We start from the raw sequence: 57,671 nt of genomic DNA, 5'->3' as shown, positions 1-57,671 counted from the left end.
ACTTGTCCGTCTTCTTTTTTCCATATATAACTGCCCTGCTCGGCTTCACATTCCACGATCAGACGGCACTGTCTCGGAAGCTGGTTCACGGAACGGGCCAAAATAACGGTATGCGCGCCGGCCAGCTTTCCAGTCTCCGTCAGCATCGCATAAAGCAGATCATGATCCATAACCCCGGGGTCGGACAGTATGACAATATCCTTGGCAGGTTCATTCACCTCAGTGAATCTTACTGAACCCGCAGAGCGCCCAAATCGGTTTCTTAATTCTCTTTGCAGATAGTCGGCCAATTTCTGCTTGTCCGCAGCTGTACAAGCCATTCGCCGGAAATGTCCGTCCGTCTCCCACAAATGTGGGAACCAGCGCATCCAGTCCCATTGCTTTAGCTGATCCTCCCTGAAGAAAGCCGAAAGTCTTACTTCATCCGGTGAGTGGCGTACGGCCAGCTGGACCAGGAGATTTCGCAGCACCTGGAGACAGGCTTGCCAGTCACCCACAATTCCAGTCACGCCGCATTCGGATAACGGGATAGCCACAGGACTATTTGGAACAAACTGGGTCCTCTCCGCCAATTGACAGGCTTGTTCATACCACAGCTGCGACTCTCCCTGGGGTTCGCCGATAGCAGGCAGCGAGAAAGTGTAAGCAGCCGGGGCGTCCCCCGTACCGACCCGCAGATGGAGAAAGTCAGGCTCTGATACAGATCTTTCCCAAAGTGACGGCGATCTTCTTCTTACGATGCTTTCAGAACGTACAAAATCCCCGTGGATTTGTTCCAGCACTTCCCGCTGCTCATCCGCTTTGGTGTTCCATTCCGATTCAAGCCGGTTTAGAAGCTCCGAATATTCTTTTGCCTTTTGACGCTGCGCTTGGGTATATCTGTTTCTGACATTCAGCATATAAGCCGCTGGAACGGCTCCTGCGAGCAGCAGCACCAGGCTTGCCAACCATAACAAGAAGCTGCTGTGTCCTCCTGCAGCACCGAACACCAATATGTAGACCAGTATACCGAATCCGCTTAAAAGCGCGAGTGCCGGCAGAACCAACCCCGGAAGACCTACAGCTGGTTTAACCGTTACTTGGGACGGAGCCGGCAATTGCCGACGGATTTGTTCGATTTCCGGTCTGATGCGGGGTGATCTTTGATAAATAAATCCCATAGCTCGCCCCTCCTACTCGTATTCGTTCCGAAACAGCGGAAGGCTGCTTTCTTCCTGAACGGACACGGGAACCGTACTGTAAACACTTTTGACCCGAATAAAAGCCCCCTCCTGCAAGCCGCTGTCTACAAGCCGCATGCCGCTCGGGATCGGGAACCAGGTTCCTCCGGATTCTTTTCCTTCCAATAAATAGCTGCCTGCATCTTGAACAGCGTCTTCAGCCGCCCATTCCAGCATCCACTGCTGCTTAAAACCATCCGCGCTTAGTCCATCCGGTATTTCTACATCGCAAACCTGAAGATTCGTTCTGCCATCTATTAAAGTTAATATCATAGTCTATTGCACCTGTTCCTTCTGAATTTCTCTATCATCATACCACTGTTTTCCCTGCTAAAGGGCAGTCAAATTTGTAAATCCATTACAAATGACTCACAAAAATAGTCTCTTGGGCGCAGCACACAATCATGAAAGCGTTCTAGCGAATGTCTGCTTGCCTGTGAGAACAGTCGGGCGAAATGACAAACAGGAGTGAAGAGAAACCTCCACCCCTGTTAACTGCTTAAATCTCTATAATCAGTATATAATTACATTACAGAAATCACTTATACAGCTTACTTTATAGACAAACCTCTGTCCTTCAGCAGCTTGATAAACATCCCGCCGACCACGCTGCGGTGCTGGAAACCGATCTGCCGGGCCGTAATCGTATCGTACCAGTCCGAGAACGGTACGCGGTCCGGGGTTTCATTCAGAAAGTCCCAAAGCGGCGAAATGATCTGCTCGAAGTCCTTCCGCTCCTCCGCCAGCGAAGCAGCCCAGACGAGCCAGTCCCCTTTGGTGTAAGCTTCACGGTTATCCAGCGGCACGCCGTAGCGGTTTTGCTTCTCCAAATACCAAGCCGTTTCCCGACGAACAAGGGATGGATCAAAGAGATTCGTTCCGAAAATAAGATCCCATACCAGATTGTATTTCAAGCTCCAGGTGCCTTCCCCTTTCTCGCTAAATACCAATTTGGTATGCGGGCTTCCCTCGCTTTGATCCTCCGCAAGTTTCGTCCACTGGCCGGCCATGTCCTTAGCCGCCTGCAGGTAACGGTCCGCTTCGGCAGAATCGCCCAGCTGCCTGCACAATAAGGAGTAGCTGGCCACTCCCATGATCGCTTTGGCCGACAGGTTGGCATTGCGGGCCAAATGGCCGGCGAAATCATCGGTGCACAGCTGATTCTCCGGATCAAGCCCGTATTCGAGCAAATAATCCGCCCACCGGGACAACAGCTCGCGGTGCTCCGCCGCAAACTCCCATTGTCCGTCGGCCAGGCTGACTGCCGCTGCCATCACCAGCATATTGCCGCATTCCTCGACCGGCATTTGGGCCTCTCGCGCATTCTCCCCGTACACCTGACCGTTAGCGAGCGGATATTGGCCGACGTCATGGGGAGCAAATTCAAACGGCCAGGCTTCGCTTGCCGCATATTTTAAGATAGGCCGCATCATTCCGCGGACAAGCTCCGGCTGGTACAGCAGAAAAAGCGGAATCGAAGGATAGCTGACATCGACTGTAGCGATACAACCGTTGCTGAAGCATTCTTTGGACATGAACAGCGGCTGGCCTTCCGGATCAAGCACAAGCTTATGCGCTGCGATCGCCTGCCGGTAGGACAGGGACAAAATATCGGCGTATTTCTCTCCGCCGGAACGCACGGCATCCGCCTGCAGCTGCCGGTCAAACGCTTCGCAGCGCAGGAGGATGTCCGAATATTCCCGAAATGCGTGTTCTATCATTTCCATCGTAGTTTGGCCATCTTTCTTCCAATACGCCTCAAGCCTGCGCCCAAAATATTCGATCGAATAAACATCGTCATACGCAAGCACAATCATCTGCGATTTACCTGCCTTGCCGTCTACCTCGCCGCAATTCCAAACGGCTGCCAGCACCGGCTGGGTATCGCGAACCGTCTGCGCCTCATTCGGTGAAGGTGTCTTGCTGCCTGCCTTGAGTTCACCGGTGCGTACAAACGACTTGCGGACTTCCGCCGGTCCCATCCATGTCTGCATGTCAGGAGCCTGCTGCACCGCCAGCATCAAGCTGCCCCAGTCGATCCGCAGATCGTCTCCCGAGGCGTTCAAAACCTGCTGCTCTGCGCTTCTCGCCTGCATAATCGCCAAATGTTCATTTTTCTCCTGCCCCAGTACAACCTTTTGCTCGCTGGTGTTCACGCACCATTCTCCGGTCACGTCGAAATAAAGCTGCACGTCATGCGGATTACCATCCAGGGAACGTACCCGGAAGGATACATAAGACGCCGGCCGCGACAGAAGCTCCAAGGAATCGGGCAGCAGCGGGCTGGTAAATACAACCTCCAGCGCAATGCCTCCCGCCTCAAAGGTGTAAGAGGTGGACAGCGGGGTAACCTGAAGTTCCGTTTGCTGCATAGCTTCCGGCTCCGCATAATAATTTTCCGGATTTGGCTCAGTTAAACCAGCGAACCTCCAAGGCGTTCCATCGATGCGGATCAGCCCGGTCAGCGCATTCCGCTTACCCGTCCAATGCCGGGTGAAGTCGCCGGTTAGACGGTCGGCCATCGACCAGACGCTGAAATAAGGATCAATGGTAACTAACGGGACTGCGGGTGGGCGTAAAGTCGTTGTCATAAGAGATCTGCCTCCAAAGAATGGACCCGGTTATGTGCCGGGCCATAAACTTATTTTGTAATGGTAATGCGTGTGCCTTCATCCCCATGCTCGTAAGCAATCAGCAGGGTTTGCGACGCCGGATCATATTCGTATTTCAGTTCAGCCGCTCCTGCTTTGACGGCTGCCGGCTCTGCTTCGCAGCGAATTCTCGCGGCCGCTTTCAGCGGACGCGGCCCCTTAGCCGTAAATGAAAGGTGATGTTTATCCTCGAAATAATCTTCGATCCTTGAGGATGCGGCGATGATCGCGCTGCTTGGCTGCCCGGCGTATTCCAGGTCGTACAAGAAAGCCTGCTTCCCCGGCAGGATGGTCACCTGCTCTTTCACGGGCAATCCCGCTTCGAGCAAATCTACGTATTGGCCTTTCAGCGTAAGCGGCGTATCGCTTACCGATTCGCTCATTACCGCTGCAATCATATAGGGTCCCCGGCGGATCCGGTAATAGTTCAGCGCCTCCCAGCGCAAATTCTGGCCATGCCCGGTTTGATCCGCTCCCTCCGCTCCCTCTGCTTCCTCTGTTTCGGAGGTATTCTCCAGGGCCGCCATCGCCTCCCGTACCGCAGTCCGCAGGCGTTCCGCTTCTTCGGCGCTTTGCGCGAGCCGTTCCGGACGCACACGCATATAGGAGACAAGGCCGCTTCCTACTCGGGTAATGCCTTCCGGAGTGTGAGCCGGGCTCAAGCCCAGGCATTCGAACAGATGCTCTCTTGGCGTGGCGTATCGGCGTTTCCCCTGGTTCCACCATTCCCGGACTCCGTGGTACGGATCGCTGTCATCGCCGACATAGACCAGCGCGCCGCCTTCTTGCACCCACTGGGCCAAAGCATTATGCAGATCCGGATATTCCGGTTTCATGAATTCATAACTCAACACGAGTACACGATAATCATCCAAATACCCCGGAAACCGCCGCACGTTATCAAGCTGCACCGGCCTTACCGGCAGGCCATGCTTGATCAGCGGCAAGGTCAAGCCGTAAAATTCCGAAAGATTGAGCAGCTCCACGGCAGCTTCATCCGTAAGCTCCACTTCATTGGTGCCGTCGTATTTCATCATGAAGCCGGCCGTCTCCGTTCCGATCCGCTTGCGCTGAAACATTGCCGAATCGGACAGAAATACGCCGGTAACGGCAGGATTTCCGTAGACTTGAACGTCTTCCTGCTCCATGCTGCCTAATGTATGCATGACAGTAAGCAGCACGCTAGCGTAATCCCCAGGGATGCCTTCTCTGCCATTTCCGTCTTCCGCAGGATATTGCCCTTCGAAGATTCTCCTAGGCCAAGGGGCCACCTCATACCGGGCAATTCCGGGATGAAGCAGCGAGGCCGTCAGCGTCTTGATGTAATTCTCCCGGTAATCCGCCCACGTCTGTTTCGGGTCGTCTTCGATCGGATCATGGAGAAACCACATGCTCCGGTCGGTGCCACGCACCAGCTCCTGCATGATGCCGTACTCCAAAAATGCCGTCTCAAACGTCCGTTCTGCGCGTTTGCCTTCGTAGACATTAGCCGTGCGCGACGTTCCCGTCCAGATTTGAGCGATATAGCCGTTAACCGAAGGCAAATCGAGCAGCCTCGATTCCGGGCTGACAATCCGCCATTGGGTATAGTTGATCAAGCTGTGTGTCGGGACAAAAAATCGCAGCGGCCGATTATACCGGACTAATGAATATTCCTTGAGCGCTGAGCAGATGCGGTCCAGGCAGCGGGTATACAAATAAGCCTTGAGCTTGGAAGCGCGGTACTGCGCATCCTCTGAAGCATGGGGCGGAATCCAAGGCTCGTTGTAGTAATTTTGCCATTCGCGTTTAAAGGCCTCGGAGTAACCGCCCTCCACCCAGAATTCCGGCTCTTCCAAATGGATGGCCTCCACGCCCGCATCCACGGCGGGACGAATCCGTTCCACCAGAAAGTCGGCATAACTTATCGTTGGCACCATATAAGGAATGTCCGCTGAAGTCCCATGGATAATCGTTTCACCGTCATGGTATTTCTGCGCTTCATCCCAGTGCGGACGGCCGTCCACCTTGCCCTTTAGATAATCCTGGTAGCCGCCCCAGGATACCCCGGTCATCAGGTGAACCCGGTAACCCCGCTCCGCCCATTCGCGGATCCGCCGCGGCATGGATTCGTTAATGCCGTATACCATCACGAAATCCGCCTGCAGATCATACGCAGGTCCGAAGGTGCTGCCCTCTTGAAATCCGGTTCGTTCTTCCTTCCGTGATTTCCCTGTCACTGCCTGAACTCCTCCTTCCTTTAGGCAAATGCCACACGAATTGTCTTAATTTCAAACGGCGTAAAGGACAATTTTATTTCATTCGTCTGTTCCGCCAGCAGTCCTACCGGATTCTCCAGCAAATCGGCTTCCTCTATCGTCCGGCAATTCAGGCCGATAGATAGATTGGTTTCGGCTCCGGCACCTGCCGTCTCATACAGCCGCAGAATCAAATGATTGCTGTCCTCGGCTTTTTTGACGGCCTCCAGCATGATGTTTGGATGATCAAGCCGCACCAGGCTAAACGGCTGAATAAGTTCCGCTCCGTGCTCGCTTGGTTCCTGTGCTTCAGCTATAGTGAGCGGAATGTTCAGCTCGTACCCTTTGCGGTAAACGCCTGCCTGAATGAAATCGCCAGAATGAGGATATAAGGCATAAGTAAATTTGTGTTCGGCCTGATCCGCTTTCGGATCGGGGTAAGACGGACTGCGCAGCAGATTCAGGTCCAGCACACCGTTCTCCGCGCTGTGTCCGTATTTGCTGTCGTTTAGCAGCGCTACGCCGTAATCCGGCTGCGACAAGTCGATGTAATGATGGGCACATATTTCATCGCGTGCAAACTCGATCGCATTGTTGCGGGTCGTTGGCCGCTTGAGCACCCCGAACTGAATTTCGCAGTTCACTTGATCGGCCGCCACCTGCACGGGAAAAGCGACCCGCAGCATTTTGCCCGCTTCGCGCCAGTCCGCTTCGGTATCGAACCGCAGCAGCTGCCCATCTTGCTCCAAACTAATAATCTGCTTCAGGGTCGACTCCCCGAACCGGTACTCCTGCTCGATTACAGCGCGAGGTCCAGCCACGAAACCCTGCACCCGCTTAAGCTTCATCGTGCCGGCAAACATCTCGCGGTAATCGCGCGGGAAATCCCAGGCATCCCCGTCATCATGGTAAAGCGTAAATACGTTGGCCTTCGCTCCCGGCTGCAGCGTTTCCCGTCCAGCCGCCTTATCGTACATCGATACGATGCTGCCGTCTTCCGCAAAACGGACCGATAGCCGCTCGTTCTCCAGCCTGAAATCCTCCGCGATGAGCAGGGCCCCCGGCTGATCCGTTTCAGCTTCTGCAAGCGAACGCCAGCCCATGCCCGGTACTTGCACGAAATGCCAGCTGCTGCCGTATTGCACCCACTCCCTCCGCTCCCACGGCAAGGAGTTGAACAGGACAGGCGTTCCGGCCGCCCCGCCGGACAAACCGGCCAGCCGCCCGTAAATACCGGCGATCATCGTTTGCACTTCTGCCAGCAGCTTGCCGTAACGCTCCAGCGACTCGTCGTACACTCTTGTGATCGAGGAGCCGGGCAAAATATCGTGGAATTGGTACAATAGCATTTCCTTCCAGACCGCCTCAAGCCGTTCGGCCGGATAAACGTCTTCCTCGCCGCCCACAGACCAAAGCAATGAAGCCGTGAACTCCAGCTCCCGCAATGCTTTCTCCAGCTTGCGGTTGTACCATTTGTTGCGGGCTTGCGTAGTCAGCGTCCCTTGATGTTTCTCCAGATACAGCTCCCCGCGGTAGGTCTGGAAGCGGGAAGTTTCCCGCTCCAGCCGATGAAAGAAAGTGACCGCAGGCTCCTGCACCACCGGCAGCAGCCCCAGCAAATTCCGCTCCCGGGCCAGCCGTTCCAAATGTTCTTCTCCCGGACCGCCGCCGCCGTCGCCGATGCCGAACAGCATGAGCGCATGCTCCGAAACACCGCGATCGAGGTAGCTTTGCTCAATTTTGGCAAGCGACCGCGGAGCCGCAGGACCGTTGTAAGTGTCCTCCGGCGGCAGATGAGTCAACACCTTCGTGCCATCGATGCCTTCCCATAGGAAGCTGTGATGCGGATGGGTATTATAGACGCTCCACGACAGCTTTTGGGTCATCATATAGTCCACTCCGGATTTCTTGAGCAGCTGCGGCAGGCTTCCCGTATAGCCGAATACATCAGGCAGCCACAATACCTTGATTTCCTTGCCGAACTCCTGCTTAAAAAAACGTTTCCCGTACAGGATTTGCCGCACAAGCGCTTCACCGCCGGATATATTGGTATCCGGCTCTACCCACATGGCGCCCTGCACCTCCCAGCGCCCTTCCTTGACACGTTCCTGCACCTCTGCATATAGCTGCGGGTAATGCTCCTTCATCCACGCATACAGCTGCGGCTGGCTGGCGCCAAACATGTAATCCGGGTATTTCTCCATATTGCGCAGCGCGGTGGAGAAGGTTCTGGCACCCTTGCGGATCGTTTCGCGGATCGGCCACAGCCAGGCAAGATCGATATGCGCATGCCCGATTGCGCTGACGGTTAAGACGGGATCGCCGCCCTGCTTCGCAAGTTCCGGCGCCAGCTTGGCTCTGGCCAGCTGTACGGTATCTTCGGTAATCTCGGCGAGCAGATTCGCCGCCTCATATACGTTTTGCAGCACCCGCGCCTTTCTGGCGCTCGAATCCGGCAGCTGCTCGGCCAGCTCGATCAGCACCTCCAGGTCGTAATACAAAAGGCGTGCTTCTTCGTGGCATATGGCTATACACGCTTCTTTAAGCGTTCCGCTGCGGAAGCGGCCAAACAAATCGTTGCAGCCGCCGTCTCCCCACAAATCGATGACTTCCCCGCCTTGAGCCGCAGCGCTGATATCCACAACACGTTTGCCGGGCATTCCCAAGCTGTAATCGAATTCGGAGCTCACATTGGTTAAACCTTGGCGCGGGGTTCCGGCTTCGTCCACCAGGCATAATTCCCCGTTGATGTCGATAAGCAGCACTACTTTACGGCCATTGGCCGAACCTGGCACCTGTCCCCGGAAATGAAACCAGGCGCAGTCCCAAAGCTCTCCCCACCTGTCGCCGGGCTTAAGTTCAAGCGGTCTGCCTGACATTCGCTGGTCATAGGTCACCGGTTCTTTCGTTACCCAAGCGTTGACAGTCAAAGAGGCTATCGGCTCATAAATGTAATCTCGAAGCTTGGACAGCCGTCCCTTCGCTTTCTGGGTCATGATCGGATTTGTTTCATAAGGCATGCTGCATCACTCTTTCAATGAAATTTACTTCGTTATGGCCTCCGCTCTCTTCTGCGCATCATCCAGAATCGACTTGATATCGCCGTTCGTCATCAGCGATTTGGTTACCGCGTCACCGAACAACTGCCAGACTTTGGAGTCTTCCTTGGCAAATGTCGGCAGTCCCTGCACATTGCCGGACATGGCCAAATAGTGCTGGTACATTTCAGGGTGGGCCGTCTTGTATTCATCCTTCTCGGCAACGGATTTGAGCACCGGCGAACGGACGCCCGTATCGGCGATCAGCTGCTGGATATCCTCGCTGTACATCGCGCGGATATAAGCAAAAGCGGCTTCTTTGTTTTTGGCATCCTTCGGCACCGAATGGAAGGCCGCGCCGATCGTAATGTTGCCCGGCTTGCCGTTAGGTGAAAGCGGAATTTGAGCCATGCCGTAATCGATGCCGATTTGCGAGCTTTCAACCGCGCGCCAAGGTCCGTCGATCAAATAAGCAATTTGTCCTTTTTTGAAGGCATCGAAATACGTTCCTTCATTGGTGTTGGCCATGAGGCCTGCCGGATGGGCCGCGTTCAGCTGCTTCATGAATTTTACAGTTTCTACATTGGCATCGGAGTTAAAGGTCGGTTGGCCTTGATCATCCGCAAATCCGCCGCCATTGATGACTACAAGTGTTCCGTACCGCAAATAGCCGCCTGCGTTTGGTCCGGCATATACGCCCCCGCCGTAAAACTTGCCCTTGCCGGCCTCCGTCACTTTCTGCACGTCCGCAAGCAGTTCATCCCAGGTGGTCGGCGCTTTGTCCGGGTCAAGCCCTGCTTCCTTCACCAGCTTTTTGTTCCAGAACAGGCTGCTTACGCCCGGCTGGGAAGCAAAGCCGTAAATCTTTCCATCGTACTCCATCGGCTTCCAGGCCGCCGGAGCCACGTTGTCGCGGATTTCCTGCGCCATATCGTCCGGGAACGGTTCAAGCAGGCCCTGCTGGGCAAAACCCGGCATTTGGGTTTCCCCGACGATAATATCCGGTATGTTTTTGGCCAGGAAACCGGCCGTTTCTTTCTGAATGAGCTGTTCGCCCCAGCCCCAATCCTCCATTTTCACCGTGACGTTCTGCTCCTGCATTTTCTTGAGCATGATCGATTGGTAGAAATACGGGAAGACGGCTGCCTTGAGCGGGCTTCCGGGCGTATAGCTGAAATCCTCCGCGACAACTCGCGGATTCTGCGCTTCATCGGCGATGAGCGACTGCTTTTTCTTCTCCAGCAAATCGCTGAGCGCACCCACGCCGACGGCGACCGCACCTTCGTTCAGCACGGTGATCGTTGTGCCTCCTGGCGAGGAAGTGTCCTTCCCGGAGCTGTCCGCGCTCTGGCTGTCCGCAGGCTGGTCACTGCTTTGGGCATTGCCGCCTCCGCCCCCTCCGCCTCCGCAAGCGGTCAAACCGGCAGTGAGCATTAACGAAAGAATAATGAAGGACATTTTTTTCTTTAACATGCTTGAACCCTCCCTGACATTTTGAATTTGTATGCAAAAGGATGGTTATCCTTTGATACCGGTATTGGCCAAGCCTTGGACGATGTACTTTTGGAAAAAGGCGAAGATAAGCAGGGCCGGAATCGTGATCCCCATGCTTAAGGTGATGATCATCGGATAATCGATTACAGCACCCGGGCTGGCCCCAACGGATGAAATCCGCGTAATGGCTGCTGGAAGCGTTTGCAAGTTATCGCTGGTTGTATAAAAGAAAGGGGTAATGAAGTCATTCCAGGTTCCCAGCGCCGTCGTGATCGCGATAAAAGCCATAATCGGGAGCTGTAGCGGGAACAAAATTTGAAAGATCAGCCGGAAAGTGCCGGCCCCGTCCATAACCGCCGCTTCGTCGATCTCCAGCGGCACTTTCTCCAGCGACTGCTTCACCAGGAAGGTGCCCATAATATTGATGCTGGGGCCGCCAATCAAATAAACCCACCAAGAGTTGAGTATCCCTGTTCCTCCGGTAAACGGGTTATTCCCCCCGGCAAACGGAAATCTGGCGAACTCCAGATAAGTCGGGATAATGGCCAGCGTGCCCGGAATCATTTGTGTCGCCAGCAGAATCAGGAAGATCGCTTCCCGCCCTTTGAATTTCAAGCGGGCAAAAACGTAACCGGCCAGGAACGAAGTCAATATAGCCCACAACGTGTTATAAACGGTCCGGATGACAGAATTTCTGAAATACATGGCCACCGAAGAATCCGCCGTGCCTATAATGAGCTCTTTGAAGTTTTCCAGAGTCGGTTGCTTGGGAATCGGAAATATGCTAAGTACAGTGGATGTAAACTCCGTTTTCGTAAAGAACCCGGCAAGCACCATGAAGATCAATGGATAGAGTAAAATAAGGCCGATGCCAAGCAGCAGGATATGTCCGATGAGATAAGCGGGTTTGAACTGATTTTTAAAGTTCTCCTTTCGCGTTGCGGACATGGCTCTCCCCCCTCTTTCCTTTGCGTTTTACCGGCTTGATCGGGATCGTCGTCCGTTTGTCGGATTTGGTTGACCAATTGTAATACAGTACGGTGGCCACTATGACGATCAAAGCCATAATCAGAGAAGAAGCTCCGGCCATGCCGAGGTTGAAATCCCAGAACCCGTCGCGGTAAATCCGGAAGACCAGCACCTCCGTTTGCCCGTACGGCCCGCCGTTGGTAATAAACAGCACCTGTTCATAAATTTGAATCGCACCGATCAGGCTGGTGATCACGATATAGGTCGCAATCGGCTTCAAGCCTGGCAAGGTGACATACCGCAGTTTGTTAAAACGACCGGCCCCGTCGATTTCCGCCGCTTCATAAAGCGAGACGTCAACGGACTGCAACCCCGCCAGCCAGATCAGCGCCGCTCCCCCCACGCCTTTCCAGACCGAATAGACCACGATCCAGAAAATGCCCCAGCCGACGGAATACTGCCACACGATCGGTTCCTTGCCCATCGCTTTAAGAATGTTGTTGATCACGCCGTTATTTGAATCCAGAAAGATGTTAAATACCTGCGTGGTGGCCACTGTCGCCGTAACAGCGGGGATGTACCAAATCGAGCGATAGAAGCCTTTGCCGAAAAGCGGCATATTCATCAGCAGCGACGCCCCGAAGCCCGCAGCCAGCGTGATGAACGTGACGAGGCCGCCAAGCCATATCGACCTCCATAAGGCATCCGTATAGACCGGGTTTTTGAAGAAGTCGATAAAATTGTCAAACCAGATAAAGTTGGGCGTATCCGCCAGCCCTACCCACTCAAAAAAGCCGAGCGCAAAACCAAACAAGGTCGGAAAACCCGAAACCACCAGCCAAAACAGAAACATCGGAACCAGAATTACGGCTGCGATCAAGGCATCCTTATGTCTGCCCCTACGCCGGTTGAAAGAGGGCCTTCCCTCCCGTTCTGCCGTTTTCTCCATAGTCCAAGCAACCTCCCTACTGATTTCAGTCCTGCAAGAGCCTGTGTGAAGCAACTAATCAATTGTATTATTAAATATAATTAGTTATGTCATTTAAGTCAAGATATACTATGTCATTTATTGCTGTTTTTTTTTGCAAAAAAAAAGACACCTGCTCCTGGCGAGCAGATGTCATTACGATCGATCAAACCTTTAAGGATTTCTTTCCGGCGCGGCTTGCCGTCCGCGGAATTCGTTCTGCTTTCGCAGCGGCCCCGTCGATTGGCTTTCGATCAGCTTAGGCTGGAGGATTACCTTGGTATAGCCCTGATCTTTGGGTTCGTTGTTCTCGAACAGCTCCAGCAAAATGTTGGCCGCCGCCTCTCCCATCTCAATTTCCGACTGCGAAATATGCGAGAAATAAATCCACTCGTGCAAGCCCGGAGACGGATCATCGAACGTCAGGATGGAGACGTCCTCCGGCACCTTGAGGCCAAGCTCCTTGCATATGGAATAAATGTGCAGGCCAAGCCGGCCGTTTAGCGTAATATAGGCGGTAGCGATTTGATTTTTGATAAAGCGGTACAAAGGGTGCTCTTTATCGATTCCGCTGTAATCCACTTTGAAATCGGTTAAGATCAAAGCCGGATTAATCATGGCTTCTTTCTGCTTCAAGGCCTCCATATAACCGTTGATCCGGTCCTCAACCGTAATGGTCGGCAGCGGAGAATCGGAGCAGATGGCGATGTCGCGGTGTCCAAGCTCCCATAAATAATCGACGGCCAGCTGACCGCCGATCAATCCGTCGCTGCGCGCCACGTTAGTGGCTACGCCGGGCAGATAACGGTCGATCAGCACAAACGGGAATCCCTGCAGCTTCAGGGACAAAATCTCCTCGTTGTACATCTCCGCATCGGAGGGGAAAATGATCAATCCGGCGGCACCTTTGCGAATCAGATCGCCAATCGCTGCTTTCTCCCGGTCGATCGAATTGTAAGTCAACACGATCTGAAGGGTATACGGACTGTTTTCAATAATGTTATTGATCCCCTGCAGCAAACGAATGGCGAAATAATCCACGAGCTGCGGCATAACCAGTCCGATCGTTTTGGAGGTCTCGCCCGTATAAGGATAGGTCTCGGCTCCAAGCGGCATGTGTTCTCCGTTCGCGGCAAATGTTCCCTCGGGCTGCGAAAAGCCCGCTCCGCCGCCTTCCGGATGAGCCCTCGCTCCTGCCTCTTGCTGATTTTGACGAGGCAGCAGCTCGCCGATGCCTTCGCTGACAAAGCTGCCTTTGCCCGGAATACGGTAAATCCACCCGTCCTTCGCCAGCTGCGTCAGCGCATTCGCCACGGTGATCCGGCTGACATCAAACTGGTCCATCAATTCCTTCTCCGAAGGAATTTTATCATCTTCCTTCAGCTTTCCGCTCAGGATCAAATCTTTAAAATACTGCTGAATCTGCATATATAACGGTTTTCGTTCATTTCGCATCCTATGGATCTCCTCACTTGTTTCTCTCTTTCACCTCTTTACGTTATATCATTTATGTCATTTAGTCAATGATTTGAAAGCTGGAATTCTCACTTGACAATACATATTAGATATATTTAACATATTCATCAGGCGTTGTCGTTTGTACCTATAAATGACGGCCGGAAAGGAGGGGATTTGTGCCCGGCTGACGGAAATTTCCAAACGATGGCCCCCCAATACGAGGACATGAGGTGAACGAACTTGATTCGAAAAATCGCGATTACATGTTTCGTTATCTGTTGTACGTTATCTTTAAGCTTTGGCAACACCTCAATATCTGCACAATCCTCTACCCCTTTATCGAAAAAAAATCAAATTAGCTGGCCATTATCGCAAGCGCTTCCAAGCTTTGCAAACGCAAAGCATCTTGATGTTGCCGATGTGATCGATGAATCCGGCGATATGCGGCTGCTGCTGAGTACCTTGCAGGGCATCGTAAACCGTTCGGAACCTCGGATTTATTTGCTGGAGAACGAAGAAGAGGGCAAGACAACCTGGCTGAACGACCTCCACGTCCCTTATGTTCAGCACAAGGATCCATGGCAGCTTGTTAAGAAATACAAAAACGAAGTCAAAGGCCTGATTATTTATGATCCGCAGGTTCCGGATTCTATCAACGTGGCGACAACCCTGGCAGGACTGAAAGACGCCGTCGTCGCCGGACCTGAGCTGGCTGCCAAGCTGCAAGCCGCTCCCTATAAGCTGAAGGTGCTTGAAGATTTACGCGGCAAATTCAAGGACCGTCTGGACGCCTACACCTGGCAATACGAACATCTATGGAACCAAACCACTCATCGGATGCTGGTCGGCTTGAGCCCTGACACCTCCATCAAAATTCCGTCAGGACTGCCCGAATCGTTTGAGACGATCGCCCAGGAAACGGAACAAATCCGCGACGCCAGCAACAAAGCTTCTTATGATCTGGATTTGACCCGTTTCTTAGGCAAAGATTCCGTATACCTGCGTTTTGACGATGCCTTTACGCAGGATGGCTGGGGATCGGCCGTTCATGAGATTACCGTCAAAGCGGACGGCAAGATCATCGCTCAATTTGTTCCGGGCACACCGGAAGAAGAAGCCTTCCTGTACGACCGTCAAGGCTCGCAGATTTCCGCCGGGGATGGCGGACACCGTTTTGCCGATGGCGGGAATTACTTTGTGTACCGGTTCACTCCTCCGGCTGGAACTCAGGAGCTGACGGCTTCCGTTGTTATGTGGAACCAATATAAAGTATCCGCCGGCAACGTTCAGCCTCTTTCCTCCGAACAGAAGGAGCCTTACGGCTACCTGCGCGATTACGCGGTTGCCAACAAAGCGATGGTATTCTGGCTGGAAGTGAACGATCCAAAGCAGAAAGCTTTGTTTGAAAAAATCCTTTCCAGCGTTAAACCGGGCACACCTTATCTGGGCTGGTTCAGCAACGATACAGCCGGCGAATTCAATTCTGTCGAGGTGACCTCCAATTACGGCGTTTATGTGCTGGCCGCCGATTGGTTCTCCAACATGACCGTCTTCTCCGGCACCCAAGTACAGCCAACCCGTCCTCAAACGTCCGTCACCCATGAATTGGACAACAAAATCTATGTGACCTACACGTTCAGCGAAGGCGACAATTTCCAATACAATCAGCATCGCATGCGAATTCTCTGGGACGATCCAGCCCGCGGCCAGGTTCCGATCAACTGGACCTCCAGCCCGCTGCTGGTTGATGCGGCTCCAGCCATTCTCAACTATTACCAGAAGACGGCAACCGCGAATGACTTCATAATGGCCGGACCGTCCGGAGCAGGATATTTTTATCCGTCAGCCTGGCCTCAAGCGAGTTTTGATGATTTTCTGAAGCAATCCTACAAATATCTGCAGAAATCCGGCATGAATCTCACCTATGTGCTGAACCGGATCAACGGGGAGAACGTGCCGCTGGGCTCTTCCTACGCCAAGGACTATGAGCAGTATTATAAGGCGCCAGGACTGTTCCTGAGCTGGGAAGATCGCTATGGGGTGGATATTCTGAACGAATCCCTGCCGGTATCAACCATTCAAGGCATCAGCACCGTCCAGGACGGCCTCCGCATTCTGGAGCAAGCCAAAGCGGACTGGGATGGTAAATCTCCATTGTTCGTCTCGCTCGGCCTGCTGGCCTGGAGCCTGACCCCAACGGATGTCGCCACCATGACGAAAGAGCTGGGACCGGAATTCGAAATTGTAAGGGGCGATCAATATTTCTCGCTCATTCGTGAAGCGAACGGACTTCCCGTCAAGCCTTAAGACGGCTCAAGTCAACTGATTAGAGGCCTGCAGATCAGCGATCCAAGCTGAAACTGCAGGCCTCTTCTTTCTGGCTGCAAGCAGATCAAACTGAGGCCCAGGCTGTAGAAGGAAGGGTCGTTATTTACCTTGTTCACCATTTTTTCACCAAATTATCTAAAAAAAACGAAACCAAGAAGCAGCTTCGTTCGTTACTAAAGTATAGCGAGCTGAAAAAAGTGTCGTTACCCTCGGCAAAGGGTAAACAAACAGCAAGAAGAGACGACCGATTGCCGTCTCCTTCTAGTATTTAATCAATTTGTTATATTTTCTTAAGCTAGTTTTAAGCAAAAGGTTTTACAATTTAATTAATGAAATTAAAACTATAGAGGTGATTAGAGTGAAAACGGTCATTCATTTTGATAACAAACTCATTCCCGTCTATTTCAGCTCCGAGAACAAACAACCTATGCAACGTACACTTAAATTGCTGACAAACGCGCTCGATCATAAAATTCGCAACGGCAAGCAAGCGCTGAAAAAATGTTTGACTTCTTTGATTAGCATTGAAATTGAAGGTTCCGAAGCCATTCTTCACAGCAAAAGCGAATTTGATTCTTTGGCGCTCTCACTCTACTAATCTTTCTATTTATGGTGTAGAGTAGAAGACTTGTGTTATTTGTTCTTTATGAAGTTGAGGAAGCCCGCAGCTACGGTTATACCGCCGTTCTGTGGGCTTCTTCTTTATACCAGGCTTGTTCGATCCGGATTAGAAACAGGTTTAGCAGATTGCGTCTGATGTTCTCTTCCTCGCATTGTTCAAGCTTCCTCAGAATAAAACGGTCAATGGCCATAGTAAGCACCCCTCGTCCTGAATTATATTACCGAGCAGGAACAATTTTCCTGTTCTTCTGGTATTTCTTATTTAACCGTTCAGATCAATTTAAAACTTCCCCCTTCCCGCCGCTCTGCATAGTCATTCCGTCCTTTCTGAGGCCGATCGACGGCATTCCCGGAAACAAAGCAAAAACGCCGTCCCAAGCCGTAGCGTGGGATGGCGTCTGCTGTCAAACGTTGAAGGAAAAATTTTTCTCAAAAAATCAAACGTCCGCCGCCTGATCTTTCGCCCTGCGCACTTTAAGCTGCTTCCACTTCAGCGTGCCGGCCGTGGCCGTGAGCAGCACCCCGTTGAGCAGAAAGACAATCGGGATCGGAATATAGGCCCCTAACGTGCCGCCCGCAATCGGACCGACCATATTGCCCAGCTGACTGGACGACTGATTCAGGCTGAAGGCGCGTCCGCGGAATTCTGGTGTTGTCGCCTTGACAATCAGGGCATTCAAACCCGGATATACCGCCGCAAAGAAAAGCCCGTACACAAAACGCAGAATGCCGAAGCCAACCAAATTGTGGAACAGCAGCTGCAGCACATTGCCTAGGCCTCCGCCGAGAAGGCCGATCATCAAGGTCCGCTCGTAACCGATCTTCTGGCCGATTTTTCCCCAGATCGGAGCCGCAACGACCGTGGCTACGCCCACCGCAGAGAAGATCACGCCGGAGCTTAACGAAGCATTGTCATGCGAGGAGCCAAGCTCCAGCACATAAAGCGTCAGCAGCGGCTCTAGCACCATGACCGAAGCCGTCACAATCAGCACGACTCCCAGCTGACGCATTAACGGACGGTTAGCCGAAGCTTCCTTCAAATCATCCATGACGTGCGACCGTGTCCGGTTGCGGTCGAAGTTCTCTTCCTTCGCTCCGATCCAGGCAATGATCGCGGACATGAGTACTACAAACGCGGCTACCAGGAAACATTCCCTGTAACCGATAAATTTGCTCAGCACGCCGCCAAGCAGCGGACCAACAATGCTGCCCGACGCTCCGGCCGTTGCCATAATGCCAAGCGCGTAGCCAACGTGCTTCTCCGGCGTATTGGTACCGACCAAAGCGATAGCCGAAGGGACATAACCGGCAAGCAGCCCCGACAAAATGCGGACAACCAGAAGCTCATAAGGATTCTGGACGACGGCCATCAGGAGATAAACCGCACACAGGCTGAAGCCCGAGCGCAGCAGCATCGGTTTGCGGCCGTATTTGTCAGCGAGCGAGCCCCAGAAGGGCGCAATCAGCGCACTAGCCAGAAAGGTTACACCAAATAGCAGGCCCGACCAAAAGGACACATTCGACTCTACACCCAAATCCTTGTTGATAAACAACGTCAGAAAAGGGATGACCATTGAATAAGCCGTGCTTGTACAGAAGACGCCGCACCAAAGCACATAGAGGTTCTTTTTCCAGGGCAAATTCATGGTGCCACCTCCCTGTTTGTTTGCTTCCGTTCCATGAAGAAATTACCCGTTTTATGATTATAGCACCATAAGGAAAGCAAAAGGATGTAACAAAGGTCATTTTATATGTACAAATATACATATTTTTTTCTATTTGTAAGTGGGCTCACAGAAAAACTCCCGAAAGACAGGCAGCGTCTCGCGGGAGTTCACCGGATCGTATATCATTTATTCCATCGAAAAAGGATGACGGCTGAGCATGAGCTCCTGATCCGTCAAATACAGCGGCAGCGGCGGAAGCTCCTTCAAATAATGCTCCTGCATCAGCGCCCGGTAATCGATTTCTCCTTCCAAGGAGCCTTTCACCAGCGGAAGTTTACCGGTTTCGTTCACGTAATCGTCCACCGCCATCTGCACCAGGTCCAGATAATAAGGAATGTGGCGGTCGGCTTCTTCAAATATTTCAAACGTTTCTCGGGATAGATAAAATTTGTGTTTGCTTGGACCGCCTAAATAACGAGCCAGCCGGTTTGTATCGAGACTGCCGTCGGGTTGAATCAACGTCAATCGGTTAATCGTGTCCGGCGTATCATCTTCGTACTGCAGGACGGCTCTGCGAACCTGCTCGAGCGAGACTTCAACTTCAACAGGTTCCGCGACCTTCGTTTTCTTGTTCCAAAACAGCATGACCTTAACCTCCTTCGCCAAACCGTTAATAGAAAACGCTTACACTTATATTATATCCGGTTTTCCCCCGAAAGTCTCTCTTTAATGCAACCGCCATAAAACGTTCATAGAACAGTCGATAAAGGCTTATTAACGGAGCTGATGCCAGGAGGTCCACATCGTTTTTGGATTCAGTTCATAGATCCCTTCTTCCCGGTACATGAACTGATGCATGATAAACTCTCTGCGCAGCGTTGCGAAGTCCTCATGATACTGCTTGATAAATTCGTTGATCTCTTTCTCCTCGTATTTCCGTCCCGGCGTCAGCTGCTCGGCCAAATATTCCAGCACAATGACCTTCTTCTTGAGCTGAGCCGGAATCTGCTTCAAACGGCCGTCCTTGGCGAAAAAATTTCGCAAAACCGACTGCTTGAGCGTCTCCTGCTCCGATTGCTGCGTTACGTTCTCCATTTCGTTTCCTCCTGTCCGGTTTAAAATATAGGCCACAGACGCTGCAGCGCCCTGCTCTATGAAATAAGGATTCACCTGGAAATAAACAGTGTTCTTGTCCCTGCGTTCCTTGATCAGCGCCGCTTCGCGCAGCTTGGCCGCGTGGTGGGTAATCGTAGGCTGGGACAGATGAAGCAGCTCGGCAAGCTCCTGTCCGCTCCGCTCCTGCTCGGCCAGCAGCATCAGCATCCGGATGCGGGTTGGATCTCCCATCGCTTTATGATAAGCTACCATCTTCTCAAGCTGCATCATCAAAACTCCTTATCCATTAATGTTTAATGATTATTGTTTATTTTCGATTAGATAATTATCTAATTAGATTTTAGTGAAACTCCACAGAAGTGTCAAGCCAATATGGTTTGAAAATAAACAGTAATGAGCTAGAATGGTTACATGCTTAATTTTCAAAGCTGCCAAGCAGCCTGTCACAAGGAGGATTTCTAACATGGAAGACGTCATTATTATCGGAGCAGGACCCTGCGGTTTGTCTGCAGCTATCGAATGTCAGAAGCAGGGATTATCGGCTCTTATTATTGAAAAACACAATATTGTTCATTCCATTTTCTTATACCCGGTTAACATGCAGTTCTTCAGTACAGCCGAGCTGCTGGAGATCGGAGACATTCCGTTCCCCTCCTCCAATGAGAAGCCTTACCGGCATGAAGCGCTTGTTTATTACCGCAGGGTTGCGGATCATTACGGGCTGCGCATCGCTACATACGAAGAAGCCGAATCCATTATCAAGGAACAGGACGGCACCTTCACGATCAAGACCCAGCGGCGTTTTGGCGAAAGCCGCGAGCTGAAAGCAAGGAACGTCGTTGTCTCCTCCGGCTATTTCGATCATCCGAATATGCTGGGGATTCCCGGGGAAGACAGCGATAAGGTGACCCATTATTTCCGCGAAGCTCATCCATATGCCGGCATGGAAGTTGCCGTCATCGGCGGAAGCAACTCTGCGGTGGATGCCGCCATGGAGCTGGAGCGGGTTGGAGCGAACGTTACCGTCATTTACCGCGGCGATGATTTGTCCGGCAACATCAAACCGTGGGTTAGACCTCTATTTGACGGGCTGGTGAATAAGGGTAAAATCCGCACGGTCACCCGGTCTCGCGTGGTAGAAATTCAGCCTGATCATGTCGTTGTAGAATCACTGGAGGATGGAAGCCATGAGCAGCTGGCCAATGATTTTGTTGTCGCGATGACCGGCTTCCGCCCCGACCGCGGCCTGCTGTCTGCCTCGGGCATCGAGATGTCCGAGGATCAGGATAAGCCGGTCTTTGATCCAACTACCATGGAGAGCAATGTGCCCGGCCTGTATGTGGCGGGCGTTGTCGCTTCCGGACGGAATGCCAATGAAGTCTTCATCGAAACCGGCCGCGGACATGGCAAGCTAATTGCTGCCCATATAGCCGCCCGACGCCTGGAAGCAGAAGCGGTCCGCGATACAGCGGAGGCCCCTTATGGCGCAAATTGACGTCACGGCCCTTCTGCTGCTGGCCTTGGCCGCACTTGGCATTTTCAGCAGCAATATGCCGATCACGGTGGCCATTCTGGTCCTGCTGTTCCTTCGGGTGACCAAACTTCATGCCGCTTTCCCGTTTCTGGAGAAATACGGCCTGACCATCGGGATTCTGATCCTCACAATCGGGGTTATGACCCCGCTGGCCAGCGGAAAAATCCCGCTTGATTCCGTCTGGCAGTCCTTCCTGAACTGGAAGTCGCTGCTGGCTATCGCCGTCGGCATGCTCGTCGCTTATCTGGGCGGCCGCGGCGCGAGCCTGATGGCCGGCCAGCCAATCATCGTGACGGGCCTGCTGATCGGCACCGTGCTGGGAGTCGCCTTCTTCAAAGGCGTGCCCGTCGGACCGCTGATCGCAGCCGGGATTTTGTCCCTGTTGATCGGTCGGGGGTAATCCACGGCCGCTGCCGGGCGAAGATTCACCTATATCAAAAAACCGGAACACCTGCCTGATCTCGATCAGGGGTGTTCCGGTTTTTTATTTTCAGGAGAGACTCCTTAATTTCCCTCGCTCCATCGTCTTCGGACTATCTTCTTCGTATTATCTTCTTCACTTTATTATCCTTACTTTAATCTTTCCTCACTCGCTGCGGAAGCCAGCTGCAGGCTATCTCCCTCTTCATTCAGATGCAAATGCTGAATATTATAAAGTCTGGCGTAAATGCCGCCTTGCTCCATCAGCTCCGTATGCGTACCGGTTTCGGCAATCTCGCCGTGATTCATCACATAAATCCGGTCCGCATGCGTAATCGTGGACAGCCGGTGAGCGACAATTAAAGTGGTCCGGCTCTCGGACAGGCGCTGCAAAGACTGCTGAATAAGATTTTCGGACTCCAGATCCAGCGCCGAGGTCGCTTCGTCCAGAATCAACACAGGCGGGTTCTTGAGGAACACCCGGGCAATCGCAATCCGCTGCTTCTGGCCGCCCGAAAGCTTCACGCCCCGCTCCCCGACCTCTGTGTCATAACCGGTCGGCAGTTGCATGATGAAATCATGCGCGTTAGCAGCCTTCGCCGATTCTACCACTTCCTCATCGGATGCATCCGGTCTGCCAAGCAGAATGTTGTCCTTCACCGAACCGCTGAACAGGAAATTCTCCTGCAGCACCATGCCGATCCGGCTGCGCAGGCTGTGCATGGTCAGCTTGCGCACATCGGTTCCTCCAACATAAATTGTCCCCTGCTGAACGTCATAAAACCTCGGGATAAGCCCAACCAATGACGATTTACCACCTCCGCTCATTCCGACAAACGCGACGGTCTGACCCGGTTTGATGTCCATTTCAATTTGTTTGAGCACCCAGTCATGATCCGGCTGATATTTGAACCAGACCTTGTCAAAGACAATGCTCGTTTGTCCGTCCGGGAGCTCCTTCGCCTCTTTGGCATCAACCATGTCATACGGCTGATCCAGCAGCTCTTCCACCCGCTCCCATGAGGCTGATGCCTGGGTCAGAACGGACGAGGAATTAATCAGGCGTCTCAGCGGAGCATACAGCCGATCAAGATAACCAAAGAAGGCCACAAAGGTTCCCAGCGTGAGCCCGCCCTGGATGACATGGTATCCCCCGTAACCGATGACGAGAAGCGGCGCAATATCGGTGAGTGTATTGGTAATGGCAAAGGTCCAGGCGTTCCAGCGGCTTTGATTCAGCGCCTTGTCCAGATAACGTCCGTTTATGCCGCGGAATCGTTTGCCTTCGTGGCGTTCCAGCGCAAAGCTGCGGATAATGGAAATACCCTGGATGCGCTCATGCAAATACGCCTGGATGCCCGCGAGCGCGGCAGAGCGCTCTTTCGTCAGCTTTTTCAATCGTTTGTAGAGCAGGTTAACGGATATAGCGTAAAAAGGAAGCACCGAAATGGCGACCAAGGTCAGGATCGGGTCCAGATAAAGCATAAATCCAAGCACAAAGATAAGCGTGAACAAATCCAGCCAGACGTTCATCATGCCAACTTCCACGATGTTTTTCGTCTGCTCAGCATCGTTGATGAACCGTGAAATAATTTCGCCGACCTTTGTATTCTGGTAATAGCGCAGTGACAACCTTTGCAGGTGATCATAAAGTCTGCTGCGCAGATCAAACAAAATTCTAGCGGTAATTAATTGTGCGAAGTATTGCCGGAAGTATTCAACCGGCCCCCTTACTACAATGAACAGGAACATCGCCGCCGCCAAAGCCATCCCCAGCCCGCGAATCCTTTCAGCCGATGTCAGCTCGGCATTCATGAGCAGGTCATCAACTACATATTTTAATAATAGAGGCAGCAGAGATGGAATCCCGAACTTGAGCAGACCGATCAGCAGCGTAAGCAGGATCCATTTCCAATAAGGTTTGACAAAAACAAAATAAGCTTTAAACGGATTCAATTGAGTGCACTTCCCTTGTATGTTATACTCCTTAGTAAAACTTGCAGCTATTGTCTTGGCGCAAGCCGAATAATGATGTAATCGCTTTAGGAGGGTAACCATGACACGCCGATTTGTCATTGAAGCTGTAATGGTCGCGATATACGGTGAACTTTTGGCACCTTCCGGCCCCGTAGAATATATTGTGCCTTACAACACGATCATGGAATTGTACGAATTTCGGGACAGCACCGAACCGCTCATGAATGATCTGGAAGACGACCGTTACGTGAAGGATAAGATCAATGAGCTGATCGCTTATATGGAAGAGCCCTTGAACCGGAAACGGCTGGAGAAGATCCTGGTTATGCCCTGGGGGAAAACGGCGTCCATCCTGCTCGATGAACACATTACCTGGACGGTCGTAAATGCCGTGGATAACGAACAGTACGGCGAATATCTGGACCCCATCGAAACGGAAATCATCCTGACCGCCCAGAAAGAGAATGCCCCCATTCTGACGGACCAATTCGAGCTGATCCGCCGGATTATCGAAGCCGAGGTGCCTGTTCAAGTCTTTGATATTCAGGATTTCGAGTTCGCCATGGAAGACAATGTTTTCAGCTGATCTGAAGGATAACGTTGACCTTTAATCCCCCTATCCATACCGTCATCAGACCATTCTATCAAAAAGTCATGAAAAAGCCCGCGCACACGCGGGCTTTTGTTCTGTACTTGTCCCCTTAAAATTTTCTATTCACCTTGTTATTTAACAGTTATTACACGGGTACTACACGGTTACTGCACGTACTCATAAATGATGTCGTCGGTTTCCCCATCATAGCTGACTTTCAAGTCATAACCGTCCAAATACCACAAATCCTGCTCTTCCATATAGAAACGAATGCCGCCTACAGTCGTGGATAATCCCGGCTTCTTAGGTTCTTCGGTATCGATTCCGAGCGAAAATCCGGGATGGATATGTCCGCCGGCGCTATAACGGGCAAAAAAACGAACCGACTGCCCTTCGTGGAGGTTCAGTTCTTTCTTATACCATTCGGCTGCATCCTCTGCAACGTGAATCATTTGATTCTCTCCTTCTCAATCAGCCCTGCTGCTTCTAACTGCAGGCTGTCTCTTCTATTTGTACCCTTATTTTAGCCCATGACACTCCCGTTTGCCAAACGGGGTAAATTAATTATATTTGTTTTTTACGTTTGACAATCCGGAAAATACGGTGTTAAGATTCTTGTGTCAGATTCATTTATCAAAAATTCCCAAGCGGGGGAAAGGGTGCGCTCGATGCTTAATCATATTGTTTACGATAACCATGGTATGGCCGTCCGGCTGAAACAATTAAATAGCGAAGCAATCCCGCATACCGAGATTCAGGGAATTTACCAGAAGTGCTGTACGCCTTGAACAAAGGCTGGCCTTTCTTGGCTCCAGCATGCGGATACGATTGCTTACAATCGTAATCCGGCATATGTTTAGGTTATCCAGGGACATATCGTCATAGGACGATGTGTCCCTTTTTTATTTTTCAGGGTCTTGCAGGCAGACGGAGAAGACTCAAGAGGAGGGTTTTGATTCATGTTTTCGGTACTAAAAAATTTAGGCTGGTTCTTCCGCCGGGAGAAACAGCGCTACACGATCGGACTTATTTTTCTGATTGTGGTCGGCGTTCTGGAGCTGGCTCCCCCACGGCTGCTCGGCAGCGCCATTGACGACATCGTCAGCGGCTCCATCACGTGGAATTTACTGACGATGTACATTTTATCGATCGTGGGCCTGCTGGTCCTGATCTATCTGATTACTTATGTTTGGATGCACAAGCTGTTTGGCGGATCCAATCTGGTGGAACGGCTGCTGCGGACCCGGTTTATGAACCATCTGCTGCGGATGACGCCGCCGTTCTTCGAACGGAGCCGGACCGGCGACCTGATGGCGCGGGCCACCAACGACTTGCGTTCCGTCGCCCAGACAGCCGGTTTCGGCATGCTGACCCTGACGGATTCAACCGCTTATCTGACCACGATCTTCGTAGCCATGGCAACCCTGATCAGCTGGAAGCTGACGCTGGCGGCGATTATCCCGCTTCCTTTCATCGCTTTGGCGATGAAAATTTACGGCAAAATCATTCACGAGCGGTATACGCTTGCCCAGGATGCCTTTGGCGACATGAACGACCAGGTGCTTGAATCAGTAGCCGGCGTACGCGTTATCCGCGCCTATGTGCAGGAACGGAACGACGAAGCGCGGTTTGAGAACATCACCAACGATGTTTATCAGAAAAATCTAGCAGTAGCCAAAGTCGACGCTTATTTCGAGCCGACGATCCGCCTCTGCGTAGGCCTGAGTTATGTGATCAGCCTGACGTACGGCATGTATCTTGTGTTCCACAATGAGCTGACGCTGGGCAATCTCGTCTCCTTTAATATGTATCTTGGCATGATGATCTGGCCGATGTTCGCCATCGGCGAATTGATCAACATCATGCAGCGCGGCGGCGCTTCGCTGGACCGCGTCAACGAAACGCTCAGCGTAAAGCCGGACGTGGAAGACGCCGAACATCCCGTAGCTGTGGCTGCTCCGGATTCCATTGCATTTCATGACGTGACGTTCCGTTATCCAACTTCGACTGTAAACAATTTGGAGCATATCCGTCTGAACCTGAAACGCGGCGAAACGCTTGGTGTTGTAGGGCGGACCGGTGCCGGCAAATCAACGCTGCTGAAGCAGCTGCTGCACGAATATCCACTGGGCACCGGCGATCTGCTCATTTCCGGCGTGCCGATGCCGTTGATCGCCAAAGACCAGCTGCACGGCTGGATCGGCTACGTGCCGCAGGAGCAAATTTTGTTCTCTAAAACCGTCCGGCAGAATATCCAATACGGACGGCCAAACGCCGATGACGAGCTGATCATGGACGCCATCCGCACCGCCTCCTTCGACGGCGACCTGCATACGTTATCCGACGGGCTGGAGACGCTGGTCGGCGAAAAAGGCGTCGCCCTATCCGGCGGGCAGAAGCAGCGCGTTTCGCTGGCCCGGGCGTTTATCGCCGATCCGGAGATTCTGATCCTTGACGATGCTTTATCGGCCGTCGACGCCAGAACCGAAGCGCGGATCATTGAAAATATCCGCAGCAAACGCTCCGGCAAAACAACCCTGATCGCCACGCACCGGCTTTCCGCTATCGAACACGCCGACCATATCGTCGTGCTGGAGAAAGGCCGGATCGTGGAGGAAGGAACGCACGAGGAACTGCTGGCGAAAGGCGGCTGGTACCGCGAGCAATATGAACGGCAGCAGGTTGAATCCAACCTGACAGACTAGAGAGGTGTTTCCCCCAATGAAAACAAAAACAGGCAAGGCCTTGTTTAAATACGCTTTAACCGCCAAAAGGACGTTTATTTTGGCGCTGGTCATGCTGGCGATCGGCGTGGCGGCCGATTTGGCCGGCCCGTTTATCGCCAGAAACATGATCGACAATCACATGCTGGCGATCGAGAAACCTTTTTACGAAACCAACACCGCTTCCGGCGAAACGGTCAGCTACAACGGCAAGCTGTATAAACGCGGCGACCGTTTTGCTGCGGATGAAACCAAAGGCGGCGAGGTGCATCTTCTCCAAGCCGGCCGGCCGTTTTATTTCGTTGAAGGAGCGATTCCGGACACGACGGGCGAACGTTCCTTCGAAGGCGGCGTACTGACCCTTACCAAAGGCGGCGAAAGCCTGCAATACCCGGCCGTTAAGCTGTCGACCAAAGAGCTGTATGCTTTTTACAAACCTGAGCTGCCGGGCATCCGGACATTGGTCCTCGCCTATTTCGGCTTCCTGCTCGTCTCCATCCTCATGGAGTTCGGCAAAACGTATTGGCTGCAATCGTCGGCGAACAGAGTCATTCAAAAGCTGCGCATCGATGTATACGGGCATATTCAAAAGCTGCCGGTCAACTATTTTGATAATCTTCCCGCCGGTAAAGTTGTTTCCCGGGTGACAAACGATACCGAAGCCGTCAAAGATTTGTTTATCGCGGTTTTATCCAACTTTTTCTCCGGGATCGTCAATATGCTCGGCGTTTATGTGGCCCTGTTCCTGCTTGATTTCCGGCTTGGCCTCATCTGCCTGTTCGTCATTCCTGTCATCGCGGCCTGGGTGGTGCTTTACCGCAAGTTTGCGACCCGATACAACACGATCATCCGCTCCCGGCTGAGCGAAATCAACGCCATCATTAACGAATCCATCCAGGGCATGCCGGTGATCCGGGTATTCCGCCGCCAGCAGCAAACAAGCGATGAATTCGAAGCCTTAAACGACGATTACATGAAACACCAGAACAAAATGCTCAACCTGAACGCCTTGACCTCCCACAACCTGGTTAACGTGATCCGGAATCTCGCTTTTGCCGTGGTGCTCTGGTATTTCGGCGGGGCGTACCTGTCTGCAACAGGCATCGTTTCGCTTGGCGTGTTGTACGCCTTCGTCGACGTCCTCGGCCGCTTGTTCCAGCCGATTACAGGCATGGTCAACCAGCTGGCAGCGCTGGACTCCTCTCTCGTATCCGCAGGCCGCGTATTCGAGCTGATGGATCAGCCCGGCGTGGACGTGACGGACGGCAGCATGCCGCGTTACAAAGGCAATGTGGAATTCGACGACGTTTCTTTTGCTTATAAGAAAGATTATGTGCTGAAAAACATCAGCTTCACTGCCAAGCAGGGCGAAACCGTAGCGCTTGTCGGCCACACCGGCTCGGGAAAAAGCTCGATCATCAACCTGCTGTTCCGGTTCTATGATCCTCAGAAAGGCTCCATCCGTATCGACGGCCAGGAGGTCACCAGCCTGCCGAAGCAGTGGATCCGCCAGCATATGGGCATCGTGCTGCAGGATCCTTATCTGTTCACCGGAACGATCGCCAGCAACGTCAGTCTCGGCGACAGCCGAATCTCCCGCGAAACGGTCGAGAAAGCATTAAAGGATGTCGGCGCCGACCGCATCCTGGCCCATTTGCCGGGCGGTCTTGACGAGCCGGTCGTGGAAAAAGGCAGCACGCTCTCCGCTGGCGAGCGGCAGCTGATCTCTTTTGCCCGGGCGCTGGCTTTCGACCCGGCCATCCTCATTCTCGATGAGGCCACGGCCAACATCGATACCGAAACCGAAGCGCTGATCCAATCCGCGCTTGAGGTGCTGAAGAAAGGGCGCACGACGTTTATCATCGCCCACCGCCTTTCCACCATCCGCAGCGCCGACCAGATTCTGGTGCTGCACAAAGGCGAAGTCGTGGAACGCGGCTCCCACGATGAGCTGCTTGCTCTCGGCGGACGTTATTACCAAATGTACCGCCTGCAGGGCGGCATAGCGGATGCCGCAGAGAATGGCTCCGGGCAAGATCAAGATAGCGGCTCCAGCTCCACGGTTGGCGATTCGGATTTGCCGAAGACTCAGGGATCGTCGGCGCCCGCTGCCGGATCCGCCGGAGCGTCCCATGAATCCAAACGGCCAGCAGCAGCTTCGCCTCTGCCGAATTTGTCTTAAGGATTTGTCTTATTTGTCTTAAAGTTTTGTTTTAAAGTTTTGTTCTTATGATTTGTTCTAACAATTTATCCTGGGAACGGTTCTTCAACAAGAAGGTTGAATGCATTTTAGGCTGATTTTTCTTTCATACAAAAAGGCTGACCCATGGAGGGTTCAGCCTTTTTGTGTTTAATTGTTTCTAGGAATTACAGACACTTATTTATAAGCCGTCCAACATTTGAATATTTCAACACTTCAACCATTCAATCATTCAAGATTTTAGCAATTCTATCTAGTGCGGGCTATTCCAGCCTGCCGGCTTCCTCTTTCTCCTCAAGCCCTTCAACCTGCTCATACAGCTGCCGCGTGTACTGCTGGAGCTTATCCTCCAGCCGCTTCGCCCGGTCTTTGAACTGCTTCAGCTCATCAATCATCGCTTTCCGGCCTTCTTCGCTGAAGGTTTCAAGGATACGTTCCTTGAAATAGTCATGGACAATCCGGTTGCGGTCTTTCCAGATGGAAACCAGCTCTTCCGTCTCTTCCTCCGTGAAAGAAAAATGGTGCCGGATCTCATTCACCAGCTGACCGAGGGAATTGCCGAGCTTGCGGTGATAAAGCTCCTCCAAATCTTCTTCGGTAGGCACCTTCCCTTCCGCCAGCTTCATCATCATGATCAGGTTCACCAGCTGCTGCTCCAAAGCCTGGCCGTAATAAACGGCCAAACCGAAGTAAGAGAACAGCTCCTTAGACTGCTGCTGCTCCATAAGCTGCTTGCGGCTATTGCGATAAGGCATAATCCTCCCCCTTTCCTGACGTCTATATCATGGACAACCGCGGCCGCGGCTTATTGGGCCAGTTCTTTGATCCTTGCCAGCCGTGCGGCTTCGTGTTCGACCAGCCATGTATCCTGTGAAAGAAGCTCGTACGCTTTCCTGAAATACCCGTGAGCCTCATCCCGTCTGCCTGCAGTGAGAAGACACTCTGCTATTTCTTCGCAATTGTACCCAGTGGGTCCCTGCTGATCCATGGCTTTATAGTACAGGGAGGTCTGAATCTCAAGCGCTTCCGTTACCCGCCCCATTAAACGCAATACTTTGGCCACACACCATTTGGCGATTGATATCGTTTCCTCGTTCCCCCGCTGCTCCCTGAAAGCAAGTGCCAGGCTAAACATGTCATAAGCCTGTTCAAGCTGCCCCGCTTCTACTTGAGCCCAGCCTATATTATTGTATAGGGAACCTAACCAGCGCTGCGCTTCAGGATGATTCTCCGCATAGTCCAACGCCTGTAAATTCCAGGCCATTCTTGTATCTGGATCAGCTTCAGCAATGCCCAGCATATGGGCCGCATCCACAGCAAAATCATGCTCGTTATGCAGCTGTGCCAGGTTCCAGGCCTCTACGAATAAAGGTACACTCCGGGCCGGATGACCCGAAGAGTTAAGCACCCTTCCTCTTTCCAGCAAAAAACGGACATGAGCTCTGGGAAGCTCTTCTTCTCCAAGCAGGACAAGAACCTGGTCAAGTGAGACATTGGCGCTTTCAAACCTGCCTTGAAGACCTTGCGCTCTCGCGATCTGCGTCCATAATTCAGCTATGTATCCGGCATCTCCGTTATTCTTAGACTGCTCCGCAATTTCAAGGAATTTCTGTTCTGTATGTTCAGGCCGGTTATAATCCCACAACTCGTCAAAACGAATCATTGTTTCCCCTCAGTTCAATCGAATGTATCCCTGCCTTCTTCTCTTATAGCTGCCTCTATCATAACACAGACCAAAGAATACAGACTAAAGAACACACACTAAAGAACACTCTCCTAAGAACACTCTCCTAGGAACACAAGCCTCCCTGAAAAAACAAGAAGCCCCCTTCGCTGCCGCGCGGGGGACTTCTTCTCAATTGAAGCTGACTTTCTTTAATCACCAAATCATTTCATTTCCGCTTATTTAACAGCTTGCTTGAGCTGCTCATAATGCTTGATGGCCGCCAGATGCACCGGATGATCCGCCGGGATCCCCGTAAAGTGAGTCAAGGTTTCAGAGGCGCCGCGTTCGTTCAGCGTCTGCTGGATCTGTACAGCTTCAGGGTCCTCCTGAACGTCAAACAGCAGAGCGGCTGCCATGGACTTGGCTAATCCGTCATAAGACAAACCGCGGTCAAAAGCCTGCAGTGCCGGAGATACCAGACGGTCGTTCGGCGACAGCTTGCGGATTGGCGATCTGCCGATCCGGTTAACCTCATCCTTCAGCGCCGGATTGCGGAAGCGCTCCATGATTTTTTGAATATAGGCTTCATGTTCCGCCGCGTCAAAGCCATGTTTAGCTACCATTACAGCGCCTGTTTCTTTCAGAACCCCGTACAGCTCATCGGCGATTTGCTGATCGTCCATCGCTTGCTGGATCAGTTCATACCCCTTCAGATAACCGCGGTAAGCTGCTGAACAGTGACCGGTATTAACTGTGAACAATTTACGTTCGATGTAAGGCTCAAGCCGGTCCACATAATGTATACCTTCAATCGGTGTATAGCCTGGAATCATTTGGGACGTGTCAACAGCCCATTCGTAAAAAGGTTCCACTTCCACTTCAAGCGGATTGTCGTGCTGCTGGAGCGGAACGATCCGGTCAACAGCCGCATCCGGGAAAGCTACCAGACTGTCCGCCTTGCTGCGGGTAGCTTCGTCAAGCAGACCATACACATGCTCTTTAAGCTGGGTGCTGCCTCCGATGGCATTTTCACAGGCAATGATATGCAGCGGAGCCGGAGAACCGCTGGACAGACGTTTTTTCAAACCTTCCGCAATGGTCGGAGCAATAAACTTCAGAATGTTAACACCCACCGCCGTTGTAATGATGTCAGCTTCAGCCACGGCTTGAACCGCCGCTTCTGTTTCCGTGGCACTGTTGATGCCCGTTACGTTGCGAACGATGATCGTTTCGCGCTGATCGCTGGCCAGCACAACCGGATATTCGCGTTTCTGCTTGAGATGATTCACCAAATTCTCGTTAACGTCCAGAAAAGTAACTTCATAACCTGCCTGGGAAAGCAACAGTCCGATAAAACCGCGTCCGATATTTCCTGCTCCAAAATGTACGGCTTTCATCAGTCTTCAAGGCCTCCTTCAAAGATCGCCATAATGGCTTCTTCAGTAGGAGCGTTCATGACCTGCTCCAAGCTTTCATCTTCACTGAAGATCATAGCCACGTTGGTCAGAATCTGCATATGGTCGCCGCCGGCACCCGCGATGCCGATAACTACAAATGCCGGTTCGTCCCCGTCAAAGTCAACGCCATCCGGGAAACGAACGATGGACAAGCCGGTCGAATGAATCAGGTCTTTGCCTTCTTTAGTTCCATGAGGAATGGCCAAACCATTGCCCATATAGGTCGATACGATATTTTCACGGTCAATCATGCGATCCACATAAGCCGGTTCAACATGGCCTGCTTTGACCAGCAGTTCACCGGCAATGCGGATTGCTTCATATTTATCTTTTGCAGCTGCAGACAACAAAATTTTCTCTTTAGACAGTATACTCATGTTTAACTCCACCTTTGTTTATACTTTATTTTTGAAGAATCCCATTAATTCAGTCGCTAGAAACTGTTTAATGTCTTGCTCGCTCCCCTGCTCCATCAGCCGGATTAAATCCGGCCAGAGCAGAAGAGCACTGATTTCGCTCAAGATCTCAAGCGATTCTTTCGGCAGCTCCCGGGGTCCCAGCATGATCAACATGACCTGTATATTGGTTTCTCCATCCATTCGAACAGGTTGGCTCAGCCTGTACAGGGACAGGGAGGGCTGCAAAATGTGGGCGCTGCGCGTATGGAACAGCGCAAGAGAGCTGTCGGGAATAATTAAACTGCCCAGCAATTCTCTCTCCAGCAGAAGATTTGTCACCTTATCCGGATCATCCAGAATCGAATCTTCCGCAAGCGCCCGGCATGCTTCCAGCAGGGCATAATGTAAGTCTCGGCCTGTTGTGTCAATAGTTCCGAGCCGAAATTGCTCGATTAGAACGAGGATTTCAGTCAGCGTAGTATGCAGCGATTTAATCCGCCCTACAGCCCAGCTTGAATTCTCTTCCGACCTGTCCTCACGGCCCCCGGCCTTACGTCCGGCGTCCATTTGCTTGAAGGTTGTATTTTTGATGTAATCAATCAACCGCTCAATATCTTCCCGGGTGAGCAAAGGACTAAGCCGGATGTAACGGTTTTGCGGAAGCGGCAAATCAATGGTTGAAATAATGAGATCGTAATCTTCCTCGGGAATTCTGGCCGCTTCGTACCAGGAACTGTTTCTAACGATTTCGATCTGCGGAATTTCTTTAGCCAGCCGTGTTGCAAGCAGCTTAGCCGAGCCGATTCCACTGCTGCATACGAGGATGGCCCGGACATCCTGCTGGAGTCTTTTCAGCCGTTCAATAGAAGCACCAAAATGCATCACCAGAAAGCCGATCTCCTCATCAGGCACACCGAGAGCCGAATCCAGATCGCTTACAGCTTCTTTAACCGTTTGAAACAAAGGCTCGTAATCTTTCCTTATGGAAGCCAGCAGCGGATTTCGGATTCGCGAGCCTTCCTGCAGCCTTTTGAGCGCCGGATCGATATGCTGGAGCAGTCCTTCCCGCAAGGATTTGTCGCCTTGCAGCGGATAGCCGGTTTTCTCGGCCACACTCCTAATAAGCTGCTGAACAATTTCCATATGAAGAAGATCGGCCTGTGTCAAATATTCCGAAGCAGCCGAATCCTGTAGGGCATCCAGCATAAGGGCAATATAATTCGTTTCAAAGCTGCAAAATGGAATATCCAATACTTCGGACAGCTCTGCAACAATGTCCTGGGCATCATCCAGATTTCTTGGCCGAAAGCCATAAAACGCGGACCCGTCGTTGTTATCTTCCACTTTCTTGTCCTGAAGAATCCGGGACACGGCTACGGACAAGGAAATAAGCAGATGGGTATAAGCCTTTTCACTTAATTCATCCAGCCATTTCGACCCTCTGTTCCACAAGGCGCTTTCCACGAACATAAAATAATCTTTGCCCGCCAGATTCAGCAGCTTCTGCAGCAGCGGAGGATAATTTTCGCTCGCGCCTACCAGATCGGAAGGATCCAGATTTTCTTCGGCCAGTTGGCAGATCGCTCTGCGTTTGTCTTCCTCCCGGCCTTCGATTTCCACGCCGTACCCGCGCCGGCGAATAAGCTCCAGCCTGAACCGCTTGATCCAGAGCTCAAGCTCGTTGAGATCATTAGTCACTGTGGGAACCGTTACTTTTAAAGCATGAGCCAGTGTAAACAGCTTGACAGGCTCATCGGCTTGAAGCAGCGAAGTCAGGATATAAATCTTTCGTTCTTCTACCGTATATTCAGACGGTTTTTCTTCTTTTAGCATAGCGGCGAGCTTATCCATGGACGCCTGAGTCCCTTCAAGCTCGATTCCTTTACCTGACTTCTTCTTAAGGTGGAGATCAAAATCGGCCAGAAACTGCTCCAGCCCTTCCATCTCCCGGTGAACGGTTCTGACACTCACCCGAGCTTCTTCGGCAATTTCAGCGGCTGTCGTTTCTTCTTTCCTATCAAGCAAAAACGTCAGAATCTGCCTTTGCCTTGCGGTGAGTTGGTTCACGCCGCACCTCCTGTAAAAATGGAGAATAACGCCGGCTTCCGCCGGCGCTTTCTCTTGTTCATCTCAATTAATCTTTAAGACGATCTACAAGCTTGTCATATTCAGGACTCTTCAGGAAGTTGTCGATAGAAATATGCTCAGCTGTAGGGATTTTCGCTTTCGCCCGGTCCGTCAACGTTTTCTGCGTGATGACGATGTCCGCATCAGAAGGAATTTCACTGATGGCCGAGTTTACAACTGTTACATCCACATTAGCTTGCTGCATTTTCTTTCTAAGCACCGAAGCACCCATCGCACTCGAACCCATACCTGCGTCGCAGGCAAAGACGATCTTGTGAACGTCTTCTGGATTCAATTGAACTACCGCATCGTTGATGGCTTGGTTCGCGCCAGTTGTCTCAGCAGCTGTTTTCGTTACGCCGGCAGCTTTCATGTCTTTCATTTTTGCTGCAGCTTCTTCAATGTTGTCGGTCTCTTTCTGTTTCGTTGTTTTGAGCAGCAATACCGACAGAAGGAAAGAGACAACAGCAGCTACAACTACACCGGCGATCATGGCCAAGTAGCCGCCTTTAGGCGTTACCAGGAAATAAGCAATGATACTGCCTGGAGAAGCCGGACCAGTCAAACCTGCACCGAGCAGCTGGAACATAAATGTACCGGATACGCCGCCGGCCATAACAGCCAGGATCAGGCGAGGGTTCATCAAGATGTAAGGGAAATAGATTTCATGAATACCGCCCAGGAAGTGAATGATCACTGCGCCTGGAGCAGATTGTTTCGCCGAACCTCTGCCAACCAGGCAGTAAGCCAGCAATACGCCAAGGCCAGGGCCCGGGTTCGATTCGAGCATGAACAGGATGGATTTACCCGTACGTACCGATTCTTCAACAGCAATTGGACTCAGGATACCGTGGTTAATCGCATTGTTCAGGAACAGCACTTTCGCAGGTTCAATGATGATGTTTACGAGCGGAAGCAGGTTCTTGTTCACCAGGAATTCTACACCGTTCGAAAGAACGGTAGTCAAAGCTTCAACGGCAGGACCGATACCGGAATAAGTTCCGAGCATAATCAAACCGCCGATAATACCAATCGAGAAGTTGTTCACCAGCATTTCAAAGCCGGCGCGGATTTTGCCGTCGACCGCACGGTCAAACTGCTTCAAGATCCAGGCGGCAATCGGACCCACGATCATAGCGCCAAGGAACATCGGAATGTCTGAACCGATAATAACGCCTATGGTCGCGATCGCGCCGATAACGGCACCGCGTTTACCGTGAATCATTTCCCCGCCGGTGTAACCGATCAGGAGTGGAAGCAAATATTTGATAGTAGGATCAACCAGTTTTGCCAGATACTCGTTAGGAATCCAGCCGGTCGGGATAAACAGGGCTGTAATCAAGCCCCAGGCGATAAAAGCGCCGATATTCGGCATAACCATTCCGCTTAGCAGACGACCAAACTTTTGAACGCCAACCCTTAATCCTCCGCTTTTGTTTTCGCTTACTGCAGATGTTGCCATTTTAGGAGCCTCCCCTTAAATCAAAACTAGGTAGGATAGATTTCATTAAGTCTTATCCTTGATTCCATGTTAATTCAAAGCGCTTTCTTTCTCAATCAAATGAAAATTCACTTTCGTCATGAATATTGTTGACAACTTTTATCATAATTAGTGAGTTAAATTTTCCCTTGATAGAGCAGCGTTTTCGGGCATTTCCCGCCAATGGAGGCAAAAAAATAAACCCGGTCAATCCCCAGTTTTCACCAGATAATAACCGGATTTATCCAATTGGGCCTTCTGGCCCATGATTAATCTGGACCGTGACATGCGGTCAGCCCGTCAGGCAGACTAGCCATCAGGCAGCCATTGACAGGCAGGCATCCGCGCAGCGGCGGCAGGCCTCGGCACATTTTTTGCAATGTTCATGTTCATGATGACTGCATTCTTCGGCGCAAGCCATACACACTTTAGCGCAAAGCTGGCAAATCTCGGCCGCAAAGACGGATTCTCGTGACAAAGCATCGGCCGCAAACATACAAATTTCTGCACATTCACGATCCATACGAATGCAATCTCTAAGCATGGCAAGATCATATTCTTTCAAGCTGGATATGTAACAATAATTACAGGCATTCATGCACTCCAGGCATGCTTCGATACACTCTCGATAAGGGTTTGGATTCATCATCATGTTCTCCTCCTTCAGCATTCTGGATTTGATCATTGAAAGGGACTAAACCTTAACTTCAACGTAGTGTTATTACCTTGTTGGAGCTTTCTTGAAACACTTATTCGGCAAGCAGCGTACCCGCCTCAAGAGCTTTCAGCTTTTCAGACAGCTCCTCTTTATCAAAATGCTCGCCTATAAAAACAACGACATCCGGGATGTCTCCCTGCGGCGTAATCTTCATGAAATCCGGCTCTCGATAAGCATATTGAAATAAGAAGCGGCTGCTCGTATCGGAAAAGGTCAGTACGCCTTTAGCCCGATAGACGTCCCGGGGCAGCTCGGCAATCAGCTGTTCAAAAGCTTTGCTGTCCACAGGGCCGCTTAAGTAATGCGTATGGACCATCACATGGCTGTGAGTATGATGATGATCATGCCCATGAGGGTCTTGTCCATGGTCATGAGAATGTTCGTGTGAATGATCATGGGAATGGCTGCTGTGGCTGTGGTTATGAGTATAATTATGATTATGGCTATCGCTTTGACCATAATGAGAATGAGTTTGAGAAAGGTTCTGATCACCGGCCTCGTCTGTAGCCCCCTGTGCGCCTTCTCCTTCAACCAGCAACTCTGCCAGATCGACCTCGCATTTTACAGCCGGAATCTTCTTCGCGTAAGGATTGGATTGGTTCAGCAGCTTCAGGAGCTCCTGCATGCGCGAGCTGTCCAGCAAATCGGTCTTGTTCAGGATCAGGACGGATGCACAGCGAATTTGCTCCTGCATAAGCCGGTAGGTTTTCCCCTGCTGACGATCGAACAGCTCCATCAAATAAGCGGAATCCACTACCGTAATCAGCGGTCTGATGTCCAGCTTCATATACAGCGCTGTCTCCGTCACCCCGTCCAGAAGCTCCATCGGATTTGCAGCACCCGTTGCTTCTACGACGATCAAATCCGGATGTTCCTTCTGTATCAATTCATGGATGGTCACCCCAAGATCCCCGCGGATCGAGCAGCAAATACAGCCGCCCAGCATCTCTTCCATCGGCACCTCCTGCTTGACCAGCAGACCGTCCAGATTAACGTCTCCCAGCTCGTTCATAATCACTGCCGGCTTAAGTCCGGCCTCCTGCCAATAATCAATTAATTTAGCAAGCAGCGTCGTTTTGCCGCTGCCCAGAAATCCTGACAATATGTAAATCGGGGTCACATAAGTTTCGTCCGATGCCTTCATTTTCAACTTCTCCTCCAAACGCAGTGCCTATATTTGATCTGACTCGGAGTTTACTACAGTGTCCAGAACAATGCAACAAAAGGGGAAAAGCAGCTTAACTTACTTACTTAAGCGCCTAAATTTCGGGATCTAAATTCCAGAATCTAAATTCAGTATGCTAAAATAGACGGGAATCCCATTTTGCTCATTATAGAAGAGAAAGAGGTAACGCTAATGAGATCTGTAGACGAACACAAAGCGGAGGCCCCTGCTTCCGTCACCTGCCAAGTCATCACAGTGTCTGATACACGCACCAAAGAAAATGATACAAGCGGCAAGCTGATGCTTGAGCTGCTTGAGCATCACGGATATTCCGTCGTCGACTATAGAATTGTCAAAGACGAATACGATGAGCTTCGTAATCTTCTCCATGAGTCGGCAGAGGACAGCCGAATTCAGGCTGTTTTGCTAAGTGGTGGGACCGGAATTGCTCCCCGCGACACGACTTATGAAGCGGTGAGCAGCATGCTCGGGAAAGAATTGCCGGGCTTTGGCGAAATTTTCCGTTATCTCAGTTTTGCCGAAGACATTGGTTCCGCAGCCATCTTAAGCCGCGCTATCGCCGGGGTTATGAACGAAACCGCCGTATTCTCCATGCCGGGGTCTATCGGTGCCGTAAAGCTTGCGATGGAACGGATCATCCTTCCGGAATTAAGACATGTCATGCGCGAGATCTATAAGAAATAGCCAAAAAGCCAAATCCAACCACCCAAAAAAAGCGCCTCCGAACCTTTTCACTCGGAAGACGCTTTTATTTTATTTCATCTCTTTGAGCAAGCTGTCAAAAATCGGCTCCAGTTGATCGCTGTATTTATCTTTACCGCTGCCACTTGATACATAAACGAGCGCTAGCTTGCCGGCTGTCCGAATCAGAGGGCTTCGGCTGTTTTTGTCGGTGCCGTATAGGCTGCGGATTTTGGACGCACGGGTGTTTTCCTTGTTATAGCGATAAAACACAACGTAATGATGAGAATCTCCATTCACATAAAAGCTCGTGCTCCGGTTCCCGTCCAAATCCTCGGAATTCGTCTCATGGGTCAAACGCAAATCGATACCGGCGCAGTCCTGGCGAAGCTGCTTCAGCAAATCCAAGGTTTCACTGCCGCCATAAAATTCGCTGCTCATAAATTCACTGCCCACTAAACCGTCTGCGGACAACTCCTCCAGAGCTCCATGCTTGACGAGCCTGTATGCCTGCTCAGCGCGTCCCCCCTGCAGCTGGCTGGCTTCCGTTTGCGGAACATGGACAAACCAGGCAGAGACGATCACTCCTGTGCCTAACAGACCGGCTATCCATTTGTCGAATCGTTTCAGGCTGCCCATGTGCATCATCCTTTCCAAATCAAACTTAATTAATGGTTAAATCTAGCAGGCTCTCATCCTCAAGTTTGCCTTTCAGGCGCTGATTTTATACGTGCGGGCGGCATTTTATTCACGTCATGAACCAAATGAAAATGGTCCCGCCGGCGCTGTCGAAATTCCATTAGGCAGCGTCTGATCTTATCGATTTCTGCGCTTTCCCGAGAAATAATTTTGAATTTTTCTTCAAAAAAGAAACGGCCAAGCCCTTTAAAGGGCTCCAGCCGTATTCGTTTCCATTCAGCACGTTTATTCCTCATGCTGTTCCAAATAAGCTTCAATCATCGACTGCCGCTGGTTCCAAACCTCTTCGCTCAAGCTGATGCGGTAGATTTCCGGATTAAGCTTGCGCAGATATTCCGGCCAGAACAGTGAAAGCTGCTGTTTATGGTAATCACGGACCTGATCCAGATTCGGCAGCTCGTAGACGAGTTTTCCGTCCTCAAAGATAGGCTCCAGCATCCGCATCACTTCAAAGTTTTTGACGGTCTTCTGCAGTGTGGAATTCAGCGGATGCTTCAGACGAAGTTTATTGTTCCGCTCTTCCGGAATGGCTTCGTTCGGGTAAGTTATATAGTCGCCCATAGCCTTTTTATCACTGCGGCTGATCAGGCGGTATACTTCTTTTTTCCCCGGGGTGCTGATCTTCTCCGGATTCCCGGAAATCTTGATCGTAGGCACCATCGTGTCGCCTTTTTGACGCTCTACGAGCTTATAAACGCCTCCAAGCGCAGGCTGGTCAGCAGCTGTAATCAGCTGTGTTCCAACTCCCCAAATATCAATCCGCGCACCTTGGGCCTTCAAGTTGAAGATCGTGTTCTCATCGAGGTCGTTCGAGGCGACGATTTTGACGTAAGATAAGCCGGCATCGTCCAGCATTTTTCGGGCCTGGATAGACAAATAAGCCAAATCTCCGCTGTCCAGCCGGATCGAGCTCATCCGTTTGCCTTGGGAAGCCAGCCACTTCGCTGTTTTGATGGCATTTGGCACACCGCTTTTGAGCGTATCATACGTATCCACCAGCAGCGTTACTTGATCTGGCAGCGCTTTGGCATAAAGCGCAAATGCTTCTTCCTCGGACTCAAAACCCTGAACCCAGGAGTGGGCATGCGTGCCTTTCGTCGGAATCCCGAAATATTCTCCGGCAAGCATATTCGACGTCGCGTCAAAACCCGCTATATACGCCGCTCTCGCTCCCCAAAAAGCCGCATCGGCTTCCTGGGCACGTCTTGTTCCGAATTCCAGCAGGATGTCATCAGGCGCTACCTGCTTGATTCTTGAAGCTTTAGTGGCAATCAACGTCTGGAAGTTCATAAAGTTCAGCAGCGCCGTTTCAATGAGCTGGGCTTCCATAATAGTGCCTTCTACACGAATCAGCGGCTCATTCGGAAATACCAAAGCCCCCTCCTTCATGGACAGCAAGGTGCCTCTAAACTTGAAGTCCCTAAGCATCTCCAGAAACTCGGGTTTATAATTTTCCTCCTGCTTGGCCAAATAGGCCAGATCCTCCTCGGTAAACCGGAGGTTCACCAAATAGTTCACAATGCGCTCCAGTCCCGCAAATACGGCGTAGCCATTGCCGAACGGAAGCTTACGGAAATAAGCTTCAAATACGGCCTTTCTCAAATGGCTTCCATTCATCCAGTGCGCATAAAGCATATTGATTTGGTATTTATCCGTATGCAGCGCCAAACCTGTCGTTAGCATCTGATTATTTCTTCCTCTCTCTGCCGCTGCCATCCTCACTTCACCTCTTCCGAGCTTGTTGTCACTTTCGCTCCCAAGCTGCCGGCAAAATGGCCAAGCGCCCATTCATGACCGGCGGAGTTAAAGCTGGCTACCGCATCTTCATATACGGTAATGGCAAATCCTTTATTATAAGCATCCACAGCCGTGTGCAGCACACAAATATCCGTGCAGACGCCGATCAAACAAACTTCCGTTATTCCTCTCGCTCTCAGCTTCAGCTCCAGATCTGTCCCACTAAAAGCGCTGTATCTTGTCTTATCCATCCAGTAGATCCGGTCCTTGAACTTCTCATATACCGGCTTTAACTCCCCGTACAGCTCCCTGCCTTCGGTTTCCCGAATATTGTGGGGAGGAAAAAGCTTCGATTCCGGATGATAAACATCATCCTGTTCATGAAGATCCACCGCCATGACCACATAATCACCGTTTGCCGCAAAAGTTTCCGTTATCCGGGCAACGACAGGAGAAATCGCAATCGCAGGTTCTCCTACCGGCAAATTTCCATCGACAAAATCATTCGTGAAATCAATCACGATTAATGCTTTCATCTTCCCTCAGCTCCTCACTGATTCAGGATTGGCTGCAGTAATGTACTCTCATCTATTTAATCAGTTTAAGTATAAATACTCAAGCGCGGTGTAAAATCCGTAAACCGGTAGAGCTGAGCGGGACGCTGGGAATACTGATTGGAGACCAGCCGTTTACCGTTTTCGTCCACCACTTCCTCCAGGATGCCTTGTCTGCTCCGGGTTGACGTCACTTTACGAATAAAGTTCAGCTCCTCGAAATCAGGCACAACTGTGCGAATGACCTGATAAAGCTCGCTCAGCGTAAAATGCGGCGGCAAAAACTGTTTGGCAATCGTCGTCTGCAGCATTTGCTCCTGGATTCTCCGGTAAGCATCTTTGATGATCTCCCTATGGTCAAAAGCAAGCTCCAGCTCTTCAAGTGCCTCCTGGATGGTAAACAAGCCCACCGCCTGAGCATCGTCAGCCGCCTTACGCTTCTCCAGCACCCATTCTTCCACCAGAGCGTAAAAAGCATGCGAAATGATCCAGCCGCGCGGATCTCTTCCCGGGGTACTGTAGACCCCCAAATATTCCAAATGCCCGCCGTCGACACCGGTCTCCTCCTGAAGCTCCCGGCTGGCGGTTTCGTACAGCGATTCGTTCTCCTGTGAGAAACCGCCAGGCAGCGCATAAGCCCCGGCAAAAGGCCAGCTTCGTCTGCGGATGAGCATGACCTTGAGCTCAAAGAGCGGCAAGGATTTGGTCGAGGAACGCCGTTCCTGCTTCGTTAAAGTAAACATGACGATATCCGCAGGAATTCCATCCGGTGTCCGGTATTTTTTCGGATTATAATTTTTGGCTTTCTCCTGGTCATCGTTCATTATCCATCACCCACACTGTCGGATTAATTTTAAGCTTTCGGTTTCGGAAGCCGGAAGGTGGATGTCGCCACACAGCCAAGCTGTCCCTGTTCGTCGCGGACCTCAGCTCGCATAGTCATCGTACGGAACGTTTCGTGTACGGGATAAGCGCTGGCAATCAGTTTCCCTGTCCCCATAGCCGTAAGAAAATTCACATTCAGATGAGTCGTAACTCCTTCTACTCCGCCTTTTGCAGCCGTAACGAGGATTCCCATCGCCTGGTCCATCAAAGAGGACAACACTCCTCCATGCACGATGCCCATTGAATTTAAGTGATTCTCTTTGACCTCCAGGCCAAGATCTACCCTTGCAGCATCCGCATGCAGCAGTTCCATGCCGAGAAAGCCCCAAAATGTTTTGCTGTTGCGATCTAAAATATCTGTCCAGTCCATACTCCGTATTCCCCCTGAGTCTTGAAGTTACACTTGTTGTTATTGCCCGCCCCGAGCTTGCAGCGGGTATGTAAGGTTCTATTAGTTTATGGCCTAAAGTTTGTACGGTTGCATACAGCAAAAAGTGCGGAAGGCTATCTCCCGCACTTCGCCTGCTGCTTTAATCGCACCGGCTTGGAGGAGCCTCCGTACCGGATTCTACGTTAATCTTCTCAGAAACGGTATCCTGAATCGCGGACATTACAAATTGAAGCAAATAGTTCAGGTCCGCCTGGCTTTGCTGATATTCAGTCACAAGCGGAATCGCATCGATCTGGGCCTGAAGCTCATCGATCTCTTTCTCGATCCGGCTCACCATCTCTTTATTGCGCATACTTTCGAATGCCACGATTTCCTTCTGCTTCTTCTTCATCTGCGAGATCAGTGATTGAATCCGCTGATGGCTCTGGATTTGCTGCTCCGCCTGTTTAAAGATTTGCACCTCTTCGCTTCCGCGGATCAGTTCAGCCAGTTCCTTGGATTTCTCCATAATCTCACTTCTGGAAAACATGCGCGAAGCGGAATCTGGAATTCCGCCTTGAGCGCCAGACATGTTCTGCATTTCTGCCACTTTGAATTCCTCCCTTTCGCGTTCTTTGTTTGTTGATCGTTTCAAACCTTTGCCTTGCTTCGTATATCTTAATTAAACGGCAGCCACAGAGGTGCTGATAATTTTGCCTTTAATGTACCAGGTCATCGGATCGGTGATTTCCACATGTACAAAAGTTCCGATCAATTCCGGGCCCCCTTCAAAATGGACCAGCTTGTTGGTCCGGGTTCTGCCCGCGAGAACACTCTCGTTATTTTTACTTTCACCCTCAACCAGCACTTCGACAACCTGCCCTTTAAACTGCTCGTTGATGGCTCGGCTGCTCTCTTTAATAGCGTTGTTAAGCCGGTAAAGGCGCTCTTTCTTGACCTGCATCGGTATGTCGTCTGTCATGGAAGCCGCAGGCGTTCCTTCACGCGGGGAATAGATAAACGTATAAGCCGAGTCGTAGCCAACTTCCCGCACAAGCGACAAGGTTTCTTCAAACTGCTCGTCTGTTTCGCCAGGGAAACCTACGATAATGTCCGTCGTTAAGGAAACGTTCGGAAGCGCGGCTTTGATCTTGCGCACCAATTCCAGGTAATGCTCCCGCGAATATTTCCGCCCCATCATTTTCAGCATTTCCGTGCTGCCCGACTGAACCGGCAGGTGGATATGCTCGACCAGATTGCCGCCTTTGGCCAACACAGCAATCAGCTCGTCGTCGAAATCACGAGGATGCGAGGTGGTAAAGCGGATCCGCGGAATATCGATCTTATGGATATCATCCATCAAATCAGCGAAAGAATACGTCATATCCGTAAAATCCTTGCCGTAAGCATTCACGTTCTGTCCCAGCAGCGTGATTTCCTTAAAGCCCTGGCGTGCCAGGTCTCGCACCTCGGCAATCACGTCCTCAGGACGGCGGCTGCGCTCCTTGCCACGGGTAAACGGTACGATGCAGTAAGTACAGAACTTATCGCAGCCGTACATAATATTTACCCACGCACGCATGCCTTCACGTTTCTTAGGTAGATTTTCGATAATGTCGCCTTCCTTGGACCATACGTCCACAACCATTTCCTTGCTCATCAGCGAATCTTGAATCAGGAAAGGCAGGCGGTGGATATTGTGTGTACCAAAGATCAAATCTACGAAACCATGCTTCTGAAGAATCCGGTTAACTACGTTCTCTTCCTGGGACATACAACCGCATACGCCGAGCAGCATATCCGGTTTCTCGGTCTTCAGATGCTTGAGATGGCCAAGCTCGCCAAACACTTTATCTTCCGCATTCTCACGAATAGCGCACGTATTCAGCAGAATGATATCGGCTTCTTTACGATCCTCTGTCGGCTGATAACCCATCTGCTCGAGCAGACCTTTGATGGTCTCCGAATCATGTTCGTTCATCTGGCAGCCGAAGGTATAAACGATGTAATGTTTACCCGCACCCAGCCGGCTCAGCTCTTCAGGCACCGCTGTATCGTAATGAACCTGGACCGCTTCCTTGCCGCGCTGCTTCTCCTGCTTCTGGTTCGGTTCGGAGAAAATATGGATATCCCGGCCGCGAATCCGGATCTTCTTTCCGTTCTCATCCTCAGAGATGATCTTGGCATCCGAGAAATCAAAATATTTGGAGTAATCCTTTGTTTCCTTAGCCATTAACGGCTCACTCCTTACTGTCTATCTTTATCCCCGCGGGACAATTATTTAAAAATGCATTACATCAAATTATAACATGCACAAGCTGCTATTTCTAGACGCAGCACGGGACTCTATCCATTTACTGCCTTTTATCAGGACTTGGGCTTTAACAAATCCACTGGCAGCAAGCAAAAAACAGCAGCCCGGTATTCCCGGAACTGCTGTTTAAGAGGATCTCGCCTGCTTATTCTATTCTACGATTTCAGCGCTGTCGCCGTTTTTCACGCCGGCTGCATTCGCTTCGTCTGTATCAATGTGCATATCCAGTGCAAAAGAATCCGATACACGAGCGATTACGTTCTCGAACACAACACCACGTTCGCCGCCTACACGCACTTTAAGCAGCTGCTTGTCGGCAATGCCCCATTTTGCGGCATCTGAAGTATGGAAGTGAATATGACGGGCTGCAACAATGACGCCTTGCTCCAATTCAACTTCACCTTTAGGGCCTTTCACTTTAACGCCCGGTGTACCATCAATTTTGCCCGATTCACGAACCGGAGCAGGTACGCCAATCACAAAAGAGTCTGTACGGGATATTTCAAGCTGGGAAGCTGGACGTGCAGGTCCCAGAATACGCACTTTGGAAAACTCGCCTTTAGGTCCGATTACGGCAACCTGCTCGTTAGCAGCAAATTGACCCGGTTGGGACAGGGCTTTAAATTCAGTCAGCTGGTAGCCCTCGCCGAACAAAGCTTCAATATGTTCTTGAGTCAGGTGGATATGACGTCCGGAAACGCCAACAGGTACGATTTTATTCATCGTAGGTTCACTCCTATACTGTACTTTTTTTCACTCACAAAAACATCCTCAACCATTATACATCTTTCGACACAAAAGGCAAAGGCACCCGGACCGGGTGCCTTGTGACAATATTGTTAGGCTTGTAAACAGCCTGCCCTTATTCTTATTTAAACTCCGCCACCAGTTTCTCAAACTCTTCGGCAGTAATTGCCGGATTCTGAGCAGCAAGCGGCTCTTTGCGGAAGCCGGGAACAAGATCCTCGTAGCTCTTCCGATCCTTATTCTGATAGATGAGTCCTGTCAGCAGACCGCCTGTTTCCATCAGCTTGGTCATGGCATGGATGCGGTTGCTGGAGTCATATCCCTCTACCGTGTCCAAGTTGGTAATGTTCTCTTTAAACCAGTCATAAGTGTTCACTTTATTGAAAGTAACGCAAGGACTAAACACGTTAATTAAAGAGAAACCTTCATGTTTGATGCCTTCCTCGATCAAGGACGTCAGCTGTTTCAGGTCGCTTGAGAACGACTGGGCCACAAACGTGGCTCCAGAGGACAAGGCCAGCTCCAGCGGTGACAGCGCCGATTCGATAGAACCTTCAGGTGTACTTTTGGTTTTAAAGCCCTCAGCACTGCGCGGGGAGGTTTGACCTTTCGTCAGGCCGTAAATCTGATTATCCATAACAATGTAAGTGATATTAATGTTACGGCGGATCGCATGAATGGTATGACCCATCCCGATTGCAAAGCCGTCACCGTCGCCGCCGGAAGCGATAACCGTCAAATCGCGGTTAGCCAGCTTTACGCCTTGGGCAATCGGAAGGGCACGTCCGTGAATGCCGTGCAAGCCATAAGCGTTGATGTAACCGGAAATCCGTCCGGAACATCCGATTCCGGAAATGACCGCCAATTGCTCTGGCTCCAATCCGACATTAGCCGCTGCGCGCTGGATAGCAGCCTGTACGGAGAAGTCTCCGCAGCCTGGACACCAGTTTGGCTTAACGTTGTTGCGGAATTCTTTAAAAGTTGCCATGTTCAACCAACTCCCCGCTTTGTTTCTCTGATGCTGACTGTTTATAAACGTTCAAGCATTTGCCGTACACTTCCGCTGGCAGGAACGGATTGCCGTCATATTTCAGCATGTTCACGATTTTATCGCGGAAGCCGACATTCAGCTTGATCAAACCAGCCAGCTGGCCTGTTGCGTTATTTTCGAGAACAACAACCTTCTTGGCTTTCTCCAGATAAGGTGTGATTTCTTCTACCGGGAACGGATGCATCAAACGCACCGTGATATGGTTCGTGGTTACGCCGTCCTCTTCCAGTCTTACCCGAGCCTGATCAATTGTTCCGCCGGTGGAACCCATACCAATGATCAACAGTTCAGGGTTCTCATGCGATGCCTGTACATGAATCGGATTGTCAACTTGAATGCCGGCCAGCTTGCCAAGGCGCTTATCCATCATCTTCTGACGGTTCACCGGACTTTCCGAAGGCCGGCCAGCCTCATCATGCTCGACACCAGTGACGTGATGGATGCCATTTTTCTTACCTGGAATAATCCGTGGTGATACGCCGCTTTCGGTCAGCTCATAACGTTTGAACAAGCTGCCGTCTTCACGTTCTGGCGTTTCATCCACCAGCGCGCCGCGGTCGATTGCAATTTTGCTGTAATCAAGCAGCTCGCAGGATTGCTTGCCGAGTGAAAGCTGAAGGTCAGTCGCCAGAATGACAGGTACCTGATATTTTTCAGCCAAATTAAAGGCCTGGAGGGTATCGTAGAAACATTCTTCGATCGAGCTTGGCGCAAGCACAATCTTCGGAATCTCACCATGCGTACCGTAGATCAGCGCATTGATATCACTTTGCTCCTGTTTGGTTGGAAGGCCGGTAGATGGTCCGCCGCGCTGGGTGTCAACAATGACAACCGGGGTTTCCGTCATGCCGGCAAGACCGATGGCTTCCATCATCAGGGACAAACCCGGACCCGCAGAAGCCGTCATCGTTCTAACTCCGGCATAGTTTGCGCCGATGGCCATCGTAATTGCTGCAATTTCATCTTCGGTCTGAACGACGGTACCGCCAAACTTCGGAAGCTTCTTGATCAGGTATTCCATGATTTCTGAAGCCGGTGTAATCGGATAAGCACTCATGATCCGGCAGCCAGCTGCAACAGCCCCAAGGCCGATAGCATCGTTGCCGATCATAAACAATTTCTCCTTGCCGTCGGCCGGTTCAAGCTTGAAGCGCTCCAGTGGACCGCCAGCCAGCTCCAGAACGTATTCAGCGCCGCGTTTGACGGCTTCTACGTTCTTATCAACGATAGCCTGGCCTTTGCGGCCGAATTCTTCTTCAACCGCTTTATTAAACACTTCCAGCGGTAATCCGAGCAGTGCCCAGGATGCTCCGGAAGCAACCATATTCTTCATCAGGGAAGTGCCAAGTTCTTCTGCAATAGCTGTGATAGGAACCGCAAACAGCTTGGCGCTGCTGCCTTCAGGAACAGTTGGATTGAATTTGGCGTCCGCCACAATAACCCCGTCCTGACAAAGCTCATGGGCATTGAGGTCGATGCTTTCCTGGTCGAAAGCCACCAAAATGTCCAAGTCATCGGAAATGGCCCGGATCGGACTGGTGCTGATTCTGATCTTGTTGTTGGTATGTCCGCCTTTGATACGGGATGAAAAATGTCTGTAGCCGTACAAATAATACCCCAAACGATTCAAAGCTGTTGAAAAGATCCGATCCGTACTTTCTACGCCTTCACCCTGCTGCCCGCCGATTTTCCATGACAATTGACTAATCAAACCGTCCACCCCTTTAATCGTATCGCATCAGAAGAATTTAATAAGTGCATGACTATTTCATAAAATCAAGCCCGCGGAGGGATGATCCCCCGCAAAAATATGAAATATCTGTTTCATAATCATGTCAATTTTATGTCGACAAGGTGTAAAAAGCAAGCGTTTTCGCGCCCAATTCATATAGTAGTTTTCGATTAAACCGTTCTCGGTTTGTGATGAGTTAAAGCGCTTTCTTTGTTGCTGGAAGCCAGGTCTGCAAAAAGCGCATCGCATTGAGGCTGAGCCACTTGTCCACGAGGGGTTCCGAGTAGTATTTGAGCAGCAGTTCTTTGAAGCTGACGTAACAAGCTGCATGCTCCAAACCTTCGATATGTTCATCGATGCCGTCGAAATCCGATCCAAACATGAGATGGTTTTCGGCCCCGAGGGAACACATATGCTCCAGATGCGGAAGAAGGTCCGTCATTTTCACGGGACCGGAAGCTTTGACAAACGGAGGTACAAAAGTCAGGCCGATTCTTCCGCCCAGGCGGACGATCGTGCGAATCTGCTCGTCGGACAGGTTCCGCGGATGATCGCAAATTTTAATGCTGTTGGAATGAGAAGCAATGAACGGTTTACCGACCTTCTCCGCCGCTTCCGTCAGCTCCCAGAAACCTTTAATCGATAAATGCGAAACATCCAAAATAATACCCAGCTCATGGCACAGCTTGACCAGTTCATGTCCCTTCTGCGTAAAGCCGCCTCCACGCGGCTCCATGATACCGTCCGCAGCCCAGTTGGCGTGATTCCACGTGATCCCCAGAAACCGGACACCCAAATCATAGCAGTTCTGCACATATTTCAGGTTGCCCTCAAGTCCATGCGCGCCCTCCAGCGAAAGCATACCGCCCGTTCCCCCCCCAGCAGCGTTCAAGGCAGCCAGCTCCTGCCGGCTTGTAACCAGCGGAATCCCAGCTTTCTCCACTTCCGTACGGTATAAGCTGATCTGTTCCAGCACCCGGCCAATCCGGGCTTTCTCCTGCTCGTCATCGATGAATATAGCAAAACACTGCAGACCTACTCCTCCCTGGCTGAGTTTCTTGGCGGATACATCCAGCCTTTCATCTTCCTCAAATCGGATTTCGGGATTCTCCTGAAGTTTGCTTAACGCATCACAATGAAAATCAATAATTCCCCATTTCAACGTTATTCACTACCTCTCCTCAAAGTACGGTTAACTATGACCAACTGATGCCGCGTATCCGGGCAAACAGGTCAGTCCCATTATAGTCCAACCTTTGGCCTGACAGATTGATGGAACGCAAAAAACCTGTCTGCCTCCGGCAAACAGGTTTATTAAAGCTCTTTCATCTCGGCTCCACAATCAGCTTGATTGCTGTCCGATCTTCTCCGTCTATGACAATATCTGTGAAAGCAGGAACACAAATCAAATCGACTCCGCTGGGAGCGACAAATCCACGGGCAATAGCCACCGCCTTGATGGCTTGGTTGAGCGCACCTGCACCGATCGCCTGAAGTTCAGCAGCGCCTCGTTCTCTCAGCACACCCGCAAGTGCACCGGCAACGGAGTTGGGGTTGGATTTTGCTGAAACTTTTAATACTTCCATGGTAAGTACCTCCCTGTGATTAATAGTTTGGTTTCCACTACCTTGACAGATGATCTGTTAGATCATATTCGGGAGATTTGGAATAATTCCTTCTTTTTGGAAGCCTTCAGATAAAAAAGAGTCTCAACTCACCACCCCGGATCGGTGCCCTGGCCCTGCTGATTTCGGAACCAGTAGGTCCAACCGGGTTCCTCAGTGCCACTGCTTCACGGCTTGTTTAGCGGCTTTTAGTCCATCGACCATTCATCTTCGAGCAGCCGAATTTTGCGGATCGATTTCGCTTTACCGGTCTGGTTGTCTAAATCGGCCACAATAGCGTGGAACTGCCATTTCCCGTTGCAAACCTGGAACCTTACCGGCAGCTGGGTTTTAAACTTGCGCAGCACCGCTTCGCGTTCCATGCCGAGGATGCCCTCTCTGGAACCGACCATGCCCACATCAGTAATAAACGCCGTGCCTTCCGGCAGGACAATGTCGTCATTGCTCTGCACATGGGTATGCGTGCCTACGACAACCGAAGCGCGACCATCCAGATGCCAGCCCATCGCGATTTTCTCGGAAGTCGCTTCGGCATGGAAGTCCACAAAAATAAATTTATGTTTCTTCTTCAGCTGGTCCACGATTTCGTCCGCTGCGCGGAACGGACAGTCCAGCGGCGGCAGAAATGTCCGGCCCATCAAGTTTACCAGCGCAAGCTCTTTATTGCCGTTCTTAATGATTGTATATCCTCTGCCCGGGGTTCCCGGTGGATAATTAGCCGGTCTAATCATACGCGGTTCATCGTCAATGAAATCAAAAATCTCTTTGTTATCCCAAGTGTGATTCCCCATCGTTAATCCGTGGATGCCCCATTCAAAAAACTCCTTTGCGATAGACGCCGTAATCCCGCGTCCAGAAGCGGCATTTTCCCCGTTTGCAATAATAATGTCGGGATTATATTTGCTCTTAAGCTGAGGCAATGTTTCCTTAAGTGCCTTACGTCCTGTTTGCCCTACGATGTCACCAATAAACAGCACCTTCAACGTAATTATCCTCCATTCAAAAATCAAAAATGAAATAGCCCCACAAAGTGGGGCCTTGCTCTGAAGCCCTTCAGGTACTTTGTAGGAACCTGAACGGGCTTTATGACTGAAAAAGGCGGCCCTGAAGGGCCGCCTGGGCAATTTCCTTTACTTAGCGTATTCAACCGCCCGTGTTTCGCGAATAACGGTGACTTTAATATGTCCTGGATAATCCAGTTCATTCTCAATCGTCTTCGTAATGTCGCGGGCAAGACGGAAGCTTTCGGCGTCGTCGATCTTCTCCGGCTGCACCATAACCCGAACTTCACGTCCGGCCTGGATCGCATAGGATTTCTCAACTCCCTCAAACGATTCGGAAATTTCCTCCAATTTCTCAAGCCGCCGGATATAAGTCTCAAGCGTTTCACGGCGGGCTCCTGGACGGGCTGCAGACAAGGCGTCAGCAGCGCCTACGAGCATCGCAATCACAGAAGTCGCTTCTTCGTCCCCATGGTGGGAAGCGATACTGTTGATGACCACTGGATGCTCTTTGTATTTCTTCGCGAGTTCTACGCCGATCTCGACGTGAGAACCTTCCACTTCATGGTCAAGCGCTTTGCCGATATCGTGCAGAAGGCCTGCACGTTTCGCCAATACGATGTCTTCGCCGAGTTCTCCAGCCATTAGGCCGGCCAAATAGGCGACTTCCATCGAATGCTTGAGCACGTTTTGGCCATAGCTTGTCCGGAACTTCAAACGTCCCAGGATTTTGATCAAATCCGGATGAAGACCATGAACACCGACCTCGAACGTTGCCTGTTCGCCGTATTCGCGAATCCGCTCGTCTACCTCGCGGCGGGATTTCTCCACCATCTCTTCGATGCGGGCCGGATGGATACGTCCATCAGCAACCAGCTTCTCCAGAGCATTGCGGGCAATTTCACGGCGGATTGGATCAAATCCGGACAAAATAACCGCTTCCGGCGTATCATCAATGATAAGATCAATACCGGTCAACGTTTCAATGGCTCTGATGTTACGGCCCTCACGACCGATAATCCGGCCTTTCATTTCTTCGTTCGGCAATGTTACTACGGATACAGTAGTTTCGGCTACATGATCAGCTGCGCAGCGCTGAATCGCGAGCGTAATGATTTCACGGGATTTCTTGTCCGCTTCCTCTTTAGCCTGCTGCTCGATGTCTTTGATCATCTGGGCTGTCTCATGGCGAACTTCCTGCTCCACATTGTTCAGGATAATGCCGCGAGCATCTTCCATCGTAAGGTTGGAGATTCGTTCCAGCTCAGCTACCTGTTTCTTGTACAGCATTTCAATCTGCTGCTGCGTTTCTTCGATACGTTTCTCCTTGCCGACCATTTGTTCTTCTTTGCGTTCTAATGATTCAATTTTCTTATCCAGCGACTCTTCTTTTTGCAACAATCGTCTTTCCTGTCGTTGGGCTTCATTCCGACGTTCACGAATGTCTTTATCAGCTTCGGTCCGGAGCTTGTGGATTTCATCCTTAGCCTCCAGTACCGTTTCTTTCTTCAGTGCTTCTGCTTCTTTCTTCGCGTTTTCTACGATCTGAAGCGCAGCTTGTTCTGCACTGGAAATTTTAGCTTCTGCAAGAGATTTGCGGATAAAATATCCGATCCCGAACCCAAAGATTAATGCGGCGACAACGAGAATGATCGAAAGCCACACTTGCATCATGTCTTTCACCTCCCCGTTGTTTTCTCCAAGGCATTCCTTGGGAAAGTGCAGTTGTCAAATTACTTTTCCCTTTAGTCTTCTCATACAAAGAATCGAAAAACAAGACGATTCAGTAAGTCGCACATGCTGCCCATGTGCTTCTTCGGTGATATCCTGCGGAAGATTGGCAAATACAGGATACACACGATAGGAATCAATATAGAAATTACATTTTGGAAAGAAAAATGTCTATAGGATTCTTGTTCATTTTATTATTCCGCGAAAGAAATTGTCAAGCTATGACATGTTGCTGCGCCTTTGTTTGGCAGGGAAAGATCAGAAATCAGCCTCTTCGTTTAACGTCCAATCGTCATCCGCTTCACTCAGGCTCCGAATCACCTTGGACACGACACTCCCTTTAAAGCCCCGGCGCATCAAAAAGGCTCCGACTTTACGTTTCCTCTCGGCCGGTTCTCCATTCGTGCGCTGCCAGCGTTTCTCAGCAATAGTCCGTGCGCTTTCAAACTCGGTTTCTTCATCCACCTGTTCCAAAGCCGCCTCGATATAAGGCTTGGAGATGCCCTTCTGGCGCAATTCCTGCCGGATCCACATCTTCCCCTTGCCTTTACTCTCAAGCCGCTGCTGCGCCCATTCCACGGCGTACGCTGCGTCATCCAGATACCCTTCCTGCTCCAGACGGTCCGCTGTCTGCTCGGCAACCCCTTCAGCCCAGCCCTTCTCCGTGAGGCGTACCGTCAGCTCGTACCTTGTACGGGGTTTCCGGCCCAAAAAAGCCAGTCCCGCCGCATAAGCCTGCTGCTTCTCATCAGCCTGGACGATCTCTTCCAGTTCTGTTCTGGTGAAGCGGCTGCCCTTCAGCATGCGGAACTTGATCATCGTATTCTCATGCACTTCCAGGGAGAGCTCCATAAAGTAAATCCGGTACCTTTGTCTATTTTTCCAGCCCTGAAGCTGCTTCACACTGGTAATTTCCAACTGTTGATGCTCCGGAAAAGAAGCCAACACATCAACTGACTGATCTTCCTGCTGCGGCATCGGATCCTCTCCCCTGCTCGATTTCATGCAAAAAAGCGCTCTGAGATAACCACAGAGCGCTAGAATCGCAAAATGTCTTATTCAGCTTCGAAAAGCGCCTGTTCTTCCAGTTTATCCGCTTCATCTTCTTCTGCAGAAGGCGCAGGGACAACCGTAGTCAAGCTGCTTGCCTCACGAATTTTAAGCTCGATGGCATCAGCAATTTCCTTATGTTCTTTCAAAAATTGCTTGGCGTTCTCACGGCCTTGGCCCAGACGTTCGCCCGAATAGGAATACCATGCGCCGCTCTTGTCGACAATATCCAATTCTACCCCGATATCAACGATACTTCCTTCTCTGGAAATACCCTCGCCGTACATAATGTCCACCTCAGCTTGTTTAAACGGAGGAGCCACTTTATTCTTCACGACTTTAACCCGGGTGCGGTTACCCACCATATCGTTGCCCATTTTAATGGTTTCGACACGGCGTACGTCCAGACGTACGGTAGAGTAGAATTTCAAAGCGCGTCCGCCCGGCGTAGTTTCGGGGTTACCAAACATAACGCCAACCTTCTCACGCAGCTGGTTAATGAAGATAGCAATCGTCTTCGATTTGCTGATTGCGCCGGACAATTTACGCAGTGCCTGCGACATCAGTCTCGCTTGAAGACCCACATGAGAGTCTCCCATTTCACCTTCAATTTCCGCTTTAGGTACCAGTGCCGCAACGGAGTCAATAACAATAATATCTACAGCGCCACTGCGCACCAGGGCTTCAGCGATCTCCAATGCCTGCTCGCCTGTATCAGGCTGGGACAGCAGCAATTCATCGATATTTACGCCGAGTTTATTGGCATAAGACGGGTCAAGCGCATGCTCCGCATCGATAAAAGCAGCTTGTCCGCCAATCTTTTGTACTTCTGCAATAGCATGAAGAGCTACGGTAGTTTTACCGGAGGATTCCGGTCCGTAGACTTCAATAATACGGCCGCGAGGGAATCCGCCTGTGCCGAGTGCAATATCTAAAGCCAAGGAACCACTGGGAACGATTTCCACCTGCATGTGGGTCGATTCTCCCAATTTCATAATGGAACCTTTACCGAATTGTTTTTCTATTTGACGAAGCGCCATTTCCAACGCTGCACGACGATCTGACAATCAGCTCACATCCTTAATGAGAATAAATGCTAAACGGTTTTCCTATATAAATTATACCTTGTTTTAGAGCTTTTGCCAAGCATTTTTCGAACATACATTCGTTTTTTTGAAGTTGCTCGCCTCCTGCCTTCATTTGCTTGAGCCCGTATCCTTACAAACCATAGGCATTCCACAAAAAAAGAACCGCAGCAATCTTGAAGAAAGTTGCTGCGGTTCTTCCGCTAATTCCATTATAAAGGAAAACTATACGATTTGCAAAACCCTAAGTGATTTTGAAACCCCCTCAGGCCACCATCGTTTCCTAATTATTTAATGACAGCCCGTTCATTCAGTTTACGCCACAGCTGATAAAGAATGGACTTTGCAGAACGGATTCTGATCGTCTCGCGATTTCCTTTCAAATTCAACTGAAAGGTCGTGGTTGACCCGTCCCGTTCCGACAAACCAATATAAACAAGACCTACAGGCTTTCGTTCGGAAAAAGCCGGACCGGCTACGCCGGTTACCGATAAACCGAAATCGGCATCCATGATCATACGGACCTGTTCGGCCAGCACCTCAGCGGTTTCTTTGCTGACTGCTCCAGGAGCATTTTCCCCTTCAAGCAAATCATGGGGAACGTTCAGCAGCTTTTCTTTCATATCGTTGGAATAGCAGACGATCCCGCCTTTGAAAACGGTAGCGCAGCCCGGGATTGAAGTCAAATTCCCCATGAGCAGTCCGCCCGTGCAGCTCTCCGCTATCGCCACGGTTAAACCATGTTCGGTCAGAAGATCCACAATTACCTTCTCGATTGGCACATCTTCATTCGCATAAAGATTCTCCGGAAGTCTCGAACGAATCTGAGCTTCCAGAGCATCCAACTTCTGCTCCGCTTCTGTAATCGACGAAGCCTTGGTAGAGATTCGCACCGTAACTTCACTTTCTTTCGCATATGGAGCAAGAGTCGGATCGCTTTGTCCTTCTATAAGATCTATCAGTTCTGTTTCCAGCGCAGATTCACCTATACCGGCAAACTTCAACATGCGGGAGTATAAAGGCTGCTCCTCAGTAAGCACCTGCTGAAGAATCCAGTTCTTGACCTGTTCTTCGAACATCGGCATCAGTTCTTTAGGCGGGCCTGGAAGAAGTATGTAAAACTTGCCGTCTTCCGACAAAGCATTGCCGATCGCAAGGCCGGTTGAATTCGGAAGCGGTGTGGCGCCGTCAATCGACAACGCTTGACGTTTATTATTCTCAGTCATAGGGCGGGAGCGGTCTTTAAAGAACTGCTCAACGTGATCCAGCGCCAGCCGGTCCAGATGTAAAGAACGTCCGAGTACGGCAGCCAGAGCATCTTTAGTCAAATCATCCTGAGTAGGTCCCAAACCTCCCGTAAAGATCAAGATGTCTGCCCGTTCCTGTGCTGTACGAATGGCCTGCTGGAGACGGTTCATATTGTCGCCAACCACGGTCTGAAAATAAACATCAATACCAAGAGCGGCCAGCTCCTGAGATAAATACTGCGCGTTGCTGTTTACAATTTGACCAAGCAGAAGCTCGGTTCCGACAGCGATAATTTCGGCTTTCACTTCTGTCCAACCCCTTTGCTGCAAATAGTGAAGCGTTCCTTAATGTCTTAAACTTTTGAGAAAGAAAGAATGCTTTTATTCTTCACAAAATAGTCGATGCCCGAGTAGATCGTAATAATCGCCGCAAGCCAGATCGCAATATCGTCAAACGGAATGTTTATCCATTCAAACGGGAAGTTGTTCAGCAGCAAAGCGCTGATCGCGATAATTTGCGTTATTGTTTTGGCTTTGCCCCACTTGCTTGCCGCAATGACGGAGCCCTCCAGCAGCGCAACCTCACGCAGCCCCGTTACTGCAAACTCCCGGCTGATGATAATGACGGATATCCATGCGCTGCATTTGCCCATCGCGGTCAAGGAAACCAAAACCGCTGCAACCAGCAGCTTGTCCGCAAGAGGATCCAGCAGCTTGCCCAAATTGGTCACCATATTGTTCTTGCGTGCCAAATAGCCGTCAATTCCGTCTGTGCTCGCCGCCAGAATAAACAGCAGCGCTGCAATCAGCTGGTTTAAAGGCAGACTATAATTTCCCCAATCCAGGCTGCTGAAATTCTTCTCGTCGATCAGCAGAAATACCAGCATCAACGGAATTAGAAAAATCCGGGACAACGTT

General features: G+C 50.9%; 49 protein-coding genes (2 of these 49 running past the window's edge). 8 read left to right on the top strand and 41 right to left on the bottom strand.

Annotation, left to right across the window (positions count from 1 at the left end; genetic code table 11):
* The 9 genes from essC to CBE73_RS01045 all read right to left on the bottom strand — a co-directional run.
* On the bottom strand, positions 1-1,160 hold the start of the coding sequence (gene essC, locus CBE73_RS01085) for a type VII secretion protein EssC (protein ID WP_094092620.1). It extends 2,842 nt beyond the left edge of the window; 1,160 of the gene's 4,002 nt are visible here — the first part of the coding sequence; its start codon is at positions 1,158-1,160; the stop codon falls past the left edge of the window.
* 12 nt (positions 1,161-1,172) lie between these two features.
* Complete coding sequence (locus CBE73_RS01080; protein WP_094092619.1) at positions 1,173-1,493, bottom strand: hypothetical protein; 321 nt, start codon at positions 1,491-1,493, stop codon at positions 1,173-1,175.
* Between the two features lie 278 nt (positions 1,494-1,771).
* Positions 1,772-3,811, bottom strand: a complete 2,040-nt coding sequence (locus CBE73_RS01075) for a glutaminase family protein (protein WP_094092618.1) — start codon at positions 3,809-3,811, stop codon at positions 1,772-1,774.
* A 50-nt stretch (positions 3,812-3,861) separates the two neighbouring features.
* The gene (locus CBE73_RS01070) at positions 3,862-6,090 is read right to left on the bottom strand and encodes a hypothetical protein (protein WP_094092617.1); all 2,229 of its coding nucleotides are present in this window, start codon (positions 6,088-6,090) and stop codon (positions 3,862-3,864) included.
* A gap of 20 nt (positions 6,091-6,110) precedes the next feature.
* Positions 6,111-9,128 carry an alpha-mannosidase gene (locus CBE73_RS01065; protein ID WP_094092616.1) on the bottom strand — a complete coding sequence of 1,006 codons (3,018 nt, stop codon included), beginning with the start codon at positions 9,126-9,128 and terminating at the stop codon, positions 6,111-6,113.
* 24 nt (positions 9,129-9,152) lie between these two features.
* Positions 9,153-10,619 (bottom strand): extracellular solute-binding protein, encoded by a 1,467-nt coding sequence (locus CBE73_RS01060; RefSeq protein ID WP_094092615.1) that lies wholly within the window; start codon positions 10,617-10,619, stop codon positions 9,153-9,155.
* A 45-nt stretch (positions 10,620-10,664) separates the two neighbouring features.
* Positions 10,665-11,588, bottom strand: coding sequence for a carbohydrate ABC transporter permease (locus CBE73_RS01055; protein ID WP_094092614.1), 924 nt, complete (start codon positions 11,586-11,588; stop codon positions 10,665-10,667).
* Positions 11,560-12,558, bottom strand: a complete 999-nt coding sequence (locus tag CBE73_RS01050; protein ID WP_094092613.1) for a carbohydrate ABC transporter permease — start codon at positions 12,556-12,558, stop codon at positions 11,560-11,562. Before CBE73_RS01050 ends, CBE73_RS01055 begins: the two co-directional genes overlap by 29 nt.
* Before the next feature lie 192 nt (positions 12,559-12,750).
* Positions 12,751-14,031: a GntR family transcriptional regulator gene (locus CBE73_RS01045; RefSeq protein ID WP_094092612.1), complete on the bottom strand. Its 1,281-nt coding sequence runs from the start codon at positions 14,029-14,031 to the stop codon at positions 12,751-12,753.
* Between the two features lie 423 nt (positions 14,032-14,454).
* Here CBE73_RS01045 and CBE73_RS01040 point away from each other — a divergent pair, with 423 nt between their 5' ends.
* The gene (locus CBE73_RS01040; protein ID WP_229752664.1) at positions 14,455-16,341 is read left to right on the top strand and encodes a GxGYxYP domain-containing protein; all 1,887 of its coding nucleotides are present in this window, start codon (positions 14,455-14,457) and stop codon (positions 16,339-16,341) included.
* 379 nt (positions 16,342-16,720) lie between these two features.
* Positions 16,721-16,960, top strand: coding sequence for a hypothetical protein (locus tag CBE73_RS01035; protein WP_068694704.1), 240 nt, complete (start codon positions 16,721-16,723; stop codon positions 16,958-16,960).
* A 76-nt stretch (positions 16,961-17,036) separates the two neighbouring features.
* On the opposite strand, the gene CBE73_RS22030 is transcribed toward CBE73_RS01035, so the two are convergent.
* The 4 genes from CBE73_RS22030 to CBE73_RS01020 form a co-directional block, all read right to left on the bottom strand.
* On the bottom strand, positions 17,037-17,174 hold the full coding sequence (locus CBE73_RS22030; protein WP_174704634.1) for a hypothetical protein: 138 nt from the start codon (positions 17,172-17,174) through the stop codon (positions 17,037-17,039).
* Between the two features lie 246 nt (positions 17,175-17,420).
* Positions 17,421-18,629 (bottom strand): MFS transporter, encoded by a 1,209-nt coding sequence (locus CBE73_RS01030; RefSeq protein ID WP_094092611.1) that lies wholly within the window; start codon positions 18,627-18,629, stop codon positions 17,421-17,423.
* Positions 18,630-18,836: 207 nt separating this feature from the next.
* On the bottom strand, positions 18,837-19,295 hold the full coding sequence (locus CBE73_RS01025; RefSeq protein WP_094092610.1) for a DUF3939 domain-containing protein: 459 nt from the start codon (positions 19,293-19,295) through the stop codon (positions 18,837-18,839).
* Positions 19,296-19,424: 129 nt separating this feature from the next.
* Entirely contained in the window at positions 19,425-20,033 is a 609-nt protein-coding gene (locus tag CBE73_RS01020; protein ID WP_094092609.1) for a DUF2087 domain-containing protein, read from the bottom strand.
* A gap of 196 nt (positions 20,034-20,229) precedes the next feature.
* Here CBE73_RS01020 and CBE73_RS01015 point away from each other — a divergent pair, with 196 nt between their 5' ends.
* Both CBE73_RS01015 and CBE73_RS01010 read left to right on the top strand, forming a co-directional pair.
* Entirely contained in the window at positions 20,230-21,261 is a 1,032-nt protein-coding gene (locus tag CBE73_RS01015) for a YpdA family putative bacillithiol disulfide reductase (protein WP_094092608.1), read from the top strand.
* A complete protein-coding gene (locus CBE73_RS01010) occupies positions 21,248-21,700 on the top strand; it encodes a DUF441 domain-containing protein (protein ID WP_373286368.1) in 453 nt (150 codons plus the stop codon). Before CBE73_RS01015 ends, CBE73_RS01010 begins: the two co-directional genes overlap by 14 nt.
* Positions 21,701-21,870: 170 nt before the next feature.
* Here CBE73_RS01010 and CBE73_RS01005 read toward each other — a convergent pair whose 3' ends face one another.
* Positions 21,871-23,676, bottom strand: a complete 1,806-nt coding sequence (locus CBE73_RS01005; protein ID WP_094092607.1) for an ABC transporter ATP-binding protein — start codon at positions 23,674-23,676, stop codon at positions 21,871-21,873.
* Positions 23,677-23,776: 100 nt separating this feature from the next.
* On the opposite strand from CBE73_RS01005, the gene CBE73_RS01000 reads away from it, so the two are divergent.
* Positions 23,777-24,283, top strand: coding sequence for an ADP-heptose synthase (locus tag CBE73_RS01000; RefSeq protein ID WP_094092606.1), 507 nt, complete (start codon positions 23,777-23,779; stop codon positions 24,281-24,283).
* Between the two features lie 170 nt (positions 24,284-24,453).
* On the opposite strand, the gene CBE73_RS00995 is transcribed toward CBE73_RS01000, so the two are convergent.
* A complete protein-coding gene (locus CBE73_RS00995; RefSeq protein WP_094092605.1) occupies positions 24,454-24,741 on the bottom strand; it encodes a HesB/YadR/YfhF family protein in 288 nt (95 codons plus the stop codon).
* Between the two features lie 507 nt (positions 24,742-25,248).
* Here CBE73_RS00995 and CBE73_RS00990 point away from each other — a divergent pair.
* Both CBE73_RS00990 and CBE73_RS00985 read left to right on the top strand, forming a co-directional pair.
* Positions 25,249-26,994 carry an ABC transporter ATP-binding protein gene (locus CBE73_RS00990; protein ID WP_094092604.1) on the top strand — a complete coding sequence of 582 codons (1,746 nt, stop codon included), beginning with the start codon at positions 25,249-25,251 and terminating at the stop codon, positions 26,992-26,994.
* Positions 26,995-27,010: 16 nt separating this feature from the next.
* A complete protein-coding gene (locus CBE73_RS00985) occupies positions 27,011-29,194 on the top strand; it encodes an ABC transporter ATP-binding protein (RefSeq protein ID WP_094092603.1) in 2,184 nt (727 codons plus the stop codon).
* A 281-nt stretch (positions 29,195-29,475) separates the two neighbouring features.
* Here CBE73_RS00985 and CBE73_RS00980 read toward each other — a convergent pair whose 3' ends face one another.
* The 8 genes from CBE73_RS00980 to CBE73_RS00945 form a co-directional block, all read right to left on the bottom strand.
* Entirely contained in the window at positions 29,476-29,967 is a 492-nt protein-coding gene (locus tag CBE73_RS00980) for a hypothetical protein (RefSeq protein WP_094092602.1), read from the bottom strand.
* Between the two features lie 50 nt (positions 29,968-30,017).
* The gene (locus CBE73_RS00975; RefSeq protein WP_094092601.1) at positions 30,018-30,875 is read right to left on the bottom strand and encodes a tetratricopeptide repeat protein; all 858 of its coding nucleotides are present in this window, start codon (positions 30,873-30,875) and stop codon (positions 30,018-30,020) included.
* 239 nt (positions 30,876-31,114) lie between these two features.
* On the bottom strand, positions 31,115-32,275 hold the full coding sequence (locus CBE73_RS00970; protein WP_094092600.1) for a mannitol-1-phosphate 5-dehydrogenase: 1,161 nt from the start codon (positions 32,273-32,275) through the stop codon (positions 31,115-31,117).
* Entirely contained in the window at positions 32,275-32,712 is a 438-nt protein-coding gene (locus tag CBE73_RS00965; protein WP_068694691.1) for a PTS mannitol transporter subunit IIA, read from the bottom strand. Before CBE73_RS00965 ends, CBE73_RS00970 begins: the two co-directional genes overlap by 1 nt.
* A gap of 18 nt (positions 32,713-32,730) precedes the next feature.
* Complete coding sequence (locus tag CBE73_RS00960; RefSeq protein ID WP_094092599.1) at positions 32,731-34,800, bottom strand: BglG family transcription antiterminator; 2,070 nt, start codon at positions 34,798-34,800, stop codon at positions 32,731-32,733.
* Positions 34,801-34,867: 67 nt separating this feature from the next.
* A complete protein-coding gene (locus CBE73_RS00955; protein ID WP_094092598.1) occupies positions 34,868-36,322 on the bottom strand; it encodes a PTS mannitol transporter subunit IIBC in 1,455 nt (484 codons plus the stop codon).
* 334 nt (positions 36,323-36,656) lie between these two features.
* On the bottom strand, positions 36,657-36,989 hold the full coding sequence (locus tag CBE73_RS00950) for a four-helix bundle copper-binding protein (RefSeq protein ID WP_094092597.1): 333 nt from the start codon (positions 36,987-36,989) through the stop codon (positions 36,657-36,659).
* 100 nt (positions 36,990-37,089) lie between these two features.
* The gene (locus CBE73_RS00945) at positions 37,090-38,202 is read right to left on the bottom strand and encodes a CobW family GTP-binding protein (RefSeq protein WP_094092596.1); all 1,113 of its coding nucleotides are present in this window, start codon (positions 38,200-38,202) and stop codon (positions 37,090-37,092) included.
* A gap of 213 nt (positions 38,203-38,415) precedes the next feature.
* Between CBE73_RS00945 and CBE73_RS00940 the strand changes: the two genes are divergently transcribed.
* Positions 38,416-38,928, top strand: coding sequence for a MogA/MoaB family molybdenum cofactor biosynthesis protein (locus CBE73_RS00940; protein ID WP_094092595.1), 513 nt, complete (start codon positions 38,416-38,418; stop codon positions 38,926-38,928).
* A 69-nt stretch (positions 38,929-38,997) separates the two neighbouring features.
* On the opposite strand, the gene CBE73_RS00935 is transcribed toward CBE73_RS00940, so the two are convergent.
* From CBE73_RS00935 to pgsA, 18 genes are all read right to left on the bottom strand, one after another.
* Complete coding sequence (locus tag CBE73_RS00935) at positions 38,998-39,564, bottom strand: hypothetical protein (RefSeq protein ID WP_094092594.1); 567 nt, start codon at positions 39,562-39,564, stop codon at positions 38,998-39,000.
* 285 nt (positions 39,565-39,849) lie between these two features.
* On the bottom strand, positions 39,850-41,307 hold the full coding sequence (locus CBE73_RS00930; protein WP_094096054.1) for a nicotinate phosphoribosyltransferase: 1,458 nt from the start codon (positions 41,305-41,307) through the stop codon (positions 39,850-39,852).
* Between the two features lie 35 nt (positions 41,308-41,342).
* The gene (locus tag CBE73_RS00925; RefSeq protein WP_094092593.1) at positions 41,343-41,897 is read right to left on the bottom strand and encodes a cysteine hydrolase family protein; all 555 of its coding nucleotides are present in this window, start codon (positions 41,895-41,897) and stop codon (positions 41,343-41,345) included.
* A 65-nt stretch (positions 41,898-41,962) separates the two neighbouring features.
* Positions 41,963-42,739, bottom strand: a complete 777-nt coding sequence (locus tag CBE73_RS00920) for an NUDIX hydrolase (RefSeq protein ID WP_094092592.1) — start codon at positions 42,737-42,739, stop codon at positions 41,963-41,965.
* 29 nt (positions 42,740-42,768) lie between these two features.
* Positions 42,769-43,170 (bottom strand): PaaI family thioesterase, encoded by a 402-nt coding sequence (locus CBE73_RS00915; protein ID WP_094092591.1) that lies wholly within the window; start codon positions 43,168-43,170, stop codon positions 42,769-42,771.
* 160 nt (positions 43,171-43,330) lie between these two features.
* Positions 43,331-43,771 (bottom strand): YlbF/YmcA family competence regulator, encoded by a 441-nt coding sequence (locus CBE73_RS00910; RefSeq protein ID WP_094096053.1) that lies wholly within the window; start codon positions 43,769-43,771, stop codon positions 43,331-43,333.
* An 81-nt stretch (positions 43,772-43,852) separates the two neighbouring features.
* Complete coding sequence (gene miaB / locus CBE73_RS00905) at positions 43,853-45,403, bottom strand: tRNA (N6-isopentenyl adenosine(37)-C2)-methylthiotransferase MiaB (RefSeq protein WP_094092590.1); 1,551 nt, start codon at positions 45,401-45,403, stop codon at positions 43,853-43,855.
* A gap of 231 nt (positions 45,404-45,634) precedes the next feature.
* On the bottom strand, positions 45,635-46,207 hold the full coding sequence (gene pduL, locus CBE73_RS00900; protein WP_094092589.1) for a phosphate propanoyltransferase: 573 nt from the start codon (positions 46,205-46,207) through the stop codon (positions 45,635-45,637).
* Positions 46,208-46,352: 145 nt separating this feature from the next.
* Positions 46,353-47,219, bottom strand: a complete 867-nt coding sequence (locus tag CBE73_RS00895) for a 2-oxoacid:ferredoxin oxidoreductase subunit beta (RefSeq protein WP_094092588.1) — start codon at positions 47,217-47,219, stop codon at positions 46,353-46,355.
* The gene (locus CBE73_RS00890; RefSeq protein ID WP_094092587.1) at positions 47,206-48,993 is read right to left on the bottom strand and encodes a 2-oxoacid:acceptor oxidoreductase subunit alpha; all 1,788 of its coding nucleotides are present in this window, start codon (positions 48,991-48,993) and stop codon (positions 47,206-47,208) included. Before CBE73_RS00890 ends, CBE73_RS00895 begins: the two co-directional genes overlap by 14 nt.
* A gap of 217 nt (positions 48,994-49,210) precedes the next feature.
* Positions 49,211-50,176: a dipeptidase gene (locus CBE73_RS00885; protein WP_094092586.1), complete on the bottom strand. Its 966-nt coding sequence runs from the start codon at positions 50,174-50,176 to the stop codon at positions 49,211-49,213.
* A 163-nt stretch (positions 50,177-50,339) separates the two neighbouring features.
* On the bottom strand, positions 50,340-50,600 hold the full coding sequence (locus CBE73_RS00880) for a stage V sporulation protein S (protein WP_005550495.1): 261 nt from the start codon (positions 50,598-50,600) through the stop codon (positions 50,340-50,342).
* 227 nt (positions 50,601-50,827) lie between these two features.
* Positions 50,828-51,622 carry a TIGR00282 family metallophosphoesterase gene (locus CBE73_RS00875; protein ID WP_174704633.1) on the bottom strand — a complete coding sequence of 265 codons (795 nt, stop codon included), beginning with the start codon at positions 51,620-51,622 and terminating at the stop codon, positions 50,828-50,830.
* A 147-nt stretch (positions 51,623-51,769) separates the two neighbouring features.
* Positions 51,770-53,311: a ribonuclease Y gene (gene rny, locus CBE73_RS00870; protein WP_094096051.1), complete on the bottom strand. Its 1,542-nt coding sequence runs from the start codon at positions 53,309-53,311 to the stop codon at positions 51,770-51,772.
* 318 nt (positions 53,312-53,629) lie between these two features.
* On the bottom strand, positions 53,630-54,376 hold the full coding sequence (locus tag CBE73_RS00865; protein ID WP_094092585.1) for a regulatory protein RecX: 747 nt from the start codon (positions 54,374-54,376) through the stop codon (positions 53,630-53,632).
* Between the two features lie 50 nt (positions 54,377-54,426).
* Positions 54,427-55,488, bottom strand: coding sequence for a recombinase RecA (recA, locus tag CBE73_RS00860; protein WP_094092584.1), 1,062 nt, complete (start codon positions 55,486-55,488; stop codon positions 54,427-54,429).
* 305 nt (positions 55,489-55,793) lie between these two features.
* Positions 55,794-57,059, bottom strand: coding sequence for a competence/damage-inducible protein A (locus CBE73_RS00855; RefSeq protein WP_094092583.1), 1,266 nt, complete (start codon positions 57,057-57,059; stop codon positions 55,794-55,796).
* A 47-nt stretch (positions 57,060-57,106) separates the two neighbouring features.
* Positions 57,107-57,671, bottom strand: partial view of a CDP-diacylglycerol--glycerol-3-phosphate 3-phosphatidyltransferase gene (gene pgsA / locus CBE73_RS00850; protein WP_094092582.1) — the 3' portion only. Its footprint extends 20 nt past the window's final position; 565 of the gene's 585 nt are visible here — the last part of the coding sequence; the start codon falls outside the window, past its right edge; its stop codon occupies positions 57,107-57,109.

It is taken from the genome of Paenibacillus physcomitrellae (assembly GCF_002240225.1).
Taxonomy (GTDB): domain Bacteria; phylum Bacillota; class Bacilli; order Paenibacillales; family Paenibacillaceae; genus Fontibacillus; species Fontibacillus physcomitrellae.
This window is presented reverse-complemented; position numbering and strand designations above follow the sequence as displayed.

Excerpts from the sequence above, each read along its gene's own strand:
- CBE73_RS01080 (WP_094092619.1), bottom strand. The coding sequence starts at position 1,493 with ATGATATTAACTTTAATAGATGGCAGAACGAATCTTCAGGTTTGCGAT.
- CBE73_RS01075 (WP_094092618.1), bottom strand. The coding sequence starts at position 3,811 with ATGACAACGACTTTACGCCCACCCGCAGTCCCGTTAGTTACCATTGAT.
- CBE73_RS01065 (WP_094092616.1), bottom strand. The coding sequence starts at position 9,128 with ATGCCTTATGAAACAAATCCGATCATGACCCAGAAAGCGAAGGGACGG.
- CBE73_RS01060 (WP_094092615.1), bottom strand. The coding sequence starts at position 10,619 with ATGTTAAAGAAAAAAATGTCCTTCATTATTCTTTCGTTAATGCTCACT.
- CBE73_RS01055 (WP_094092614.1), bottom strand. The coding sequence starts at position 11,588 with ATGTCCGCAACGCGAAAGGAGAACTTTAAAAATCAGTTCAAACCCGCT.
- CBE73_RS01050 (WP_094092613.1), bottom strand. The coding sequence starts at position 12,558 with ATGGAGAAAACGGCAGAACGGGAGGGAAGGCCCTCTTTCAACCGGCGT.
- CBE73_RS01045 (WP_094092612.1), bottom strand. The coding sequence starts at position 14,031 with ATGCGAAATGAACGAAAACCGTTATATATGCAGATTCAGCAGTATTTT.
- CBE73_RS22030 (WP_174704634.1), bottom strand. The coding sequence starts at position 17,174 with ATGGCCATTGACCGTTTTATTCTGAGGAAGCTTGAACAATGCGAGGAA.
- CBE73_RS01030 (WP_094092611.1), bottom strand. The coding sequence starts at position 18,629 with ATGAATTTGCCCTGGAAAAAGAACCTCTATGTGCTTTGGTGCGGCGTC.
- CBE73_RS01025 (WP_094092610.1), bottom strand. The coding sequence starts at position 19,295 with ATGCTGTTTTGGAACAAGAAAACGAAGGTCGCGGAACCTGTTGAAGTT.
- CBE73_RS01020 (WP_094092609.1), bottom strand. The coding sequence starts at position 20,033 with ATGCAGCTTGAGAAGATGGTAGCTTATCATAAAGCGATGGGAGATCCA.
- CBE73_RS01015 (WP_094092608.1), top strand. The coding sequence starts at position 20,230 with ATGGAAGACGTCATTATTATCGGAGCAGGACCCTGCGGTTTGTCTGCA.
- CBE73_RS01010 (WP_373286368.1), top strand. The coding sequence starts at position 21,248 with ATGGCGCAAATTGACGTCACGGCCCTTCTGCTGCTGGCCTTGGCCGCA.
- CBE73_RS01000 (WP_094092606.1), top strand. The coding sequence starts at position 23,777 with ATGACACGCCGATTTGTCATTGAAGCTGTAATGGTCGCGATATACGGT.
- CBE73_RS00995 (WP_094092605.1), bottom strand. The coding sequence starts at position 24,741 with ATGATTCACGTTGCAGAGGATGCAGCCGAATGGTATAAGAAAGAACTG.
- CBE73_RS00990 (WP_094092604.1), top strand. The coding sequence starts at position 25,249 with ATGTTTTCGGTACTAAAAAATTTAGGCTGGTTCTTCCGCCGGGAGAAA.
- CBE73_RS00985 (WP_094092603.1), top strand. The coding sequence starts at position 27,011 with ATGAAAACAAAAACAGGCAAGGCCTTGTTTAAATACGCTTTAACCGCC.
- CBE73_RS00980 (WP_094092602.1), bottom strand. The coding sequence starts at position 29,967 with ATGCCTTATCGCAATAGCCGCAAGCAGCTTATGGAGCAGCAGCAGTCT.
- CBE73_RS00975 (WP_094092601.1), bottom strand. The coding sequence starts at position 30,875 with ATGATTCGTTTTGACGAGTTGTGGGATTATAACCGGCCTGAACATACA.
- CBE73_RS00970 (WP_094092600.1), bottom strand. The coding sequence starts at position 32,275 with ATGAAAGCCGTACATTTTGGAGCAGGAAATATCGGACGCGGTTTTATC.
- CBE73_RS00965 (WP_068694691.1), bottom strand. The coding sequence starts at position 32,712 with ATGAGTATACTGTCTAAAGAGAAAATTTTGTTGTCTGCAGCTGCAAAA.
- CBE73_RS00955 (WP_094092598.1), bottom strand. The coding sequence starts at position 36,322 with ATGGCAACATCTGCAGTAAGCGAAAACAAAAGCGGAGGATTAAGGGTT.
- CBE73_RS00950 (WP_094092597.1), bottom strand. The coding sequence starts at position 36,989 with ATGATGAATCCAAACCCTTATCGAGAGTGTATCGAAGCATGCCTGGAG.
- CBE73_RS00945 (WP_094092596.1), bottom strand. The coding sequence starts at position 38,202 with ATGAAGGCATCGGACGAAACTTATGTGACCCCGATTTACATATTGTCA.
- CBE73_RS00940 (WP_094092595.1), top strand. The coding sequence starts at position 38,416 with ATGAGATCTGTAGACGAACACAAAGCGGAGGCCCCTGCTTCCGTCACC.
- CBE73_RS00935 (WP_094092594.1), bottom strand. The coding sequence starts at position 39,564 with ATGGGCAGCCTGAAACGATTCGACAAATGGATAGCCGGTCTGTTAGGC.
- CBE73_RS00930 (WP_094096054.1), bottom strand. The coding sequence starts at position 41,307 with ATGCTAACGACAGGTTTGGCGCTGCATACGGATAAATACCAAATCAAT.
- CBE73_RS00925 (WP_094092593.1), bottom strand. The coding sequence starts at position 41,897 with ATGAAAGCATTAATCGTGATTGATTTCACGAATGATTTTGTCGATGGA.
- CBE73_RS00920 (WP_094092592.1), bottom strand. The coding sequence starts at position 42,739 with ATGAACGATGACCAGGAGAAAGCCAAAAATTATAATCCGAAAAAATAC.
- CBE73_RS00915 (WP_094092591.1), bottom strand. The coding sequence starts at position 43,170 with ATGGACTGGACAGATATTTTAGATCGCAACAGCAAAACATTTTGGGGC.
- CBE73_RS00910 (WP_094096053.1), bottom strand. The coding sequence starts at position 43,771 with ATGCAGAACATGTCTGGCGCTCAAGGCGGAATTCCAGATTCCGCTTCG.
- miaB (WP_094092590.1), bottom strand. The coding sequence starts at position 45,403 with ATGGCTAAGGAAACAAAGGATTACTCCAAATATTTTGATTTCTCGGAT.
- pduL (WP_094092589.1), bottom strand. The coding sequence starts at position 46,207 with ATGAATAAAATCGTACCTGTTGGCGTTTCCGGACGTCATATCCACCTG.
- CBE73_RS00895 (WP_094092588.1), bottom strand. The coding sequence starts at position 47,219 with ATGGCAACTTTTAAAGAATTCCGCAACAACGTTAAGCCAAACTGGTGT.
- CBE73_RS00880 (WP_005550495.1), bottom strand. The coding sequence starts at position 50,600 with ATGGAAGTATTAAAAGTTTCAGCAAAATCCAACCCCAACTCCGTTGCC.
- rny (WP_094096051.1), bottom strand. The coding sequence starts at position 53,311 with ATGCAAGTGTGGCTTTCGATCATTCTCGTTGTCGCCGCATTAATCTTT.
- CBE73_RS00865 (WP_094092585.1), bottom strand. The coding sequence starts at position 54,376 with ATGAAATCGAGCAGGGGAGAGGATCCGATGCCGCAGCAGGAAGATCAG.